Raw genomic sequence first — 54,870 nt, 5'->3', positions numbered from 1 at the left:
AATCGTCCGCTCCAGCGCGTCCGCGGCCCGTTCGGCCCGCTTGCGGTCACGCTCGATCATCTTGACGCGCACCCGGTTCTCACGGCGTTCCAGCTGCCGGGCCACGGCGAGGCCCACATTGCCGCCGCCGACAATGACCACGCGCTCAAGCTTGCCCACGGTTTTGCCAAACACCTCGAGCGTGCGGTCCACATCATCATCCTTGCAGAAGAGATAGACCTGATCGCCCTCAAAAAGCTGATCCCCGGGCTCAGGCACGAAGAGCGTGCCCTGCCGCCGGATCCCCACCACCATCACATGGAGCGTCGAGAAAAGATCCGTGAGCTGCCGCAGGGGCGTCGACAGAACCGGGCAATCCGGGTCGAGCAGGATACCCAAGAGCTGCGCCTTGCCCTCCAGGAACTCTTCGGTGTCAAAGGCCGCAGGCGCCGAGAGCCGTTGCAACGCGGCGTCGGCCACCTCCCGCTCCGGACTGATCACCACGTCGATCGGCAGGTGGTCCCGGCGGTAAAGATCCGAATAGATCGCCGTCAGATAGCTCTGGGCGCGCAGACGCGCGATCTTGCGCGGGATCTCGAAGATCGAATGGGCAATCTGACAGATCACCATATTCACCTCGTCCGAGAAGGTCGCGGCGATGATCATATCCGCATCCCGCGCTCCGGCGGAGGTCAGCACATCCGGGTAGGAGGCAAAGCCCGTGATCCCCTGCACGTCCAGTGTATCGGTGGCACGCCGCACAAGCTCGGGGTTGTTGTCCACGACGGTCACGTCGTTGCGCTCGCCCGACAGGAAGCGGGCGATTTGCCAGCCGACCTGCCCCGCTCCACAAATGATGACTTTCATAGACCCGCCTCATCTCGGTATGCTTCCCGGCATACTTGGTTGCGGGCGCGGTGAAAAGAGTTGCGCCACGCAAGCCCGCCCGGGGCCGTTGGGAGGACACAGGAAGATGCGACATGCAGCAGCGCTGATCGGGATGGCCGCCATCGGATTGTCAGCCTGCGCGCCGGTCATCGTCTATGACCAGCCGGGCGTGACCGTCTCGAAACTGGCCGGTGATCTGGAACGCTGCGCCCTGCGTGCCCAGTCCATCGCCCCGCGGGATGTGCAGCGCGAACGGCGCACGGTTGAAGTCGTGGAATACCGCTACGGCGTGCCGCGGATCGTCTATGACCGGCAATGGGTGGATGTGGACATCAATGCAGGCGCCCGCGAGGAAAGCCGCCTCAACTGCCTCGAGGCGGCGGGCTACAGCCTCGCACAACTGCCCGCCTGCACCTCGGGACAAGCGAGCGCGGTGACGCCCGCCACGCGGCAAGTGGCTGCGAGCGAGACCTCCTGTGCGGCCAAGATCTCCGGCGTGGGGCCGGTGATCCTGCCGGGCAGCTAGGCTCAGACCTCGCTGCCGCTTTCCTGCGGCTCCACATGGGCGACGCGCGCGCCGGATTTGGTGCTGGTCACCACATTCAGCGACTTGAGCTTCCGGTGGAGCGCTGAGCGCTCCATCCCCACAAAGGCAGCCGTGCGCGAGATATTCCCGCCGAAACGGTTGATCTGCGTCATCAAGTATTCCCGCTCGAAGAGCTCCCGCGCCTCGCGTAGAGGAAGCGTTGCCAGTGTGCCGGAGACCACGCCGGTACCCCCCGGCTCCTCCGAGCCACCGGAGCTGGGCAGCTCGTCAGGCTCAATCGCGCCATCCGCATTGCCCAGGATCAGCACCCGCTCAATCACGTTCTTCAGCTGCCGCACATTGCCGGGCCAGATCATGGTCTGCAGCATCGCTTCGGCTTCGGTCCCCAGATCACGGTTCGGCAGGCCCTGGCTCTCGTTGAAATGGGCGATGAAGTGGCGGGCAAGCACCGGGATATCCTCGCGCCGTTCCCCCAGGGACGGCACAGCAATCGGCACCACGTTCAGCCGGTGATAGAGCTCCTGGCGGAACTGGCCCGAGCTGACGGCATCCTCAAGATTGGCGGTGGAGGAAGAAATCACCCGCAGATCGACCTTGATTTTCTGGTTCCCGCCGACCCGTTCGAATTGCTGATCCACCAGTACACGGAGGATCTTGGATTGGGTGCCCGCGGGCATGTCCGCGACCTCATCGAGAAAGATCACTCCGCCATCGGCCAGCTCCAAGAGGCCCTTCTCGATGGACTTGTCCGCCCCCTCGCGCCCGAAAAGCACATCCTCCATCCGGTCCGCCTCGATCGCGGCGGAATTCACGGTGATGAACGGCCCCGAAGCGCGGTTCGAATTGGCGTGGATATAGCGGGCGGCGACCTCCTTGCCGCTGCCCGAGGGCCCGGTCAGCATCACGCGCCCGTTCGAACGGGTGACCTTATCGAGCTGGCTGCGCAGGGTCTTCATCGCCGCGGAGCTTCCCAGAAGATCCGCCGCCACGGGCCCCTGACGTTTCAGCTCCGCATTCTCGCGGCGTAGCTTCGAGGTTTCCATCGCGCGCTTCACAACCAGCAGCAACTGGTCGATATTAAACGGCTTTTCGATGAAATCGTAAGCGCCCTGCTTGATGGCGGCGACAGCGATCTCGATATTGCCATGGCCCGAGATGATCACGATGGGGATCTCCGGGCGCTCGCGTTTGACCTTCACGAGGATGTCGATGCCATCCATGCTCGAGTCCTTGAGCCAGATATCGAGGATCATCAGCCCCGGTGGCTGGGCCTCGATCTGGGCCATGCAATCCTCGGCATTGCCGACCGTGCGCGTGGCGTAGCCCTCATCCTGCAGGATATCCGAGACCAATTCGCGGATGTCTTTCTCGTCGTCGATGATCAGTATGTCAGTCATGCTGTTTCGATCTTTTTATGGGTCGTGTCGGGGTTGGGTGTGTCGTCATCCGTGCCAGAGGGCGGCGGGTGACAGGGCAGCCGGATCAGCGCCTCCGCCCCCGGCGGATCGCCGGGGGCAAAGGGCGGCGCATTGATCAACTCGAGCGTGCCCTGATGTTCTTCGATGATCTTGCGCACGATCGGCAGGCCGAGGCCCGTGCCCTTGTCGCGCGTGGTCACATAAGGCTCAAAGAGCTTGGCCGGATTGTCAGGCAAGCCGATACCATTGTCGGCAATACGCAGCTCGGCTTCCCGGCCATAGGCCTGAAGCGAGACTCGAATTTCACCCGGACGCGCATCGCTGGAGTTGCCGGACAAACGGCTCTCAATCGCCTCACCGGCATTCTTCAAGAGGTTGGTGAGCGCCTGGGTCAGAAGCGTCGGGTCAAGCTCGGCCCGCACCGGATCACTGGAGATCTCGGTGACAAAGCGCGTGTCGGGTTGGGCCACCTGCTGCAACAGGACCGCGTCGCGGAGAAGATGGGCGAGATCGGTTTCGGCGGTCTCGGGCTCGGGCATGCGGGCAAATTTCGAGAACTCGTCCACAATCCGGCGCAGGTCATTGGTCTGGCGGATCACCACATCGCTGAGCTCTACCAGCGCGGGGCCGTCCTCCCCCAGCTTTGGGCCGAATTTGCGCTTCATCCGCTCCGCCGAAAGCTGGATCGGGGTCAGCGGGTTCTTGATCTCATGGGCGATCCGGCGGGCCACATCGCCCCAGGCCGCCATCCGCTGGGCCGAGGCGAGATCGGTCACATCGTCAAAGGCAATCACATAGCCCTCAAGCATGTCGTCGGTATTGGCGCGCCGCGCCATGCGCACCAGCAGGCTTTCGGAGCGGCCCTGACGGCTCAACATGATCTCCTGCTGGGTCACGTCCCGCGTGCCCAGTTGCAGCCGGTCAAAGAGCTCGGCAAATTCCGGAACGACCTGGCGTAGCTTGCGCCCGCTTGCGCTGTCATCCTCGAGGCCGAGCATGGTCGTGGCCGAACGGTTCATGAACTCCACTTGCCCATCGGGATCGAGACCGATCACCCCTGCCGTCACCGAGCCCAGCACGGAGTCAAACAGGCGGCGGCGGCTTTCGATCTGGCTGGTGTTCTCCAAAAGCGCGTCGCGCTGGCCCTTCAGCTGCCGGGTCATCTGATTGAAAAGCCGCCCTAGCATGGCGATCTCGTCATCCCCCGGCTGCTCGGGCACCTTCACGCTCAGATCTCCTGCCCCGACCCGTTGCGCTGCGCCCGCCAGACGCCCGACCGGTCGCGCCAGCCTCTCGGCGAACCAGAGCCCCAGCCAGATCGAGGCAATGATCAGGATCACCGCAAAGCCGATATAGAGCAGGCCGAAATCAAACAGCAGCTGCCCCCGGTCGCTTTCCAACTGGTTGAAAAGCTGCACGGTTTCCTGCGTGTCATCGAGCAGGGTCAGGATCTGTCCATCTACCTCGCGACTGACATAAAGGTAGCGATCCACATGGCGGCGCAGCTTGATCAGGGCGCGGAATTCGTTGTTTGGCCAGTCTTCGATGACATAGGGAATGCTGCTATCGGCCTGCGCCATCTGCTCTGGCGTTGGCTGTTCGAAATCAAAGAGATAGCTGCGCTCGCCCCGCACGCGGATCTCGCCGATGCTGTTGACGATATAGGCCTCGCGCAGCCCCCGTTGGACGCGCCCCTGCCCCTGTGCCAAGAGCTGGCGCAGGTCGCCATCGCTGAGGAAAACCCGCTCGACCCGGGCGCGGTCAAGGAACGCTGCGAGGGCCGAGGTGTCGATCTGCAGCTGAACGCGCTTTTCCTGCTCATAGGCCTCAGCCGCCGAGAGCGACGCGCCCAGAACCCGCTGCACCCGGTCGGAGAACCAGCCCTCAAGCCCGAAATTCACCGTGATCGTGGCAAAGACCGCCACGAGCACCGTGGGCACAAGGGCCACGATGGCGAAAACGCCCGTCAGGCGCAGGTGGAGCCGCGAGCCCGCCGAGCGCGCCCGCCGCGCGGCGATCATCCGCGCCACCCGCTGCAGCACAAGCGCCGCAAGGACCAGCACATAGACGAAATCGGCGAGGATCACGATCCGCAGGGAGGTGGCGTCCGCCCCCTGATCGAGCGGTCCCAGCACGAGGAAGGTCGCAATCGCCAGCACCGGTGCCAGGGCCACCATGCCAAAGGTGGTCCAGGTCTGCACCGCGCGGAGGGACACGTATTGCGCCATCCAACGACTTACATATCGCCCAGGGGCTGCTCGCACGTTTCCTCGATCCATGGGGCTTCGCCCCAAAGCGACCGTGCCTTGATTGACACGCTATGTTGCGCTTTTACATCAACTTGCGGCGGCGTGTCACCTGAATATCCAGATCCGTGATCTTCTTGCGCAAAGTATTGCGATTAATTCCGAGCAAAGAGGCACATTTTGCCTGATTTCCACCGGTTGCGTCGAGCGCGATCTCGATGAGCGGAGTCTCCACCTCGCGCAGAATCCGCTGATACAGGCCCGGGGGCGGCAAAACTCCGCCATGGAGGTCAAAGTACCGGCGCAGGTGTTTCTCGACCGATGCGCTCAGCTTATCGGCCTCACCGCCGCCCATAAGGGGTTCGATCGCGGGCTGGCTGCCGAGCACCAGCTCCACATCGCCGCGTCCGATCTCGTCTTCCTGCGCGGTGATCACCAGCCGCTTCATGGCGTTTTCCAACTGGCGCACATTGCCGGGCCAAGAATAGGCGCGGACCATGTCGCTGGCGGCGTCCGAGAGCCGTTTGAGGGGCTGTCCGTCCCGCTCCGCCCGGGACAAGAAATGGCTGGCCAGCAGCGGGATATCGTCCACCCGCTCGCGCAAGGACGGCACGTTGATTGTCACACCGCCCAGCCGGTAGAAGAGGTCCTGGCGGAAAATCCCACCCTCCATCTTCTGCATCAGGTCCTTCTGGCTGGTGGACATGATCCGCGGTGCGTTGTCCCCGAAGGTATCCAGCATGCGCACGATCCGGCCCTGGGCGTCGTCGTCGAGATCGCCCACCTCGTCAAAGAGAATCGATCCACCCCGCGCCCGCGCCACGAGGGTCGAAGGGCCATCGGCCCCGGCCAGATCCGCAGCCCCCGCCACCACGAAGGGCAGCGACCGACGGTCGGAGAAATCATGGATCGCCCGCGCGATCAGGCTTTTGCCCGTCCCGCTCTCGCCCGTGATCATCACCGGCAGATCCGTGTTCATCACCCGCGCCACCAGACGGTAGAGCGCCTGCATCTGCGGCGTGCGCCCCACAAGCGGCAGGTCTTCACTCGCGGTCTCGGACGTCATCTTGGGCGGGGGCGCGCGGCGCTTCACCTCGAGTGCCCGCGCCGCCCGCTTCATCAAATCCGGCAAATCAAACGGCTTCGGCAGGTAGTCATAGGCCTCGGCTTCAGCGGCCTGAATGGCGGTCATGATCGTGTTCTGCGCCGAGATCACGATGACCGGCAGACCGGGTCGCGCTTCGGTGATCTTGGGCAGCGTGTCGAGCCCATTGCCATCGGGCATCACCACATCGGAGATCACCAGATCCCCCTTCCCCTCTTCGACCCAGCGCATCAGCGTCATCAGGCTCGAGGTGGCGTGCACCTTGCACCCCGCGCGGGTCAGGGCCTGGGTCAGCACGGTGCGGATCGTGCGATCATCATCGGCGACAAGGACAGTTCCATCCATCAGGAGGTCTCCTCACTTCGGGGGGCGACAGGTAGGGAAATGCGGAACACGGTGCGGCCCGGGACACTGTCCACGGCGATCCAGCCATCGTGATCCGATATGATTTTTGACACCAGCGCGAGGCCAAGCCCCGTGCCATTCTCGCGACCGGAGACGAAGGGCTCGAACACATCGGCCTCGATATCCGGTGGCAGGCCCGGACCATCATCGATGATCTCGATCTGCAGGGGGACGGTTCCGCCGGTCCCGTCCTTGCGGCGCAGGCGCAGGGAGAGCTCATAGAAGGTGCGGATCCGGATCTTCCCCCCGGGTTTGCTGGCCTCGGCGGCGTTTTTCAGCAGGTTGAGAAAGACCTGCAGGAGTTGGTCCGCATCCGCATAGGTCGAGGGCAGCGAGGGATCGTATTCCTCGGTGATCGACACATGGGCGCCAAAACCCACCACGGCGGATTTGCGCGCGCGTTCCAAGACGTCGTGGATATTGACCGGCTTGCAGGCGGGTGGGCGCAGATTGCCGAACTGTTCCACCTGTTCCAGCAGCTTCACGATCCGGTGGCTTTCGGCCACGATCAGATCCGTCAGCTCGCGATCCTCGGCGCTGAGATTCATGCTCAGAAGCTGCGCAGCGCCTGTGATCCCGGCCAGCGGGTTCTTGATCTCATGGGCCAGCATTTCCGCCATGCCGATGGCCGACTTCGCCGCCGTCTTGGACTGAATCGAACGGCCCAGCCGCCCGGCTATCTCACGCGGCTCCAAAAGCAGAAGCACGAGGTTCGGATTGTCCACGAGCGGGCTGACCTGAATGTTGCACAGGACGGGCGGACGCTCCCCCGTACCCACATCCACATCATTGATGAAGAGCGGCGAGAGGTTCGTGCGCACCCGGGCGAACGCCTCCTCCAGCGGTGCATCCACCATCAGCTTGTCCCAGATCGGCATATCCAACAGGCTGCGCAGGGAGCCGTTCATGAAGTTCTCAGCCGCCGGGTTGAGATCAAGGATCTTGTTGTCGCCCGACAGGATCAGCGCCGGGATCGGCAGCGAAATCCAGAGCGCCTGGGTCCGATTGGTCATGCGGCCACCTGTGCGGGCGCAGCCTCGGTCAAGGCCGCAGGGATCAGGCGCAGGGCCTCCGCGGGCCGGGTCTCCGTCAGGAGCGCACGGCGCAGGGCCTTGGGCGTCTCAAGCCCATCGGCGCGCGCCTCCATATACCAGCCGAGATGTTTGCGCGCGGTCTTGAGCCCCAGATCGGTGCCGTAGAAGGACAGCATCGCCTCCAGATGGCGGGAAACCAGATCAATCATCCCCTGCCCCTCGGGCCGCTCTGGCGCGGCGGTGCCATAAAGCGCGGCGGAGATCTCGGCGAGCTTCCACGGCTGGCCCTGCGCCCCGCGCCCGACCATCAGGCCATCGGCGCCAGAGAGGGACTGCGCCGCACACGCGCTCTCGATATCAACGATATCGCCATTGGCGATGACCGGGATCGACACGGCCTCTTTGACAGCAGCAATCGCCGCCCAATCTGCAGATCCCTTGTAAAACTGGCAACGGGTCCGACCATGGATCGTGATCATGGCAATCCCGGCAGCCTCGGCCCGGCGTGCCAGTTCCGGCGCGTTGAGGCTGTCATCATCCCAGCCAAGGCGGGTTTTGAGGGTCACCGGCACATCAACCGCGGCAACCACGGCCTCGATCAAGGTCAGCGCATGGTCAAGATCACGCATGAGCGCCGAGCCCGAGGCACCGTTCACGACCTTCTTGGCCGGGCAGCCCATATTGATATCGATGACCTTGGCCCCTTGATCGGCGACGAAACGCGCCGCCTCGCCCATCCAATAGGCCTCACGCCCGGCGAGCTGCACAGAGGTGGCCTGTGCGCCGCAGCCCAGTTCCGCCCGCGCTCGGGAGCTTTCGTTGCCCTGCACCATCTCCTGGCTGGCCACCATTTCAGAAACCACGAGCCCGGCACCAAACTCCGCCACAATGGCGCGAAAGGGCAGATCAGTGATTCCCGCCATCGGTGCGAGGAGGACCGGGTGAGTCAACCGGCTTTCTGCCAAGATAACAGTCAAACGATTAATCCTTGTGCATGCCCTATTCCGGTAACTCGTTTAACGATTTCCCGCAACGTCCCCGGATTGTTCTTCTGGGCAAAAAACAGCGCCTGCTTAATTTTTACGCGGAAAACCTCCGAACTCCGCTTCAGGATTGCACCTTGTGGCGCAGCCACTTACCAAGTGGGCGAATTCCTAGGCGAGAAGAGCACGAATTGACGCCCGATGTTACGGCCATTCTTGTCGCGGCGGGGCGCGGCACACGCGCGGGAGACGGGATTGCGAAACAATGGCGCCCGCTCGCGCAGAAACGTGTGATCGACTGGACGCTGGCGGCGTTTGACGCGGTGCCCGAGATCGGAGCGCTGGTGGTTGTGCTGCATCCCGAGGATCTGGAGCTTGCAGACACCCTGAAGGCCGAGACCCCGATCCAGGTGGTGACCGGGGGCGCGGAGCGGGATCAATCGGTGTCTAATGCGCTGAACGCAATCGATAATCGCGACGAGTCTCTGGTTCTGATCCATGATGCGGCCCGCCCGCTCGTTTCGGCGGATCTGATCGCCCGCGTCATCGCGGCCGTGCGCGAGACCGGGGCTGCGGCCCCCGCCCTACCCGTGGTCGATGCGCTCTGGACCGGCGCCGAAGATCAGGTCACAGGCCTGCAGGATCGCACGGGGCTTTTTCGCGCCCAGACGCCCCAGGGGTTCCGCCTTGGACTCATTCGCGACGCCCATGCGGCCTATGCCGCCACCGCCGCCGATGATGTGGAGATCGCCCGCGCCGCAGGCCATGGGGTCACGATCGTTCCCGGCGATGAGACGAATTTCAAGATCACCTACCCGGAAGATTTCGCGCGCGCCGCGCGCCTGCTGGGGGAAAGGCAAGCAATGGATATACGGACAGGCAATGGCTATGACGTGCACCGGTTCGGGCCGGGGGATGCGGTCATCCTCTGCGGGGTGGAGATCCCCCATGATCGCAGCCTCATGGGCCATTCCGATGCGGATGTGGGCATGCATGCGGTGACCGATGCGATCTATGGCGCGCTGGGGGATGGCGATATTGGCCAGCATTTCCCGCCCAGCGATCCGCAATGGAAGGGCGCGGCCTCCGAGATCTTTCTCAAACACGCGGTCGCGCTGGCCGCTGAGCGGGGCTACACCATCACCCATATGGATTGCACACTGGTCTGCGAGCGCCCGAAGATCGGCCCGCATCATGCTGCGATGAAAGCGAAAATGGCCGAACTGATGGGCCTCTCTCCGGATCAGGTGAGCGTCAAGGCAACGACCTCCGAACGGCTCGGCTTCACCGGGCGGGAGGAAGGTATCGCCTCCCTCGCCACCGTCACGTTGTTGCGCCCATGAGCCGGATGATCGCAACCGTCTTCGGTGTGGGCCTGATGAAGCCCGCCCCGGGCACCTGGGGCTCCCTCGCCGCCCTGCCCCTGGCCTGGGCCATCCATACGCTGGGCGGCTTTCCAGCCCTCGCCATCGCCACTCTGGCCGTCTGTGGAATCGGCTGGTGGGCCACGGCGGAGGCGACCAAGGGCGCCGCGGATCACGACCCGTCCGAGATCGTGATCGACGAGGTGGCAGGCCAATGGATCGCGCTTTGGCCCGTCTCAGCCGGAGCCTGGCATGTGGGCGCAGAGATCTCGGCGCTCTGGCCCGGCTGGATCGCGGCCTTCGCCCTCTTCCGATTGTTCGACATCTGGAAACCTGGCCCCGTGGGTTTGGCCGACAAACGCCATGACGCAGCGGGCGTGATGCTCGACGATATCGTGGCGGGCGTGTTGGCCGCGATCTGCGTGGCGGTGCTCGCCTTTCTCGCCCATGTGGTCCTCATATGAGCGCGGCGGAGCTGATCACGCTCTGCACCGCGCGTGGCCTGACCGTCACCTGTGCTGAGAGCTGCACGGGCGGGATGGTTGCCGCCGCGATCACGGATATCGCCGGGTCCTCAGCGATGTTTGAGCGGGGGTTCGTGACCTATTCGAACCCAGCCAAAACCGAGATGCTGGGCGTGTCGCCTGCCAGACTCGACGCCCATGGCGCGGTCTCCGAAGAAGTTGCCGCCGAGATGACCACCGGCGCGCTGGCCGCAGCGGGCGCAAGCCTCGCGGTCGCCATCACCGGCATTGCCGGACCGGGCGGATCGGAGTTCAAACCGGAAGGGCGCGTCTGCTTCGGGATCATCGGGCCAAACACAGCGCTCCGGACTGAAACGGTGGAATTTGGTGCCTTGGGTCGTGCGCAAGTCCGGCAGGCCGCCCGGGACCACGCGCTTGGGCTGCTGCTGGCGGCGGCTCAGGCGGCCTGAGGGCCGTAAAGCGCATCGGCGCGCTTCTCGAAGGCCTTGACGATCCGCTGCATCGCCTCGTTGAAGACGACCCCAATCACGCCCTGCAGGACCTTGTTCTTGAACTCGAAATCCGTATGGAAGTCGACCTTGCAGCCGCCCCCCTCAAGGTCCGTGAAGGTCCAGCGCGACTGCATGTAGCGGAACGGCCCGTCGAGATATTCGGTATCGATCTGGTGCGCCTCGGGCACGAGACTCACGCGACTGCCGAACTTCTCGCGAAAGACTTTGAACGAGATCACCAGATCCGCCAGCATCTCGGAGCCCGTCCCGGTCTCGCGTACGGACCGGATCCGCGCCGCCGCGCACCAGGGTAGGAATTTCGGATAGGCCGCCACATCCGCCACAAGCGCGTACATCTGCGCAGCACTGTAGGGAAGATTGCGGGTTTCGGAATGCTGCGGCATGGCGATTGGCGAGACGCTCTTTTTCGTGGTGGTTCGCGCTGATTTCGGTGAATATGCGCCGGAAATCAAGGGGGCGGGATGAAGCACGACCATTATGTCATCGACAAGATGATCTCGGCCAAGGCCATTGCGGCCCGGGTAGAGGCACTTGCGCGGGAAATCGAGACCGCCTTTGCCGGCACGGATAAGCTGATTGTGATCGGCCTGCTGCGCGGCTCCTTCGTGTTCATCGCCGATATCGTGCGGGAACTGGACCTGCCGGTGGAGGTCGATTTCCTCGAAGCCTCCTCCTATGGCGACGGGATGGAAAGCTCGCGCGAGGTGCGGATCCTCAAGGATCTGCGGGGCGAAATAGCAGGGCGCGATGTGCTGGTGGTCGAGGATCTGGTGGATACGGGCTTCACGCTCTCCCATGTCAAACACCTGCTCGCCGCGCGCGAACCGCGTCGGATGGAGACGATCTGCTTGCTCGACAAACCCACGCGCCGCGAGGTGGATGTGCATGCGACCTGGATCGGGTTCGAGATCCCCGATGAGTTCGTTGTCGGCTACGGCATTGATTACGCGCAGAGAAACCGGAACCTGCCCTATATCGGAAAGGTCCGGATGCTGTGAATATGGGCTGGTTCCTGCGGATGGCCCGCTGGGTCCGGCACCCGCCCTCCATGGGACAGGTGAAGTTCGTTCTGGCCATCCTGGCGATCTGTGCGGCGATTTTCACCTATGAGCAGATCTTCGGCTGGCCCGAAGCCCTGACGCCTGACCGCACCCCACGGGTGCCCAAGTTATAGATCTCAGGGTTGGCGCGCCGCATTGGCCTGTGCCTGATGCTGAGCGGTGGCCTCCATCATCGGGACCCGTTTGCGCGCACCTCGCTGCGCGGTCAGGCCCAGCCAGCCAATCGCCATGCACCCCGCCACTGCCAGCACCAGGACGATGTCCTTGGCGAGCGCGGCCTGCGCGGCAAATGGCGTCGCCTCCGGCACGTCCTGCGTTGCGCCAAAGCTCATGATCAGGACGACAGACATGGCGAGGATCGCGAGGATTGCGCCGATCCCGCCCATCCCCGAGCGAATACGTGCGATCCGGTAAGGTGTGGTCGACGGCAAAAGGAACAATGCGCCCCCGGCCAACGCAAGACAGAGCAGGTAATAAGGCACCTGCTCCTGCCGCGGCACAAACAATCGATCCAGCTGCAGGATCACCGCGGTGAGATGAACGGCCCCGGCCAGGCACGCGAGACCGAAGACGCGGTAGAGCAGCCACAAAAAGCGCTGCATTGCCAAGGAGATATCCGCCATAGCTCACCTCATTTAACAGACCAACTGTCTGAACGAGGCTGTTTTGCCCGCCGAACTCGGCGAAACTATGGCATTTTAGCTAAATTTCTCGAAAACCCGGACGTAATTCGCCCGGGTCAGGGAAAGGCCTCAGAGGCTACCGAGCTTTTTCAGGCGGTTATCCCGAAGCCGCGCGAAGTCATCGCCCGCGTGATAGCTCGACCGGGTCAGCGGCGTGGCCGACACCATGAGGAAGCCTTTGCCATAGGCGGCTTTCTCATAGGCCTTGAACTCGTCCGGCGTCACGAACCGGTCCACAGCGTGGTGCTTCGGCGTCGGTTGCAGGTACTGACCAATGGTCAGGAAGTCCACATCCGCCGCGCGCATATCGTCCATCACCTGGGTGACGCCCAAACGATCCTCGCCCAGCCCGACCATGATGCCCGATTTGGTGAACATGCTGGGGTCCAGCTCCTTCACCCGCTGCAGCAAGCGCAGAGAGTGGAAGTACCGCGCCCCGGGACGCACCTCGGGGTAGAGCCCCGGCACAGTCTCAAGGTTGTGGTTGAAGACGTCCGGCTTGGCCGCAACGACGGTTTCCAGCGCGTCGGGACCGCATTTGATGAAGTCCGGCGTCAGAATCTCGATCGTGGTATGGGGGGAATGACGGCGCACGGCGCGGATGGTCATGGCGAAATGCTCCGCCCCGCCATCCTTTACATCATCCCGGTCCACGGAGGTGATCACCACGTGGTTCAACCCCAGCTTCTTGACCGCATCGGCCACGCGCCCGGGCTCGAATGCATCGAGCGCATCGGGCTTGCCCGTGGCCACGTTGCAGAAGGTGCAGCCGCGAGTGCAGATCTCGCCCATGATCATCATGGTGGCGTGACCCTGGCTCCAGCATTCGCCCACATTCGGGCAACCTGCTTCCTCGCAGACCGTCACCAGATTGTGGTTGCGCATGATCTCGCGGGTTTCGGTGTAGCCTTTCCCGCCCGGCGCCTTGACGCGGATCCAGTCGGGCTTGCGTGGCTGAGCATTGTCAGGGCGGTGCGCCTTTTCAGGATGGCGTTGCTCGGGCAGTTTCAGGTCACGCATGGGTCAGATCTCCTCTGGTCAAGATAAATAACCAGTTCTGCGCAAAAAGTAAGCGCGCATATTGCATAGCTGCCATGTTTGCGCGGATCTGTCTCAGCTTTTCGACCTCGGGCGCGGCCCCCACTGCCCCTTGCACAAAAAAACGCGCAGTGCCCCTGACCCGAGGCACTGCGCGCAAAAAAGGCAGGCCACCACACCCGCCTCGTTCCGGTCAGCGTCAGCCGATCAGGCCGCCGCCGGATCCATGAATACGTTTATAGTGCTCGGAAAGCCGCTGAAGAGCGATTCGCAGGACAATCTTACCTGAACGCGCCGACCAGCCCATGCGGCGTTCCGCGGTCTCCAGCCCTTCGAGATAGCAGCAGCAGCGCAGGACCACGTCACCGAGGCCTGGGCCAAGCTCCGCCAGCGCCTGATGAACACGGTCCTTGGCGTTCATCGAGCCGCCCCCGTGGTCACTGCCGGGCTGGAAGCTGGTGCGGTCGGTGCTGGTCAGGAACTTCTCCCAGTTCTGGGTGGTTCGCGGGCCCATCTGGGCCAGTTCGAAATCCTCGCGCAGACGCTCGCCCGCGCTCACCATGTCATCGGTCAGGAAGGGGCTGCCATCCTTGTCGCGACGCCGCGCGAGACTGAGCATGGGCGACTCGGCGAGGTTATAGCGCATGCGCGCGGTCTCACCGGTCTCGCCGGTGACGACCTGCTTGGTGCCCCATTCCCGGTGCTGTTCGGCAAAGGCCGCCACCTCCGGACTGTCGAGCCCGGTCTTGCGGCGGGCATCTTCAGAGAGGAGCCGCTTGAGCGCCAAACGCCCCGCATGGGTGATCTCGTACTGCGCAACCTTGCCCGCGCTCTTGCACTTGACCCAGTCTTGCAGAGCAAACGCCTGGGCGATGCCCCGCTCCACCACGGCGATCCGGCGCGGCACGCCGTCGGTCATGCGCAGCACTACGGCCTTTTCCATCTCCGGCGAGACGGCAAGCACCGCATCGCTTTCACACAGGCGACGCAGAATGCGGCGCGCCTCCCGTTCGATCTTGGCAGTTTCGGTCTTCAGCAAGGTCCGGGGGTGAGCGCTCATGTGAATCACATCCTGTGCTTCTGGTGAGGGGGCAAAGTGCTGGCGCAATGTGTCCAGCGCTTCGTCGATCAGGGGATCGTCGCGCTCGGTTTCAAGTTTCCGGATCTGGCGAAGCACGGTCGAGGCCGCACAGCCTGCCTCTCGCGCCACGGACCGAATGGAGAGCCCCAGTTCGGTATGGGCGAGATAGTGACGGGCATGATGGGGGACCCATTCGGGCAGGTCCGTCATACGGGGCGTGGCGGAGAATGCGCTGGTCAAACTGAGCCTCATCTTGCTTGCTGGACACAACCTAGGGTTGCGTTAGTTACCGGAATCTTAAAAACGGCGTGTTTGACGATTATTGTTTTTAAAAGATAAACAGATATTTACCCACCGAACGCAACGCAACGCGCTCACGCAACACAATCTCTGGTTGTGTTTTTGTGAAGAGGAAGCCACGCAAGGACCCTTCCTCATGACCGCTCTTTTTTCTGCTCTGACCACTCTCCGCCGCCCCCAGACCCTGATGCGGGCCGCCCGGTTCGGCCTGCGGGACTACAACCGCGATCGCGACCTCAAGCGTCTGATTAAAAACACGAAATCGGTTTCTCCGGCGAAAGCGCTCGGCGAATTGATGGCGATGGAGACACTTCTCGAAGAAACGCGCCAAGCCGGGCTCGCCGCGTATTCTGTCGCGCGCCATATCGAAGTGCTCGCCGCAATCATGGCGGAAACCCGGCTGTTGCCGGAGTTCACGCAGCTCGCAAAAGCGAGTTAAGAAAGTGTTGCCGGCGCTCAGATAAACGCGTCCGGCATCCCGCTCTTTTTACGTTCTATATATGTTCTCAATTCCGACTCGATTCCCGGGTCGAGTTGAGGCCGTTCATATCGCTCCAGAAGGTCCGCGACTCGCTGCGCAGCAAGGGTTTGCGTGTCCCGCGCCCCCTCCTCGGCCCAGGTCTCAAAGGCCTTGCAGTCAAACACCTCGGAGCGCCAGAATGCATCCTTGTAATTCGCCTGGGTATGGGCGCAGCCCAGGAAGTGCCCGCCCGGGCCCACCTCGCGCAGCGCATCCATGGCCTGCCCGTTTTCATCCGCCGCGGCCCCTGCGGCCATCTTGTGCAGGGTCCCGAGCTGATCCGCGTCCATGACGAATTTCTCGAAACTGGCCACCAGCCCGCCTTCGAGCCAGCCGCAGGCATGGAGCATGAAGTTCACGCCCCCCATGAGGCCCGCATTCAGGGAATTCGCCGTTTCATACCCGGCCTGCGCATCCGGCAGTTTCGAGCCGCAGAACCCGCCACCGGACCGGTAAGGCAGCCCCATGCGACGCGCCAGTTGCCCCGCCCCATAGGTAATTTGCGCGGCCTCCGGCGTCCCGAAGGTCGGAGCGCCGGAATTCATGTCGATGGACGTGACAAACGCCCCGAAAATCACCGGCGCGCCCGGTTTGACCAGCTGCGAATAGGCCACTCCGGCCAAAACCTCCGCCAGCACTTGGGTCAGCGTCCCCACAACCGAAACCGGCGCCATCGCCCCGCCCACGATGAAGGGTGAGATGATGCAGGCCTGCCCCGCGCGCGCATAGACCTCCAGCGCGCCCATCATCGTGGCATCAAAGGTCAGGGGCGAGTTGATGTTGATGAGCGAGGTCATCACCGGCCCCTGCGCCATGCGCTCGGCCCCAAACAGGATCTCGCACATCTCGACACTGTCCTGCGCCCGGCTGGGCTCGGTCACCGATCCCATGAAGGGTTTGTCGCTCAGCGTCATATGCGCATAGAGCATGTCCAGATGGCGCTTGTTCACCGGGACATCCGTGGGCTCGCAGACCGTGCCGCCGGAATGGTGCAGCCAGGGCGACATGTAGGCGAGTTTCACGAAGGTGTTGAAATCCGCCATGGTCGCATAGCGCCGACCCCCTGCCGCGTCGCGCACGAAGGGCGGACCGTAGACCGGGGCGAGCACCAGATTGTTGCCGCCGATCTCGACCGAGCGCTCCGGATTGCGCGCCTGCTGGACGAAGCGGCCGGGCGCTGTGGCACAGAGCTTGCGCGCCAGCCCTTTGGGAATATGCACACGCTCGCCGCGGACATCCGCCCCGGCCTCGCGCCAGAGAGCCAGCGCCTCGGGGTTGTCGAGGAAATTGACCCCGATCTCTTCAAGCACCGTCTCCGCATTGGCCTCGATGATCGCGAGGGTTTCCTCGCTATGCAGGTCATAATTCGGGATCTTGCGCTGGATCGTCGGCGCCACGTCGAACCGCACCGCGGTTCGCTCCGCCCGTCGCGCGGCTCCGCCGCCGCCTCGTCCTCGCCGCCGTACCGGTGTTGCCTCGGCCATATCGCCCCCCGTTCGCTTGCGTTGGTGCCCCACTCCTAAGACGGGATCCGCGCTCTCTCCGCTCGATTTGCGCCCCATGGCGGCGGTAAGCGACATTGGGGGCGCCTGCGGACTTGCACGGGGTAGCGCGCAACCGTAAACGAAGCCCATGACCCAGACCTCCCATGACCGCCTCCTCATCATCGATTTCGGCAGCCAGGTTACGCAGCTCATCGCGCGGCGCCTGCGGGAGCTGAATGTCTATTGTGAGATCCATCCGTTCCAGAATGTCACCGACGCGTTTCTTGACGAGTTTGCCCCGAAAGCCGTGATTTTCTCCGGCGGCCCGGCCAGCGTGATCGATGATGGCTCTCCGCGCCCGCCCGCCAGCGTGTTCGACCGCGGCGTTCCGATCCTCGGGATCTGCTATGGCCAGCAGGTGATGATGCAGATGCTCGGCGGCAAGGTGGAGCGTGGGCATGGCACTGCCGAATTCGGGCGCGCCTATGTCACTCCGGCCGAGGATCGGCCCGATCTGCTGAATGGCTGGTTCCTCGACGGGCAGGAGCAGGTCTGGATGAGCCATGGCGACCATGTCTCGGCGATCGCGCCAGGATTTGAGGTCTATGGCACCTCGCCCAACGCGCCCTATGCAATCACCGCGGATCTGTCGCGCAACTTCTTCGCCGTGCAGTTCCACCCGGAGGTGCATCACACGCCCAATGGCAAGACGCTCTACGAAAACTTCGTCAAGCTGGCCGGGTTCAGCGGCGACTGGACCATGGGTGCCTATCGCGAACAGGCAATCCAGCAGATCCGCGATCAGGTTGGCGACGGCAAGGTGATCTGCGCGCTTTCGGGTGGCGTGGACAGCTCGGTCGCGGCGGTCCTGATTCACGAAGCAATCGGCGATCAGCTCACCTGCGTGTTCGTGGATCACGGGCTCATGCGCCTCAACGAGGCCGAAGAAGTCGTCACCATGTTCCGCGAGCACTATAATTTGCCGCTGATCCATGCGGATGAAAGCGAACTTTTCCTTGGGCAACTCGACGGTCAATCCGACCCGGAGACCAAGCGCAAGATCATCGGGCGTCTCTTCATCGAAGTGTTCGAGAAACACGCCAAGGAGATCGGCGGCGCGGATTTCCTGGCTCAAGGCACGCTCTACCCGGACGTGATCGAAAGCGTAAGCTTCTCGGGCGGCCCGTCGGTCACGATCAAATCCCACCATAATGTGGGCGGCCTTCCCGAAAAGATGGGCATGAAACTCGTCGAGCCCCTGCGGGAGCTCTTCAAGGATGAGGTCCGCGCGCTGGGCCATGAGCTCGGCCTGCCCGCTTCCTTCATCGGACGGCACCCCTTCCCGGGTCCGGGCCTCGCAATCCGTTGCCCCGGCGAGATCACCCGCCCCAAGCTTGAGATCCTGCGCAAGGCCGACGCGGTCTATATCGATCAGATCCGCAAACATGGCCTCTATGATGAGATCTGGCAAGCCTATGTGGCGATCCTGCCCGTGCGCACGGTTGGCGTGATGGGCGATGGCCGGACCTATGACTATGCCTGCGCGCTGCGCGCGGTCACTTCGGTCGATGGGATGACGGCGGATTACTATCCCTTCACCCATGAATTCCTCGGCGAGACCGCCACGCGGATCATCAACGAGGTGCAGGGCATCAACCGGGTCACCTATGACATCACCTCGAAACCTCCGGGCACCATCGAGTGGGAGTGATGCACAAACTCTGGCGGTTGATTGAGATCGGGCTGCTGCTTCTCGTGGGGTTCGGCTTGGCCACACTGGCGGGCATCCTGCTCTATGACGCGCCAGAGCGGGATGACTATGCGGCGATTGTGGTCCTGTCGCACGGGGCACTGCCCGATGGCAGCCTGACCGCGCAGAGCGAAGCTCGGACCCGGGCTGGCATCGCGCTTTATGAGACCGGCATCGCCCCGCGTTTGGTGATGAGCGGGGGCCAGGGCACCACGGATCCCGAATCGAAGGCCGCCCTGATGGCTGCGCTCGCCCGGTCCGAAGGGGTTCCGGACGAGGCCCTGCTGGCCGAGGGCGGCTCCCATTCGACCCTGCAAAACGCGCTTTATACCGCCCGGCTGGCCCCGGACCTTCTGGAGGCGCCGATCCTTCTGGTCACCCACCGCTATCACGGCGCGCGCTCCATCGCGTCCTTCTGGTGGGCGGGGTTCGAGGATATCCACTTCGCCGCCGCCGATCCGGAAGAGATCATTTGGCCCGGCGCCGAGTGGGAGCCGATCAAATGGGCCGGAAACGTGCTGCGCGCCGCGGGCTATTCCATCGCCTCTGGCATCGGCCTTGAGGGTCCACAACTGGATACGGTGTTGAACTGATGTGTGCCGCTATTCGTCTTGCCGGGCTTGTTGCCTGCCTCGCCGCTCCGGCCTCGGCAGAGCTGCTTTGTGTCGGCACGGATCCACATTTCCTGATGACCATCGAGGGCGGCAATGTGGCGTTCGATCATCTGGGCGAGGGGCGCTTCACCTTGATCCCCCCTGTGGACGAGAGCGAGGTCCTGCGCAGCACCCGCACCCATATCCTTGAAACCGACCAAGGCAACCTGCCTCTCTTGATCAAACCCGAGGCCTGCCCCGTCTTGACGACTGAGACCCCCCTCAGCCTTGAGATCCTCGTGATCACTTCAGAGGGCCCGCGCTCATTTTATGGCTGTTGCCTGATCCGCTGATGAGCCCGCCCCGCAACGAGCCGGTCAAAGCAGCGCTCTGGATGCTGGGTGCGATCTCGTCCTTCATGCTCATGGCCATTGCCGGGCGCGCGCTGGCCGCGACCCATGACACGTTCGAGATCATGTTCTTTCGCTCGGTGATCGGCTTTTGCTTCGTGCTGTCCATCGGTGCGGCCCTGGGGCGGTTGAGCGAGGTCACAACCCGGCATCTGGGGATCCATGCGATCCGCAATCTGTGCCACTTCACGGGGCAGAACCTGTGGTTTTTCGCCCTGCCCCTCATCCCGCTCGCACAGCTCTTTGCTCTGGAATTCACCACGCCGCTCTGGGTCACGCTTCTCGCGCCGCTCATCCTCGGCGAGCGGCTGACCAAATCGCGGGTGCTCGCCGCATCGCTCGGCTTCACCGGTGTTCTGATCGTCGCCCAACCGGATGTCGCCGGCTTGAATATCGGCGTGCTGACCGCGGCGCTGTCGGCGCTGGGCTTTGCGGGCTCGGCCCTCTTCACCAAGCGCCTGACGCGGAGCGAGACGATTCTTTGCATCCTCTTCTGGCTGACCCTGATACAGGCAGGCTTCGGGCTGATCGCCACGCTCCATGACGGGGCGATCACATGGCCCAGGGCGGAGACCCTCCCCTGGCTGACCGTGGTCGCGATCTGCGGGCTTGTGGCGCATTTCTGCCTGACCACCGCGCTCAGCATCGCGCCCGCCGTGATCGTCATGCCCTTCGACTTCCTCCGCCTCCCGTTGATCGGAATTGTGGGGTTTCTCCTTTACGGCGAGTCGGTCGGACTGGCCCTGATCCTCGGCGCAGGGCTCATTATTGGCGCAAATGCCATAAATATCTGGGTAGAACGGCCTAAAAAGCCCTCTGACGCGGCGTTATAGATTGACGCATTTTTGAACTGCGGCCAATAGTCCTGTCCACGCGAAGACAATAAGCGCGACACATGGGATGGAGAACATGCAGACATCACGTTTGGCCCTGTTGGGCGGAGCAGCAATGGCCCTGGCGAGCAGCGCCTATGCAGGGGGCGTGGAGCGCTCCAATCAGGGGGTCGACTTCTTGTTCGAAGACGGCACCTATGGTGAGCTGAGTTTTGGCCGCATCGATCCGGATGTGAGCGGTGAAGGCCGCACGCTCGCGACCGGTACCAAGACGGGCAACATGCTGGGCGGCGAAAATGTGGGATCCTTGTCCTACAAACAGGATCTGGGCGACAATATCGTCCTCGGGATCAAGCTTGATCAACCTGTTGGCGCAACGATCCGGTATCCCACAGGAACCGGTCATCCTTTTGCCGGCTCAACTGCGGATCTCGATTCCACTGCCTTGACCGCGTACCTGATGTACAAGTTCGACAATGGTTTCAGCGTTCTTGGGGGTGTCCGTGCGCAGCAGGTCGAGGGCGAAGTTTTCCTTGGCAGCAGCGGCTATGAGCTTTCGACCAATAACGACCGTGAGTTTGGGTACACGCTGGGTGTGGCCTACGAACGCCCAGATATCGCTCTTCGTGTCGCTCTGACCTACAACTCTGCGATCGATCATAGGTTTTCGGCTACCGAGTCCAGTCCTCTTCTAGGAGTGAACGAAGCAAGCAGCGAGTTTGACACCACAATCCCTCAATCGGTGCACTTGCAGTTTCAGACAGGGATCGCAGAAGACACGCTTCTTTTTGGTTCGGTCCGTTGGGTTGACTGGAGCGAGTTCGATATCAATCCGGACTTCTACAGTGCGACACTTGCCGCAATCAACATGGCGAATGGTTTCCCGGTCAATGACTACGCGCTTGCGAGCTATCAGAGCGACTCCATTACCTATCGCCTTGGCGTAGGCCGCCGCTTCACGGACGCTTGGTCAGGTGCGTTTACCTTGATCCATGAGCCTCAAAGCGGAGACATCTTCGGCAACCTGGGACCGATTGACGGCAGAACCGCAGTTGCTCTTGGTGTGACGTATACCCAAGACCGCTTCAAGATCAGTGGTGGAATTGAGTACAGCTGGCTCGGCAACGCGTCCTCCCAAAGCCCCTTCGATAATCCCGGCGTTGCAATCTCGAAGTTCGAAGACAACACCGCAATCAGCTACGGCATTCGGATCGGTTACTACTTCTGATCCCAAGGTTATCGCGACAGCCCCCGCTTTTCGGCGGGGGTTTTCTTTGCGCAGGTTTCGGATCGCGGCTTCTGGAACGATGGGCTAGACCGGCTCCATGACCGACCAAAAGACCCTCTCTCCGCGCGCCTGGGCCGAGCTTGGATTGCTCTCGCTCATCTGGGGTGGCAGTTTTCTATCGATCCGCATCGCGCTTGACGAAATCCCCTTCGTGACCTCCGTTGCCTACCGGGTCGGATTTGCCGCGCTCGCACTTTGGATCTTCGTCCTGTGGCGCGGCGGGTCGATTCCACGGGCTCCGAAGCTCTGGGGCGCATTTCTGGTCATGGGACTTCTGAACAACGTCCTGCCCTTCACGCTCATGGCCTGGGGGCAGCTCTATGTGGAGACCGGGCTCACCTCGATCCTGAACGCGGCCACTGCTGTGTTTGGTGTCCTCGTCGCCGCGCTGATCTTTGCTGATGAGCGTCTGACATGGGCCCGGGGTCTCGGCGTCGCGCTGGGCATGCTGGGGGTGGCCACGGCCATTGGCTTGCACAACTTCCGCCATTTCGACCTGCGCTCTCTCGCTCAGCTCGCGATTATCGCCGGCACGATCTGCTACGCCTTTGCCGGGGCCTGGGCGCGGTTACGGCTCAAGGATCTGCCGCCCGAGATCGCGGCGGCGGGCATGCTGACAGGCTCGAGCGTGATCATGATCCCGGCGGCCCTCGTGATCGACGGCGCGCCAACCAGCCTGCCCTCCGTCGCCGCGATGGCGGCGGTCGGCTACTACGCGCTGATCGCGACGGCCTTTGCCTATCTGCTCTACTACCGGGTGCTGGCGCTCGCAGGGGCTGGGAACCTGATGCTCTGCACTCTGCTTGTGGCGCCCGTGGCGATCCTGCTGGGGGCCTGGGTCCGGGACGAAACCCTCACCGCCAATGCCTTTCTCGGCTTCGGGATCCTCGCGCTCGGGCTCCTGGTGCTGGACGGACGCTTGACCCGCCGCCTGCTTTCCGGTTGAACCGCCGCACCACACCGCCGGAACGGAGCCCGCGCCCCATGATCTATTCGAGTGCCGCCGAGTGGCGCGCCGCCCCGGAAAAACGCGTCCTGCTGTTTGGGATGTCCGGCCTTGGAAAAACCCATATCTCCAACCGTTTGCGCGATGGGGGCGACTGGTTCCACTACTCGGTCGATTACCGGATCGGGACGCGCTATATGGGCGAGCACATCGTCGACAATTTCAAGCGTGAGGCGATGCAGGTCCCCTTCCTGCGCGATCTGCTGATGTCGGACTCGATCTATATCGGCTCGAACATCACGCTGGAGAACCTCTCGCCCGTCTCCACCTATCTCGGCAAGCCGGGCGATCCGGCCCGCGGCGGCGTCCCGATCACCGAGTATCGCCGCCGTCAGGCCCAGTTCCGCAGCGCCGAGATCGCGGCCCTGCACGACACGGCCCACTTCATCGAGCGCGCCAAGGCGATCTATGGCTATCCGCATTTCATCTGCGACAGCGGCGGGTCGATCTGCGAATGGGTGGATGGCGACAATCCCGAGGACCCGGTGCTGAGCGCGCTCGCTGCCGCGACCCTGCTGGTCTGGATCGAAGGGGATAAGGCCCATACGGCTGAGCTGATCCGCCGGTTCGACAAGGCGCCCAAGCCCATGGCCTATGATCCGGCCTTTCTCGATGCCAGCTGGGCGAGCTATCTCGCCGAGACCGGGCTCGGTCCCGATGCGGTCGACCCGGATGCCTTCATCCGCTGGACCTATGCCAAGGCGCTGGCCCACCGCCAACCGCGCTATGCTGCCATGGCGCGGAACTGGGGCGTGACGGTCGCCGCCGATGATGTGGCCCGGGTCCGCGACGCGTCGGATTTCGAAAGCTTGATCGCCGACGCCCTTGGCAACCAAGCCCAGACCGCCTAAATCCGCACTCCCAACCCCGCAGATCCGGACGCAGACCATGCCCATCAAGATCCCCGAGACCCTCCCCGCCTTCGACGTGCTTTCGTCTGAGGGCGTGATGGTGATGGGCGCGGATCGGGCCGGGCGGCAGGATATCCGACCGTTGGAGATCGGGCTTCTCAACCTGATGCCCAAGAAGATCCAGACCGAGACGCAATTCGCGCGGCTGGTAGGCGCGACGCCCCTGCAGATCGATCTGACGCTGATCCGGATGACCGAGCATCAGTCCAAGCATACATCGGCGGCGCATATGGAGACCTTCTATCGCCCCTTTGAAGAGGTTAGGGACCGCAAGTTCGACGGGCTCGTGATCACCGGCGCGCCGATCGAGCATCTCGACTTCGAGGATGTGACCTATTGGAACGAGCTGCGCGAGGTCTTTGCCTGGACCCAGAGCAATGTGCACTCGACCTTTGGCGTGTGCTGGGGCGGCATGGCGATGATCAACCATTTCCACCGGGTGCAGAAACACATCCTGCCCGCCAAGGCCTTTGGCTGTTTCCGGCACCGCAATCTCGCGCCGGCCTCGCCTTATCTGCGCGGGTTCTCGGATGATTGCGTGATCCCCGTGAGCCGCTGGACCGAGATGCGCCAGGCTGAGATCGAAGCGGCCTCTGGGTTGACCACTCTGCTGGGGTCGTCCGAGGTCGGGCCCTGTCTGGTCGAGGATCCTGCCCATCGCGCGCTCTATATCTTCAACCATTTCGAGTATGACACGGGCACGCTCAAGGAAGAGTATGACCGGGATGTCGAGAACGGCACGCCGATCAATGTTCCGGCGAACTACTATCCGGATGATGACCCGAGCAGACCCCCGCTCAACCGGTGGAGATCTCACGCCCATCTCCTATATGGGAATTGGATCAACGAGATTTACCAGACCACCCATTATGACATGCAGAAGATCGGTTCTTAAGGCAGGCGTCGGCGCGGTGGCCCTGACGGCCCTCGCCGGCTGCGTCGGGCGCGGGCCAGACGGAGCGCAAATGGACAAGTTCGACCGGACATTGCCCGTGGGCGAGGTGTTCCTCGTGGACGGCAAGACCGTGCACGTAGCCGATGAGGGCGATGGCCCGGCCGTCGTGCTGCTCCACGGGGCGAGCGGGCATCTGCGCGATATGACCTTCGATCTGACCAGGCGGCTGAACGCGGCGGGCTACCGCACGCTCGCCTTTGATCGGCCCGGCCTGGGGTATTCCGAACGGTTGCACCGTCGCGGCGAGAGCCCGCAGGAACAGGCCCGCCATCTCGCCAAGGCCCTCGGGGATCGCGGTGTCGAGCGCGCGATCATCGTCGGACACAGCTATGGCGGCGCCGTGGCCCTGGCCTGGGCGCTGGAGCGTCCGGATCAGGCCGCGGGCATCGTGACCCTGGGCGGCGCCAGCATGGTCTGGGAAGGCGGGCTCGGCGCCTGGTATGCCATCGCCTCGAGCCGGATTGGCGGGGCCACAGTGGTCCCCTTGGCCGTCGCACTCGTGCCTCAGTCAAAGGCGGAGGAGTTCACGACGACCCTCTTTGCCCCCGATGCCGTGCCCGAAGGCTATCTCGACTATGTCGGCACGGATCTGACCTTACGCGCTAGCCAGGCCCGCACCAATGCGCAGCAGGTCAACGGCCTCAAGCGCCATATCCGCAAGATGACCGAGGGCTATCCGGGCCTGACCCAACCCATTGAGCTGCTCCACGGCACCGCCGACACGATCGTGCCGATCGACGTGCATGCCCGGCCCCTGTCGCAGCTTTTGCAAAACGGCAACCTGGTGGAGATGCCGGGGGTCGGCCATATGCCCCACCATGCGGATCCGGACGCGGTCGTCGCAGCCGTGAACCGCGCCGCACGGGCCGCCGGATTGCGCTAGCCCGCGCAATCGTCATACTGCGGCGACCAGTTCTGAAAGGATCGGTCCCATGTCCCTGCCCTTTGACGGCGCCATTTCCAAGTTTGCGCGCGAAGACGCCCCGAGGGACGTGCGCGATGCGCTGGACGACGCCAAGAAGGACGAGATCCTGAACCCCAGCTATCCCTATGCCGAGCGCATGGATAAGGACGCGTATGAGGGCACGCTCGACGCGCTGCAGATCGAGCTGGTGAAGCTGCAATCCTGGGTAAAGGAGAGCGGCGCGCGGGTCTGTGTCCTGTTCGAGGGGCGCGACGCCGCGGGCAAGGGCGGCACGATCAAGCGTGTGCGCGAGAACCTCAACCCGCGCACCACCCGCATCGTCGCACTGTCGAAGCCCACGGACCGCGAGGCTTCCGAGTGGTATTTTCAGCGCTATATCCGACAATTGCCCGCCGGAGGCGAGATCGTCCTCTTCGATCGCAGCTGGTACAATCGCGGTGTGGTCGAGCAGGTCTTCGGCTTCTGCACGCCGCCCGAACGCGCGGCCTTCTTCCGCCAGCTTCCCGATTTCGAACGCATGCTCGTGGATGAGGGCATCCATCTGGTGAAGTTCTGGCTCAATGTCGGACAGGCCGAGCAATTGCGCCGGTTCCTTGACCGCGAGAGCGACCCGCTCAAGCAATGGAAGCTGAGCTGGATCGATGTGGAGGGGTTGAAGAAATGGGATGCCTATACCGACGCGATCTCCGAGACCTTCGCCCAAAGCCATTCCGATTTCGCGCCCTGGACGATCATCCGCAGTGACGACAAGCGCCGCGCCCGTCTGGCCGCGATCCGCGCGATCCTGCGCGGGCTCGACTATACGGGCAAGGACGCGGCGCTGGTGAACGTGCAGGACCCGCAGATCTGCGGCGGCCCGGACATCTGGGATGCCTAAGCGCGGCTATCATCACGGCAACCTGCGCGCAGCCCTCGTGGATGCGGCGCTGGTGCTGATCGAGCAGAAAGGGCCAACCGGCTTTACCCTCTCGGAGGCGGCCAAGAATGCGGGCGTGACCCCGGCAGCGGTCTATCGCCATTTCGCCGGGCGCGACGAGTTGATCATCGAGATCGCCCTGCAAGGCCATGGGATCTTTGCCGATCTGATGGAGTTTGCCTTCAATGACGGACAGCCCTCGGCGCTGGCGGCGTTCGAGGCGACGGGCCGCGCCTATCTCGCCTTTGCGCGCAAGCATCCGGGCCACTACATGGCCATGTTCGAAAGCGGCATCTCGAACCAAGCGACGCCTGAGCTCGCCGCCGCCTCCGCCAAGTCCCGCATGGTGCTGGAACGAGCCGCCGAGGCGCTCTCCCAGCACATACCCGAGGATAAGCGCCCGCCCGCCTCTATGTTTTCCGCCCATATCTGGGCCATGAGCCATGGCGTGGTGGAGCTTTTTGCCCGGGGCGCGCCGGGCTCCAAAGCGCCTTTCCCGCCCGAAGACCTGCTGGAGACCGGGATCGGGATCTATCTGCGCGGGCTTGGACTGATCCCCCAAGACAGCTAGGCGGGAAAGAAGACCAGCGCCTCTGGCGACCAGCGCAGGCTGGTCTGGGTGCCGGGCTCAAGAACGGCCACGCCTGGCCCGTTCTTCATCGAAATCTCGACCAGCGCCTCTGTCCCCGACAGCCGCGCGCGGTAACTGGTCATGTCCCCGAAATACGCGCTCTCGACAATCTCCGCCGCCGCCAAGGGTCCGTCCGCCCCGGTCTCTGCAATCGACATCCCCTCTGGCCGTACCCCGGCGACGCAGGATCCGCTGAGGCCGTTCGGCGCGGGCATTGCCCCCAGACCGGCGACCTCGGCCTGCCCGTCGCGAACCTCTGCCGGCAGAAAGGACATGGTCCCGATGAACTCCGCCACATCCCGGGTCGCCGGTCGGCTATAGAGCGTCTGCGGCGCGGCCAACTGCGCGATCCGACCCTCGAACATCACCGCGATCCGGTCGGACATGGTCAGCGCCTCCTCCTGATCGTGCGTAACGAGGATGAAGGTGATCCCGATATGACGCTGGAGGCGGCGAAGCTCGGACTGCATCTGCTCCCGCATCTTCTTGTCCAGCGCCGAGAGCGGTTCATCAAGCAGCAGAACCTTGGGCTCCAGCACCAGCGCCCGGGCCAACGCCACCCGTTGCCGCTGCCCCCCGGACAGGGCATGGGCCGCGCGGTCGCCATAGCCATCGAGCCCGACCATGGCGAGCGCCTCGGCCCCGCGACGCACCTTGGCCGCCCCATCCAGATCCGTTCGCCGACGCAGGCCAAAGCCCACATTTTCGGCCACGCTCAGATGGGGAAAGATCGCATAGCTCTGGAACACCATATTGGTCGGACGCTTGTTCGCAGGCACCCCGGCCATATCGCGCCCATCGATCCGCAGCGCGCCGCTCTCATAGCTCTCGAACCCGGCGATGGTGCGCAGAAGCGTGGTCTTGCCACAGCCGGACGGGCCGAGCAGGGAAAAGAACTCCCCTGAGCCGATCTCGACCGAGACATCCCTCAGGGCGTGGTAGGATCCGTAGTATTTCTGCAGATTTGAGATGGAAATCAGAGGTTTGGTCACAGGAACCCTCCGGCATCTTGTTGGCCGCTCTTGCGCAAGCCGCGCCGCCGCAGCATCTCGGCGCTCCCGATCAGGATCAGCGACAGCAGGATCAGGATCGTCCCCAGCGCCATGATCACCGGCAGCTTCTGCGGGAAGCGCAACTGGCTCCAGATATAGACCGGCAGGGTCGGCTCGGTGCCCGTCAGGAAGAAGGCGATGATGAATTCGTCGAGCGAAATCGTGAAAGAGATCAACAGAGATGCGATGATCCCCGGGGTTACGAGCGGCAAGATCACGAGGCGAAAGGCGCTCAGCCGTGTCTCGCCCAGATCAATCGCGGCCTCTTCGAGCGAGCGGTCGAGTCCGCTGAAACTGCTGGACAGGATCGCGATGCAGAACGGTGTGCAGATCAGCGTGTGGCCAAGGATTACCGACCAGATCGAGAGGCTCAGCCCCAGCTGCAACAGCACAACCAATAGCGAGACCGCCACGATGATCTCCGGCAGGACCAGCGGTACCATGATGAACCCCATGATCCCCGCCTTGCCCGGAAAGCGGAACCGGGTGGAGGCGCGCGCGGCGAAGACCCCAAGCGTGGTCGACAGGATCGCCGTGGCCAGCGCGATGACGAGCGAGTTCTTCAACGCATCATGGAGCGCGGGGATCGCCGTAAGCTCCACAAACCACGCGGTGGTGAACCCGTTCAACGGAAAGGCGATGATCGTGCCGTCATTGAAGGCAAAGACCGGCAGCAGGATCACCGGCAGGTAGAGGAACACAAGGTAGAGGATCACATAGATCCGCAGGACCCGGCCGCTCATTTCGGGGCCCGCCCGATATTGCGCGTGAGGTATACGAGCAGAAGCGCCATGGAGCCCACGATTGTCATCGCCGAGACCGCCAGCGCCGCCCCCATGGGCGCGTTGTTCAGGCGCAGAAACTGGGTCTGGATCATGTTCGAAATCATCAGCCCGTTTGGCCCGCCCACCAGCCGCGGCGTGACATAATCCCCGATCACCGGGATGAACACGATCAGCGTGGCCGCGATCACCCCAGGCATGGCCAGCGGCAAGGTCACGCGCCGGAACGTGCCCCAGGCCGTTTCGCCGAGATCCCGTGCCGCCTCCAGCAAGGATCGGTCGATTTTTTCCAGCGCCACATAGATCGGCAGGATCGTAAAGGGCGCATAGGCATGGGCCAGCGTGATGACCACAGCATTGGCGTTATAGAGGAGAAAGGTCAGCGGTTCCTCAATGATGCCAAGGCCTTGCAGGCTGGAGTTGAGAACTCCGTTGAAGCCAAGGATCACCTTCCACAAAAACACGCGCAGCAGGTACGAGGTCCAGAACGGGATGGTAATCAGAAAGATCCAGAGCGCCTTGCGCTCTTGCGGCACGTGGAAGGAGACGAAATAGGCAATGGGAAAGGCCAGCACCACGGTCACCACCGTCACCGCCGCCGCGATCCAGAGCGAGCGCCCCATCAGCGTGCTGTAGATGGGGTCCGTTACAGCCTCGCGGTAGTTCGCCAGCGTGAAGCTCCGGTCGAACTCCATGAAGTTCTGGGTCCAGAAGCTCAGCACGACAATCGCGATCAGCGGAACAGCGAGGAGCAAAACCGTGAAGATCAGCGTGGGGCTGACCATCACATAGCCCTGGGCCGCCTCTGACCTGAGACCAAACCGCGCCATCGCCACCCTTCATCTTTCGCGTTCCCTTGGCCGTGAGCATGCGAAGATGCGCCGCCGGGAACAAGCGGAAATCCCGTCGCTTGCACCTCTTGCAGGCATGCCCTTCGATTATGCGCGCTTCACGAGCATCGGATTGCGGCCATCGATCACGTGGTACTCAGGATGCTCGGAGACAAATTCATCCATTGCGGTCTTGGCGCCGCCATAATCATGGTAATCATCCAGAATGATCATTCCCCCTGGAACCAAAACAGCATCCACCGCCTTGAGACAGTAGCACACCGGATCATACCAATCGCAGTCAATATGAGCGAAGGCCAAAGGCGCAAGATCGACATTCGGAACTGTTTCCTCGAACAACCCCTTGTGCAGCATGATCTTGCCAGGCTCGGGAGGAACTCCGTAGCGCGTCAGGGTCGCGCTCACGCGCTCGTAGAGATCATCGAGATAGCCATAGTAGGTCTCCTCATTGATCCCCTTGGATTGGCCAGACACAATGACTTTATAACGCTCCTTCGAGGCCGCGTCGTCTTTGTCCGAGGTTGGCTCCGGGATCGTTGTGAAGACATCGAACCCGTGAAAAACCCGCCCCTGGGCTTTCGCGGTGCGTGCAAGCAATACAGCAGACCCGCCCAGAGCAACCCCAAACTCTGCAATTCCGCCCTCGAGTTTCTTGTCCTCAAGCGATTGCAGCGCCTCTTCGATGCGGATCAGTTTTGCATGACTCAAGTAAGTAAGCCCCTCGACCTTCAAGGACTGACTGAGGCGGCTGGGTGCCTTTCTGATGCCCAATACATTCAACGTGCTTCGCAGATAGATTTTCAGTTTCCGCAACGGTGACATCAATTCCCTCCCCCTGATGTGTTTGCACGGTGCGCTGCGCTCAGCTCAGCTCCTGAATGCTGTCAAACACCTCGAGCACGGGTGGGCCGTCATACATCTCGGCGCTGGATTTCGCGCCCTTATGGGCCATGCGGAAAGCCTCGGACTTGGTCCAGGCCTCGAACGCACCCCGATCCCGCCAGAGCGTGTGAGAGGCGTAGAGACGAATGCCCTCCTCCGCGCTGCCTTTCATCAGGTGGAAGGACACGAACCCATCCACCTGCTTCAGATGGCTGTCGCGTGATTGCCAGACGGTTTCAAACGCCTCTTCCTGCCCGGTTTTGACGCGAAAACGGTTCATGGTGAGAAACATCTATCAGGCTCCAATTGCTGTGAACCGCGCGGGCGATGGCTGGCGCTGGGATAGGGGCAGAGAAGCGGACGCCCCCGTGCGGGTCAAGGCAGCGCACCAAAAAAGGGCGCGCCGCATGGCACGCCCTTTTTGACTTGTCTCGAAAATCCGGCTGGATCAGCGCTTGGAGAACTGGAAGCTCTTCCGCGCTTTGGCCTTACCGTATTTCTTCCGCTCGACCACGCGGCTGTCGCGGGTGAGGAAGCCTGCTGCCTTGAGCGCGCTCCGCAGGGAGGGATCATAGAGCTGCAGCGCCTTGGAAATCCCGTGACGGACAGCGCCCGCCTGACCGGACAGACCGCCGCCCTTGACCGTCGCGGTCACGTCGAACTGGTCCTCGACACCGGCCACCTGGAAGGGCTGGCGCAGGATCATCTGCAGCACCGGACGTGCGAAATACACGTTCAACTCCTTGCCATTCACGGTGACCTTGCCGGAGCCCGGCTTGATCCAGACACGGGCAACCGCGTCCTTCCGCTTGCCGGTGGCGTAGGAGCGGCCCAGTTCATCACGAACCGGCTCGCGCGAGATGGTGGTTTCGGGCGCCACGTCGGCGACGGAGCCCTCAGCGACGGCACTCAGGTCGTCGAAGGATTTGATCTCTTCAGCCATTCACTCAGCTCCGGGTGTTCTTGGAATTCTTGGACGCCAGGTCCAGCACCTCGGGGCTCTGGGCCTCATGGGGGTGCTCGGCGCCGGCATAAACGCGCAGGTTGGTCATCTGCTGACGCGACAGCGGCCCACCGGGCAGCATGCGCTTGACGGCCTGGGTGACCACGCGCTCAGGGTACTTGCCCTCGAGGATCTGGCCGGTGGTGCGGGACTTGATGCCGCCCGGATAGCCCGTGTGCCAGTAGTTCGGCTTGTCGCGCTTCTTGCCGGTCAGCTGAACTTTGTCTGCATTGATGATGATGACATTGTCACCCATATCCATATGCGGCGTGAAGCTCGGCTTGTGCTTGCCACGAAGGCGGGTGGCGACGATCGATGCCAAACGGCCCAGAACGATGCCTTCGGCGTCGATCAGGATCCATTTCTTGTCGATATCCGCCGGTTTTGCGGTAAAGGTTTTCATTTCTTCGCCCTATCAGAACGTGAGCCGGGGCCATGCCCGGTTTGATGGGCGCGTTCTAAGGGATCTAGCGGCGGGGTCAAGTGCCTTGATGCAGCATTATTTGTTGAAAAACATAGGTTTGAAAATAAGGTATTAATATACCCCCACTTTCTAGACCGCAATCCGCTCCGGCGGATGGTCCAGAAGACCGCGCAAGCGTTCCAACGCGTTGTCAAAGCTCTTGCGGCTGACACCCCCGTTTACCGCCAAGCGGATCGCATGGGGTGCGCGGCCGTTGCGGTCGGCGTAATCCTCGGCGGTCCGGATCTGTACGCCCTCGGACTCGGCGGCCCGGGCAAAGGCACTGGCCCGCCAACCCGGCGGCAGGCTCAGCCAGACAAAGAGCGCATCCTCCCGCCAACGCAGATCGAACCGCCCCAGCTTGTTGACCATGGAGCGGACATAGCAGGCGACCTCCTTGCGCAGATCGTCTTGCATCTTGGGCAGTGAAGGATGGGTCAGCAATGTCGCGGCCAGATCGGTGATCGGCGTGGCCAGACCAAAGAATCCGGCCTCCGCCGCCCGGCGCGCCGCTTGCGCCTGCCCATCCGGGGCCACGACGAAGCCAAAGCGCAAAGCCGGGCTTAGGGATTTCGAAAGGGAGGAGACGAACCAGCCCCGCTCAGGTGCGAGCGCCCGGAGGCCAGGACCGGTCACCGCGCCAAGGCGATAGGTATCGTCCTCCAAGAGTTGCAGGTTCACCCGCCGAGCCGCCTCGACGATTTCGAGCCGACGGGCCGCAGTCATGGCGATCAGGAGTGGGTTCTGCACCTCGGTGGACAGACACAGCAATTGCGCATCCGTTTGGCGCGCGATCTCCACCAGCGCGTCCGGACGCACCCCGTGCTCGTCCATGGGCACCGGCACAACCTCCGCGCGCAGCAACTCCGCCGCGCGGCGGTAGCCGGGATAGGCCAACTCCTCCACGAGCACCACCGGGCGCCGCCCGGTGAGCACCGCTTGCATCACAAGAAGGATACCGCTCTGCGCCCCGTGTGAGAGCACGACGTCTTCGGCGCCAAGGCGGCCAAGCGTGACATTGGACAGATAAGAGACGACCGCCTCCCGGGCTGCCTGCCCGGTCCGATGGCCGGGATAATGCATCACGCCCGAGGGCGGCGCGGCGGCGATCTGCATCAGGCTCTCGCGGATCAACCGGGCTTGCCCGACATTGGGCAAATGGGGCGAGATCAGATTCACGTCATGGGGGTCAGCCTCGGAATTGTGCAGTACGGAATCCACTTCCGGCACACGAAGAGGCGGCGCCGAGATCGCCTTTTGCGCCACGAAGGTGCCCCGCCCCACTCCGGTCTCCAGCAGCCCCGCATCGGTGAGCCGCGTATAGGCCCGCGCCACGGTGCCCGGCGTCACAGAGACCCGATAAGCCAGATCCCGCACCGGAGGCAGTTTCTCCCCCGGTTTCAGGGCACCACTTGCGATCGCCTGACGCAGGGCTTCGGCCAGCCGCGTGTATTTTGGTCCAGTGCCAACGCTCAGGGCGTCCGAAAGATCACCAAACCAAATTGTATCCATCACAATGTTTCCTTAGACAGGCGCGCCACAAGATTGTATCAATATGATGCCTGATACCAGGATTTGTGTCAATACAATTTAGGAGACAGACCCATGACACGCTCTGCCAATGCTGCCTTGATCGCGCAGTTGTCGACCGCTCCCGCCCTGCCCGCCCTGGCGCAGTTTGCGCTGCGCGTCGCGGTGGCACTGACGAAATGGGACACTCAACGTCGAACACGCCGCGGCCTCCAGGGGCTCAGCGACCATCATCTCCGGGATATTGGACTGACGCGCGATGACGCCGAGCGCGAATTGCGCCGCATCTTCTAGCCCATCGGAGATATCTCCCCTGACTGCCGGCCCCCTTGGGCCGGCTTTTTTGTGACTAGGTGGCGCTTGGAGGGATGGAATAGGTGAGCGAGGCGCGGGCCACGACCTTCTCTAACCCCTCGGAGCGTATCAATACATCGCCCACGGCAAGGACGCGTCCGAGCTTCAAGAGCCGCGCTTCGGCGATCAGATCCTTGCCGGCTTCGGGTTTTCGCATGAAATCGATGGCACAATTCGTGGTCACGGCCAAAGCCACAGGCCCAAGACGGGCCAAGATCGCCAGATAAATCCCCACATCCGCCAGTGCGAACATGGAGGGTCCGGAGATTGTACCCCCCGGGCGCAGATGCTTGTCCTGAGTGATCAGCCGCACGACGAGCCGCTCGGCTGCAACCTCCTCCACCCGGAAATCCCCGGCCACCTGAGGAAAAGCCTCCGCCAGAAACGCCTCCAGCGCCTGCGCATCCATCTCAACGGTCATCTTGCCCCCCTGCCCTTTGGCCCCCTAAGGTTGCGGCAAACCGACGGGAGGGCAAGATGGCCGACGAAATACTCACACGCGCGGATCAGGATGGCATCGCCACACTGACCCTGAATGCGCCCAAGACCCTCAACGTGCTGTCCGACGCGATGCTCGCAGCCCTTCAGGCGCAGATTGACGCGCTGGCGGAGGATCGCGCGACCCGGGTTGTGGTGCTGCGCGGGTCTGGGCGGGCCTTTTGCGCAGGGCATGACTTGCGGGAGATGACGGCGTCGCGCCAGGCCCCGGATGGCGGGGCGGCGGCGTTCAAGGACCTCTTTGACCGTTGCGCACGGATGATGATGGGGTTGCAGGCCCTGCCCCAGCCGGTCATCGCCGAGGTGCACGGGATCGCCACCGCTGCGGGCTGCCAGCTTGTGGCCACTGCGGATATGGCTGTGGCGGCCGAGGGCACGCTGTTCGGGGTGAACGGGGTGAATATCGGGCTCTTCTGCTCCACCCCCATGGTGGCCTTGTCGCGCAACATCCCGCGCAAGCAAGCCTTTGAGATGTTGACCACCGGCGAGATGATCGACGCCACCCGCGCCCAGGAGGTCGGGTTGATCAACAAGGTCGTGCCGGCCGAGGCCCTGTCCTCCGAGGCCGCAGCGCTGGCCGCCCGCGTGGCCGAGAAACGGGGCGAGGTCGTCGCCATCGGCAAGCGCGCTTTCTACGAGCAGGCCCAGATGCCCCTGGCCGAGGCCTATGCCTATACGGGCGATGTCATGGTGCAGAACATGGCCTTCCGGAACACCGAAGAAGGAATTGCGGCGTTTCTCGACAAACGCCCGCCGAACTGGACAGAGGAGTAGCCCCTAGAGCGTGCCCATGATCCGACGCACATAGTTCCGCGTCTCTTTATAGGGCGGGATCCCGTTATGCCGGGCTACGGCCTCGGGGCCCGCATTATAGGCCGCCAGAGCGAGCTTCCAGTCGCGGAACCGCTGGTATTGCGTGCGCAGATAGCGCGCCCCGCCATCGAGGTTCTGGCGCGGGTCATGGGGGTTCACCCCGAGATCCCGCGCGGTGCCGGGCATGAGCTGCGCGAGACCGATCGCCCCTTTATGGGACACAGCCTTGGCGTTGAACGCACTCTCCTGTTGCACGAGCCGGAGGAACAGATCCTCCGGAATGCCATGGCGCCGCGCAGCCGCCTTGGCCATGGAGAGATACGGTCCCGCATAGCTGCCACTATAGGAGGGGATGTCCGCCGAACGTCCGGTGCGACGCGGCAGGAAACGGGCGGAATGCTCGTATTGCGAGGCCCCGCGCCTGTCGAGCACATTGGTCTGGGAGGAAAACAGCGAGGCCCGGGACGAACTCGACCGCGAGGTATCGGCAAAACCGGCCCCAACCGTGGTGCCGCCAACAGCCACCACCACCAGCGCCGCACAGAGCCGCGCCCAAGTCAGGCAGTTCTTGCCAAGGTTTCGCATGGGTTTCTCCCTCATCTCCTCCCGGTTTATAGGCGGAATGTTAAAAAACGCCAACCATCCACAACCTGTCGCTGCTTCCGACTTTTCATTACCCGCGTGCGATGGTGTAACGTCATCACAACTCAGTGCAGATCCGAACACAGATTCGAAGGGAGGCGGTCATGGCAGGCTCGGTCAACAAGGTCATCTTGATCGGAAATCTCGGGCGCGACCCGGAAGTGCGCACGTTCCAGAACGGCGGAAAGGTCTGCAACCTGCGGATCGCGACCTCGGAAAACTGGAAAGACCGGAACACCGGTGAGCGGCGTGAAAAGACCGAGTGGCACTCGGTCGCGATCTTTTCGGAGCCCCTCGCCCGCGTGGCAGAGCAGTATCTGCGCAAGGGCTCCAAGGTCTATATCGAAGGCCAGCTCGAGACCCGCAAATGGCAGGACCAGTCCGGTCAGGATCGCTATTCGACCGAGGTCGTTCTGCGCCCCTACCGGTCCGAGCTGACGATGCTCGACGGGCGCGAGGGCGGCGGTGGCGGCATGGGCGGTGGTGGCGGCGGCGGCTACATGCCCGATCAGTCCGGCGGCGGCTATGGCGGCGACGATCGCTATGGCGGTGGTAGCCCGGCGCCCAGCGGCGGTGGTCGCTCCAACAGCGATCTGGACGACGAGATCCCGTTCTAAGCCAAGCGGGCCACGCTCGGTCTGGCGCGCCCCGATCCGGGGCGCTGCTCAGAAATCGAAGCTATCGACAAGGGTTAAGAGCCCCGCGCCGGGCTCCCAATCGGACCAGCGTTCAGTGTCCATGCGGTTGCGCAGGCCGCCCTCTTCGTCACCATTGCGCTCGTTCCAGAGATCTGAAAACCATTGACGGCGCAGGCCGGGATCCTCGCGTGCAAAGCGCGCTACGTCATCGGCGCTGCCATCATCATCCACATCGACGGTCGTGACGCTGACACCGCGAAAGTTCGAATCCTCTCGCGGAAGAACCATCTGGAAGATCACCAGATCCTCGGTGAAGTATTCCGGGGCGACCATGCGCGTGAACCCGGCCTCGACGCCCGATTCCACGACGATATCCGTCTCGATATCCCATGTCAGACCGCCATCAACGCTCTCGAGGACGCGAACAAGGCCCGTGCCGATCTCGTCGAAGGTCATGTAGAGATGCCCTTCTTCGTTCGAGCTCAGCTGGACATAGGCCTCGGAGGCGAAGGTGTGATCGGGCGAGATCCGCTCGCTCCAGCTCCGCGTGTCGCCGTCATAGATGAAGAACTCGAGCTGCGGAGTTTCTTCCTCGGTAACATTCGCGAGATAGATGTCATTGCCCACGACGGTCACGCTGTAATGGCTGGCAAAGACCTGGTAGGAGCCGAGATCCGACACCTCCTCCAGCGCGCCCGTGGCCCCATCGAGCCAGCTGATATTGGTGTCCGTGGCCAGCAGCACGCCCGTCACCTCAGGCGTTGAAACCAGCCGCGCGGAAGCCGCCTCATGGTCCGGGAACCGCGTGGTTTCCGTGCTCCAGCTCGCGCCGCCATCCTCGGAGCTCGAGAGCGTGATACGCGGCGCAAAGATGTTGGACTGAATGGCCACGGCATAGATCGTGCCATCCTCGGCCACCAGGTGATTGGGCAGGCTCACCCGCCCCGAAGCGATCCCCTCGACCGCGAGGCTCGGATCGGCCAAGGCGCTCCAGCCATGGGTGTCCGCGTCATAGTCGAGGGCTTGATAGTAGATCTCGCCATCATCGCCCTGAAAGGAGACGGTCAGCGTCTCGCCATCGGGCAGCATCTGCAGATGCGCTGTCGAGAACCGGCCCGTATCCTCGAACCGGTAGGTTTCATCCCAGGTTGCGCCGTTGTCGTAGCTCGAGCGGAGGGTCAGCCCCGCGAACCGACCTTCATTCAAGACAATGTGGATGGCGCCATCCGGCGTTTCGATGATCTTGTCCTGCATGCGCGAGACGGTGATCGCGTTCGCCTTCCATCCCCAAAAACCAGTCCACTGCGAGAGCAGCATCGTGTCCACCTCGATAAGTCACTTTTCACAAATCGATCAACGGCACGCCCCGATTGCCCCGGGGTCGGGTTAGAATTCCCCGACACGCCCACGCCGTTAACCATTCTTAATCATAGATCCAATGAATGACAAAACCCGTGTTAGGGAACCGTTAGGAAACACGCGCAGTTTCGCCAGTTCCGCGAAAAAGCGCGGCTCATTTCTGCGAAAACGTCAGTTGCAGCGGGACTCCGGGACTGTTTTCTGGGCAAATGCCCGGATCTAGACCGCGCGTTGGTCGAGCGCGTCCTGCAGCACAGACAGCACCGCGTCGCGCGGCACCTCGGAGGTCACGAAGGCCTCGCCGATCCCAAGGGCCAGAATGAAACGCAGCTGACCATCGAGCACCTTCTTGTCCTGCCCCATCAGAGTGAGCAGATCCTCGGCGCTCGGGAGTTCCCCTTCGATGTCACGCAGATCGCGTTTTGTCCCCATCTCGGCCAGATGGGCGCGGACCCGGCTGGGATCCTCTTGCGCGCAAAGCCCAAGCCGCGCCGAGAGCTCAAAGGCCAGGGCACAGCCGATTGCCACCCCCTCCCCATGGAGGAGCCGGTCGGAATAGCCCGTCGCCGTTTCGAGCGCGTGGCAGAAGGTGTGGCCGAGATTGAGGAGCGCACGATCCCCCTGCTCGGTCTCGTCGCGCACCACAATCTCGGCCTTCATCTCGACCGAACGGCGCACGGCCGCCACCCGCGCGGTCATATCCCCGGCGGCGAGCTTGGGTCCTTCGGTCTCTAGCCACGTGAAAAAGTCGGCATCCCCGAGCAGGCCGTATTTCATCACCTCGCCATAGCCCGCGAGGAAATCGCGCGGGGTCAGCGTACCGAGGATCGCCGTATCCGCCAGCACGAGGCGCGGCTGGTGAAACGCGCCGATCAGGTTCTTGCCATGGACCGAGTTGATCCCCGTCTTGCCGCCGACGGAACTGTCGACCTGGGCCAAGAGGCTCGTGGGGATCTGGACGAAGCCGACCCCGCGCCGCAGAACAGCCGCCGCAAAGCCCACGAGATCGCCAATAACACCGCCACCAAAAGCGATGACCAGATCGCGGCGCTCGACCTTCTGCTCCAGCAACCAGTCGACGGTGCGGCTGAACTCAGGCCAGCCCTTGGTGGCCTCGCCCGCTGGCAGGGAGAGGGCCGTGCTCTCGATCCCGGCGCGCTTCAGACTGTCCTGCAGGGTGGCCAGATGCAGCGCGCCGACCGTCTCATCGGTGACAATGCTCACGGTCTTGCGGGTCAGGAGCGGCGCGATCCGAGCACCGGCCTCTTCGAGGAGCGCTGGCCCGATCACCACATCATAGGCCCGGCTGTCCAGGGGCACATGGACGGTTTCCAGAAGGGAGGCGGCAGCGTCGGACATGGGGGGCACCTTTCGCGCAAGAGGGCGGCCCCGGTGCTCTAGCAGTCTGGTCCCGCAGGCTCCACCCCCGAGCGCCTAGCCCGCGACAAAGATCCCCGGACGGCTGGCAAGGGCGGCGATCACCCGCTCCGCCATGGCCTCGATCGTCAGGTCCGGCGCGGCCTTCACATGAACAGCGGCCTTTTGATAGATCGGCACCCGCGCGGCAAAGATCTCGGCCAATGTCGCGCGCGGATTATCCGTCAGCAGCAGCGGCCGCGTCGTCTTGTGGCGCACCCGGTTCCAGAGCAGCTCGAGATCCGCATCAAGCCAGACCGACACACCCAGTTCAGCGATGATCGTGCGATTGCGCTCGGCCAGAAACGCCCCGCCCCCGGTCGACAGGATCGAAGGTGCGCCGGTCAAAAGCCGCGAGAGAACCTCGGTCTCGCGATCCCGGAAAAACGCCTCGCCGTCCCGCTCGAAAATCTCCGCGATCTTGGCATTGGCCGCGCGCTCGATCTCGTGATCGCTGTCGATAAAGGGCACCCCAAGCTTGGCCGCCACGGCTGTCCCCACGGCCGTCTTGCCCGCGCCCATCATCCCGACGAGCACGACCGGACAGGTCAGCTGCACTGTTGCGGCTTCGGCCACTTATCGCCACTCCTGCAAAAATTCGAACGCATGTGATAGCATAGCGCTTGAATGGCGGGAAGCGTCACGAAATACCATAGAGAAAAAGCATAAGACGCAGGCAGGCAAAGGTACGAGCAGTGTTGGGAAAACTCTTTTTGGTTGTATTGGTGCTGGTCGCGCTCGGCGCGCTGGGGCTGTTGGGCTACGGGTATGTGGGCGATTTGCCGTCCGAGAGCACGCCCGTGCGCATTCCGGTGACGCTGGATGGGCAGTAGGGCGCGACAGGCTCTGTTGAGCGGGATCGCCCTGATCTGCCTCGGGGGCACTCCCGGGCAGGCGCAGGATCCGATCTCGGCCATCGACTGGTTGTCGGACATCATTGCCCAGCCAAGCTCGCCGCTGCCGCGCCGGGATGATGACATCGCGCCTTCGGCCAGTGTCGAGGCAATCGAAGTTGCCCCGCTGGAAGATCAGGCAATTGACGGTGTCGGGCTGCTCCCGATCAGTGTCTCGGGCCTGCCCCGGGATTTCTGGGGAGTGACCCCGGCGGCGGATCTGGCCCGCGATTTGCGCGCGCAAAGCACTGGCCTGCCCCTGCCTGCGCGGCGTCTGCTCAAGCGGATCCTGCTGGCAGAGCTGGACCCGCCGGTGGATACCGGCCCGGACCATACCCTGTTTCTGGCGCGTCTTGATGCGCTGCTGGCCTTTGGCGCACTGCCCGATGCCCAGGCGCTGGTGGAGCGTGCCGGGGTCAGCGACGATCCGGAAGTGTTCCGCCGTTGGTTCGATATCAGCCTCCTGCGCGGCGATGAGGACCGGGCCTGCGCCACCCTGCGGGCTGTGCCCGATGTGGCGCCGACTTTTTCGGCGCGGATCTTCTGTCTCGCGCGGAACAATGACTGGCCCGCGGCCGCGCTCAGCCTCGAGACGGCGCGCGCGCTCGGCTATGTGAGCGAGGCCGAGGATCTGCTCATGGCGCGGTTCCTCGACCCGGAGCTCTTCGAGGGCATGCCGCTGGCCGCGCCCCCCGAACCGATCACACCGCTCAGCTACCGGATGCTGGCCGCACTGGGCGAGGCGCCCCCGGCCCGGACCCTGCCGCTTGCCTTCAATCACGCGCTGCTCTCGCCCAATCAGGGCTGGAAACCCCGGCTCGAAGCCGCCGAACGGCTGGCCCGCACGGGTGGGATCACCGGCGGCGAGCTCTTCGCGCTCTATACGGAGAGGAACCCGGCAGCCTCCGGTGGGCTCTGGGACCGGGTCGATGCGATCCAGGCTTTTGATCTGGCGCTCTTGTCAGGAGAGGCAGAGGCCGTTGCCCAAACCCTGCCCCGTGCCATTGCCGAGATGGAGGCGGTCGGGCTGACCGAGGTTTTCGCCGAGTACTATGGAAGCCGCCTCGCCCGCCTGCCGGTGACCCAGGATGCCCGCGATCTGGCCGAGCATATGGTGCTTCTGACGCGGGAGGCCGAAAGCTATGCTGCGCGGATCGAGGATCCGATCCTCGCCTCCATCGCCCGGGGCCTGAGCGCCGAGAGTGCGCCGCCCACGGCGCTCACCGCAGCAGTCACAGCGGCTTTTTCGTCAACGCCTCCACCGCTGCCGCAGACGTTCGAGCGCTTGCTCGCAGCTGAAGAATACGGCGCCGCGACCCTGCGCGCCTTGCGTCTTTTGGGCGATTCTGCCCTTCCGGATCCGGATGATGCGGGGACCGCGTTGGCGGTGCTGCGCATGCTCGGGTTCGAGCAAAGCGCCCGGGAGATCGCCCTCTCCCTCGTTCTGCGCGAGGCGCGGACATGACCCGGCGCTGGATCGACGCCTTTCTCGATGCGCAAGCCGCGGAACTCAACGCGGCGGAGAACACGCGCCTCGCCTATGCCCGTGACCTTCTGGATTTCGAGGCGCATCTGGCCGCAGAGGGCGGCGCCTTTGCCACCGCAAGCCGGGCCGATATCGAGGCCTATCTCGTCTCCTGCAGCGATGCGGGGCTGAGCCAGGCCACCCGCGCGCGGCGGCTTTCGGCCATCAGGCAGCTTTACCGTTTCGCCTATGAGGAAGGCCTGCGCACCGACAACCCGAGCCAGCAGATCAAGGGTCCGGGCCGGGCCAAGCGCTTGCCCAAGACCCTGTCGGAGGATGAGATCGACCGGCTCTTGCTGGCGGCGCGCGAGACCGGCCAGCGCGAGGAGGACCGGGTGCGCAATACCTGCATGCTCGAAGTGCTCTATGCCACGGGGTTGCGCGTCACCGAGCTTTGCGCCCTGCCCGTAGCCGCCGTACGCGGCGATCCTCACCTGATCCTTGTGCGGGGCAAAGGCGGGGTCGAGCGCATGGTGCCCCTGTCGAGCTCGGCGCGCGAGGCGTTGCAGGATTGGCTCGCGTTGCGCGACGCCACCGATGACGCGCGGGTCGCCAAGGGGGCGGCGCCGTCGAAATTCCTCTTTCCGTCACGCGGCAAGCTCGGCCACCTGACCCGCCACCGGTTTTACGTGCTGATCAAGGAGATCGCGGTCATGGGCGGTGTGGATCCGTCCAAGGTCACGCCCCACACCCTGCGCCACGCCTTTGCGACGCATCTGCTCGCACGGGGAGCGGATCTGATCTCGATCCAGGCGCTCCTGGGTCATGCGGATGTCTCGACCACCGAGATCTACACCCATGTTCTGGATGAGCGGCTGAAGGATCTGGTCCTGACCCATCACCCGCTGGCCACAGCGCGCTAGCCGCTGCGGCGGAGCGCGTCTGGGAGCACGTCTTCGCTGGGCCAGATGCCCGTGGCGAGTGTCTCTTGATAGCCTTGGGTCAGGCCCGCGCGGGTCATGGCCGAGATCGCCGGGCGCGCATTGTAAGAGAGCCGCTCAATCAGGATCTTCTCACCCTCCATCACCGCAAACCGCGTCTCGGGACGTCCGTCATGGGGCGGCAGACCGATCGCGCCTGCATTGACCCAGAGGGTCTCGCCAATCTGGCGTTGAAAGGCGATGCCGCAATGGCCGGCGAAAACGATATCGACCTTGCCGATCTCGGCCTCGATCAGGGCGATCTCCTCGGCGAAGACACTCTCGTCCGAGCTGGGCCAGATGAACCGGCTGATATCGGACACACCGCCATGGATCACCGCGCAGCGTTTGCCGCCATAGGTGAAGGTGATCATGTCCGGCAGGTCCGCCATCCAGGCTTTGGCCTCGGCGGGCAACTCGCGCTGCGCGAAGGAGTACCACGCCCGGGACAGCAGATCGCAGGTCGTGTCCGCGCCAAAGCCGCAACCGCAATCCTCAGCATCCTCGGCCAGATTGCGCTCGCAATTCCCGGCCACAATCGCCCCGCCCGTGGTGCGCATGAGCGACCAGGTCGCCTTGGGCTCCCCGCCATAGGCCACGATATCCCCGGTGCAGATCCGCTGCGACGCGGGGATGTGGTTATCGGCGCAATAGGAGAGCAGCGCCAGCGAAGCCTGCAGGTTCGAATACGGCCCACCATAGAGCACAACCTTGCCCTCTAACGTGCCCAGATCGCGTACGTCCATGTCTGTCCCTTGAACCGGCCTCTGCCCGCGCCCATAAGAACATAAAGCCCACAAGGATGCAGTCGCAAAATGGACCCTGCCCTCGACACGACCCTTTATGACACATCGTTCTGGATCTCCTGCGGGGTGATCCTGCTGCTGCTCTGTTGCTCGGGGTTCTTCTCGGGCAGTGAGACGGCGCTGACGGCGGCCTCGCGCGGCAAGCTCCATGCCATGGCCGACAAGGGCGACAAGGGCGCGGCCCGGGCGCTTGGCCTGAAGGAAGACAATGAACGGCTGATCGGGGGGATCCTGCTGGGCAACAACCTGGCCAATATCCTGGCGACCTCGCTCGCCACGGCGGTCTTCACCAAGGCTTTTGGCGACAGTGGCGTGGCGCTGGCAACCTTGGTCATGACAGCGCTGGTGCTGATCTTTGCCGAGGTGCTGCCCAAGACCTATGCGATCACCAATCCCGAGAGCGCTTCGACCCGTGCTGCGGGCCCTGTGAAGATCGTCATCACCGTGCTCGCCCCCATGGTCGCGGCGGTCCGCCTGATCGTACGGGCGGTGCTGCGTGTCCTCGGCATGCGGATCGAGGCCGGGGCGAACATGCTCTCGGTGCGCGAAGAGATCGAAGGCGCCTTGCGCATGGGCCATTCCGAAGGCGCGGTGGAGAAAGAACATCGCGACCGGTTGCTGGGGGCGCTCGATCTCAACGAGCGCGCGGTCGAGGAGATCATGCTCCACCGCTCCAAGATCGAGATGATCGATGCGGATAACACGCCCGAGCAGATCCTGAGCCAGTGCCTGCAATCGCCCTATACCCGCCTGCCCGTCTATCGCGAGGACCGCGAGAACATCATCGGGATGATCCATGCCAAGGACCTTCTGCGTGCCATGGACCGGCTGATCCGGGGACCCGAGGCCTCGGAGAAAGGGTTGGAGGCCTTCGAGGTGATGGATGTGGCGATGAAGCCCTATTTCGTGCCCGAAACCACCACGCTCGACGAGCAGATGAAGGAGTTCCTGCGCCGCCGGTCCCATTTCGCGCTGGTCGTGGATGAATACGGGGCGTTACAGGGGCTGATTACGCTGGAGGACATACTAGAAGAGATCGTCGGCGAGATCACCGATGAGTTCGACCCGGATGCTGACCATCCGGTGCGGAAATCCGAGGATGGCAACTTCCTCGTGGACGGGGCCATGACGATCCGTGATCTGAACCGCGCAACCGAGTGGAACCTGCCCGATGAGGAGGCCAATACCGTCGCCGGTCTCGTCATCCACGAGGCGCAGATGATCCCGAATATCGGCCAATGCTTCAGCTTCCACGGCTTCCGCTTCGAGGTGGCGGCCCGCAAGGATAACCGCCTTTCGAAGCTGAAGATCCGGCCGCTCTAAGGGGCGTCAGCGCCCCTTGAAGAGCCCACCGATGATGCCGCGCACGAGCCGGCGTCCGGTGGTGCCCTTGAGCTCCTTGATCACCACATTCGCCATGGCCTGGCTGAGGCTTTCGCTCTGCTTGGCTTTCCTGGTGCGGGAGGACGACCGGCCGACCTTTGGTGCGGAATAGCGCCGTGCCGTGCGGTACTCGCGCTCGGCCACGCTGGCCTCCTCTTCCTTGGCCTCGGCTGCTTCGGCTTCGGCCGCGGCGTCGGCAGCGCGTTTCGAGAGGATCTCGAACGCCGAGTTCCGGTCGAGCGGCGTCTCGTATTTGCCCGCCACCGGCGATGCCGCCATCACATCCATGCGCTCGCCCTTGGTGATCGGACCAAGCTGGCTGCATGGGGGGCGGATCAGCGTCCGTTCGGCCATGCCCGGGATCCCCTTGCGATCCAGCATGGAGGTTACGGCCTCGCCCGTGCCCACTTCCTGGATCGCGGTCTCGATATCGAGCGCGGGGTTGTCGCGATAGGTTTCGGCGGCGGCACGCAAGGCCCGTCGGTCCCGGGCGGTGAAGGCGCGCAGAGCGTGCTGCACCCGGTTGCCAAGCTGCCCCAGCACATCCTCGGGCACGTCATCCGGGTTCTGGGTGACGAAATAGACCCCCACCCCTTTGGAGCGGATCAGCCGGGCCACCTGCTCCACCTTGTCGACCAGCGCCTTGGGCGCGTCCTCAAAGAGCAAATGTGCCTCATCAAAGAAGAAGACGAGCTTGGGCTTGTCCGGGTTGCCGACTTCCGGGAGCGTCTCGAACAGTTCGGAGAGCAGCCAGAGCAGGAAGGTCGCATAGAGCCGCGGTGCCGCCATCAGCTTGTCGGAGGCCAGAATATTGATCTGCCCGCGCCCATCCGGGGCCGTGCGCAGGAGATCGTCGAGCTCCAGCGCGGGCTCGCCAAAGAGCTTCGACCCGCCCTGATTTTCGAGCACCATCAACCGGCGCTGGATCGCCCCGATGGATTGCACCGAGACATTGCCATAGCGGAGGGAGAGGCCTGCACGGTTCTCGCCGACCCAGACCAAAAGCGCTTGCAGGTCCTTCAGGTCATAGAGGCCCAGCCCCTGCTCGTCGGCAACGCGGAAGGCGATGTTGAGCACCCCTTCCTGCGCCTCGCTGAGCTCGAGCAACCGGCTCAGCAGGAGCGGCCCCATCTCGGTGACCGTGGTGCGGATCGGATGGCCCTGATCCCCGTAAAGGTCCCAAAACACAGTCGGAAATGCGTCATAGTCATAGGTATCCGAGATCCCGATCGTCTCTGCGCGTTCCGTGAACGGCCCATGGAGCTTGGCCTCCGGGCTGCCTGACTTCGCAAGGCCCGAGAGATCGCCCTTCACATCCGACAGAAGCACAGGCACCCCCATGGCCGAGAAGCCCTCGGCAAGGATCTGCAGCGTGACAGTCTTGCCCGTCCCTGTCGCACCGGCGATCAGGCCATGGCGGTTGGCCGCCTTCAGCAACAGGTGCTGCGGGGTGCCATAGTCCTCCCCTCCGCCGCCGACGAAAATCCGGTCCTCCAGATGCATGTGCTGCCCCTCCTCGTGGTTTTCCCGTGATAATACAGGGTTAACCAATTCGTGCCAGTATGAGCCTGCGCCGGGTATGTTCCTCTTTTCCCGGTTGCACTCCTCCCTGTTGGACTGGCCGCGCTGATCTTCGGTGCGGCCTTTTTTTAATCTCTGCAAGCGCTTTGGGTTTTTGGCCGAGGGCAACATGAAAAAGCTGACCCAGCGTCACCCAAAACTGGCAAAAATGTGAGTCACCCCCTGTTGACCCCTGCGACGGAAGGTCGTAGCGTCACGCCATAAGTCGGCCAGTCCGACAGGGAGATAAGAATAAAAAAGGGTCTGCTTGCAGGCCCTTTTTCAATGGACGGGCCCGGCACAGCAGGGCATTCAGCGCGCAAGCGCGTCTGGCCAATCCGAGCAATGGCGCCCCATGACCTTCAGAGGACCTCCTTCATGATCCGTTCCCCCTTGTCCCGCCTTTTCGCTGTTGCGCTGGCTCTGACGCTGGCTGGCCCAGGGGCCGCGCAGACCGCCGAGGGCACCGCGGAGGCCGCACCTGCCGAGTTGCAGCCGGGCCAGACCTATATCCGCGAGACCCTCACTGATTGGAGCATTCGCTGCATTCGTGGCCAGGGTCCGCAATCGGAGGATAGCTGCCAACTCTATCAGCTGCTGCGCGATCAGTCGGACAATCCGGTGTCGGAATTCACCCTGTTGCCCGCGCCCGAGGGCAGCAATGTCGGCGCTCTGATCACCGTCATCACGCCGCTTGAAACCGTTTTGACCGAGGGCCTCATCCTGGCCGTGGATGGCGAAGCGCTGCCGCCGAAACCCTTCGTCTGGTGCAACCGGACGGGCTGTTTCTCGCGCTTTGGCGTGTCGGCACTGGAAGTGGATGCGATGAAGGGCGGCGCCGTGGCGACCGTCTCTATCGTGGCGCTCGCCCGGCCGGACGCCCGGGTTGAAGTATCGGCCTCCCTCCGTGGGTTCACGGCCGCCTTCAACAAGCTCTCGGACGAGATCAAAGCCGCAGCGCCCGCAGCCGAGTAAAGCCCAAGCGCGGCGCCCGACGCCTGCGCGTCAGGGCGCCTTGCGAAGGGTCAGCACCGCGTTCAGCCCGCCAAAGGCGAAGGCGTTGCTCAGCACCACATCGACCTTGGCGTCCCGCGCAGTGTTGGGCACCACGTCGAGCGCGCATTCCGGATCCGGCTCCTCATAGCCGATCGTCGGCGCGATCACCCCGTCGCGGAGTGCCATAACACAAGCCAGAAGCTCCACCGCTCCGGTCCCGCCGATCAGATGGCCATGCATGGATTTGGTCGATGAGATCATCACATTATCCGCATGGTGGCCAAAGGCATCGGCCACCGCCGCGCATTCCGTCTTGTCATTGGCAGCCGTGCCCGTGCCATGGGCGTTGATATAGCCGACCTGATCCGGGTTCACGCGCGCATCCTTCATGGCCCCCGCGATCGCGCGCGCGGCCCCTTGTTTCGAGGGCATGACGATATCCGCCGCGTCCGAGGTCATGGCAAACCCGATCACCTCGGCGAGGATCTCCGCGCCCCGGGCCTTGGCATGTTCGTACTCTTCAAAGACGAAGACCGCCGCCCCCTCGCCCTGCACCATGCCGTTGCGATTGGCGCTGAACGGGCGGCAGGCGTCGCGGGACATCACTCGCAGCCCTTCCCAGGCCTTCACTCCGCCAAAGCAAAGCATGGATTCCGAGCCGCCCGAGATCATCACCTTGCTCAACCCCGAGCGGATGAATTGGAACGCCTGCCCCATGGCATGGTTCGAGCTCGCGCAGGCCGTCGCCACCGTGAAACTCGGGCCCTTGAGGTTGTGGGCCATGGAGACATGGCTCGCCGCAGCGTTGTTCATCAACTTCGGGACCACGAAGGGATGCACCCGGTTCTTTCCGTCCTCATAGACGGTCCGGTAATTCTCATCCCAGGTGTTCACACCGCCTCCCGCCGTGCCGAGAACGACCCCGGCCTGGGCGGCAAGCTCACCCGAAAAACTCAGGCCTGACTGCCGGATCGCCTCATCCGCCGCCAGAAGCGTGAATTGGGTGAACCGGTCATAGAGAGAGATCTGTTGGCGGTTGAAGGCCGCTTCCGGGTCATACTCCTTGACCTGCCCCCCGATCTGGATCGAGAGCCGATCCACATCGCGGATATCGAGCTGGGAAATCCCGCAACGTCCGTCGCGAAACGCCTGAAGCGTTTCGGCCACATTCACCCCCAGGGCATTGATCGTGCCCTGCCCGGTGATCACCACGCGGTGCATGGGTCAGCCAGCCTTCTGCGCGGCGACGAGACCGTCCACCGCCGAGACAATCGCCTCGACATTGGAGATGTCGAACCCGCTTTCAGAGGGGTCATTCGCATTGAAAGGGACAGAGATATCAAAGGCTTCCTCGATCGCGAAGATCGCTTCGACGAGGCCGAGGCTGTCGATGCCCAGATCCTCCATCGTGGCGTCCGGTTTGATATCGGAGGGTTGCAGAACAGCCTGTTCCGCAATGATCGAGATGACTTGGTCGCGGACGGTTTGTGACAAATTACTCACTCTCAGCGGCCCTGAGACGGCCGCAGCCTCTGGTCAATCTGAGGCTGATTTAGTCCTTCTCCGCGCGCTTTGAAACTGCTTTCTGCAGGGCTGCGACCTGTTGGATCAAACGCGGCAGGCGACGGATGGCTTTGTAGCTCTCCACATGGGATTGCATCTTCATCGCCGGGTAGCCGAGGAGCACGCGGCCCGCCGGGGCATTGGTGAAGATCTTGGTCGCACCGCCTGCGATCACGTCATCGCCGATGAAGATGTTGTCATTCACACCGACCTGCCCGGCCAGCACAACCCGGTTGCCAACCTTGCTGGAGCCAGCAATCCCGACCTGCCCGCAGAGCAGGCAGTCTTCGCCAACTTGAACGTTGTGGCCAATATGCACGAGGTTATCGAGTTTGGTGCCCCGCCCGATCCGCGTGTCCCGGATGGTGCCGCGGTCGAGGCACGCATTGGCTCCGATCTCCACGTCATCGCCGATCTCCACTGCGCCAAGCGAGTGGATGCGGGTCCAGCTCTGGCCTGCAGCCTCCCCACGATCGCCGACAGATTTGCGGACTTCTTCAACCGCCGAGGTCTCGGGCGTGACGAAAGAAAACCCATCTGCCCCGATGCAGGCGCCGGGTTGCAGGATCACCCTATCGCCAATGCGGACGCGCGCGCCGATTTTGACCCCGGCGTGGATGAGGACATCCGCGCCAATCTCCGCCCCTTCCGCGATCATCGTCTGCGGGGCGATCCGGGCATTCGCACCGATCCGCACCCCGCGCGCGATGACGACAAAGGGCCCGATAGCCGCGTTGGGACCGATCTCGGCGCTTGGATCGACCAACGCCATCGGGTGGATCCCCGCCGCAATCTCCGGCCCTGGATCCAGGAGTGTCGTGAGGCCCGACATGGCATAGCGCGCGCGCTTTACGAGGATCGCACCTTCGAGGCCAAACTCGTCCCACGGGGCATCGCCCCAAAGCATCGCCGCCCGCGCCTCGCCCTGAGCGAGACCATCGGCATATTTGGGATCCATGGCGAGCGCGAGTTCATCTGCCTGAGCACTGCCCGGCTCGGACGCGCCGGCCACCCTCAGGTCCGCATTGCCCACCACATCGGCGCCGAGCGCCTCCGCAATCTGCCTGAGACTGTACATGTCGCGCTCTCCGTCATCATGGGGGCGCTCAACCGGAGCGCGCCTTTGACGTAAGACCTAGCTCTGAACGGCGCGCGGCACCACCCCAGCCTTGGACAGCGCAGACCAGAGTTTGGCGTCGCGGCCATAGACATCCCGGCGGAACTGCACATTGCCCTTCGCCGGCGCGAAAGCCGTCTGGTAGACCAGATGCACGGGCACGACCTTATCGAGATAGACCCAGGTTTCCTTGCCCTTGGCGAGTTGCGTCTTGAAGAAGCCCTCTGGATTGCTCTCCTGCTTGGAGAGCAGCTCATAGGCAAAGTCAAACGGATCGGCGACCCGCACGCAGCCATGGGAATAGGCCCGGCTCTCCCGCCCGAACAGGGACTTCGCGGGTGTGTCGTGCAGGTAGATGTTGTGCTTGTTCGGGAACATAAACTTCACCAGCCCGAGCGCGTTGCGGTTCGAGGGTGGTTGTTTGATATCAAACGGGAAATTTCGCGCTGTCATCTGCGTGAAATCCACCGAGGCCCGGTCCACGACCCGCCCCGAAGCATCAATCAGACGCAGGTAACTATGGGCGTTCGGATCCTGCTGAAACTTTGGCAGGTATTCCTTGGTCGCGATCGAGCGCGGCACATTCCAGGTTGGGTTGATCACCATGTGATCCATCTCGTCGGAGAATTCCGGCGTGCGGCGGTCCGATGTGTTCTTGCCAACAACGACCCGTGTGGCGAAGACCTCTTTCCCGTTCTCGTTCACGCGCGCGTGGAAATCAGGGATGTTCACCATGATGTGGCGCTTGCCGAGATTGAAATTCATCCAACGCTCCCGCTCCAGCCCGACAAGGATGGATTGCAGACGCTGCTGCGGCTCGACATTCAGTTCGCCCAAGGTGATTTTGGCTGCCACACCATCTGTCGCAAGCCCATGATCACGCTGGAATTTTTGCACGGCCACTTGCAGCGCCGCGTCATAGCTCGCCGAAACGGTACGCTTCAGATAGCCCATGCGGATCAAACGATCCCGCAGCGCGATCACCGCCGGACCTGTCTGCCCGGGCTTCAACTTGGAAGCCTTCACCTGAGGTCCCCAACCGCCCGCGCCGATGGTTTTTTCCATCTCAAGCTTGGCCTTCAGAAGCCGCGTATAGGCGCCGGAACTGGGCGGAAGCGCCTTGATGAATCGCGACGGGTTGCTCTTGGAGAACGCGGCGATCTGCTCCCCCCGATCTCGCCGGGGCAAAGCCCGTACAATGGCGGAATCAACGCGTGAAGGTGTCAGCGCACCGCTTTGAATATCCTGCGCATATTGCAGAAACACCTTGCTCGCCCGGACATCGAGCAACCCGCGAGCGCGCGGATCCTTCGCCGCGCCAAATGCCTGTCGCAGACCGACCGCATCATAGCGAGCCTCGGGCAATCCATGGACCCAAGCCTTGTCGAGCGCCTTGAGCAGCGCCGACCGCCGATTCCGATCGCGATTTGTCGTCCAAAGACCCTTGTAATCCCGCGCCTTGTAGAAGGCCGCCAGCGCAGGATCATCCGCCGCGGCCTCGGCCACAGCGAGCTTGAACGCGGTCGATTGCGCATGGGCCGGGCCGGTCAGACCAGAGAGAAGCACCACCACGGCAAACAGCAGCGCATGAAGCGGTAAAAGAGCGGAGGAAACACGATGGGACACTGGCAAAATCTCCTTGAAGTCCTGCATAGACTAACCATGCAAAATCTTATGAATACCTTCACATTTTGAAGATATTCACCAAAACACGCGTTTCTTTTCCCAGACGCGACCAATCTGCAACGCGGATTTGGCGGGAATTGGGCAAGAATCTGCCGAAGATAGGTGATTTTGCCGCAACTCACCGCCGCAAACTTGGCGAAACCGGCGGGGTGTGGCACATGGTTAACACATCTGGGGATGTACTTTGACAGAGGTCACAGCCAAGTGACCCAAGGCTATGGGGCGATACGAGCTATGAGCAAGGTTACGGGCGACCGCCTTTCGCGGCGTGCATTGCTTGGTGCATTTGCGGCCACGGCGGTCACGGCAGCGCCAGTTTACGCGAACACTTTCGGCTTTTTGCGCGGGGGCGGCGATATTCGACGCCTCAAGATGCATTCTGGCCGGACCGGCGAGAAGATCGACACGATCTATTGGGTTGAAGGCAAATACGTCAAAGACGCCATGAAGGAGATCAACTACTTTATGCGCGATTGGCGACGCGACGCCGTCAGCACGATTGACCGGCGGACCATCGACATCATGGCCGCGGCCCATAACATGCTCGATGTGGATGAGCCCTACCTGCTGCTCTCCGGCTATCGCTCACCCGAGACAAACGCGATGCTGCGCAGCCGCTCTCGCGGTGTGGCCAAGAACTCGTTGCACATGCAGGGTCAGGCGGCGGATCTCCGCCTCGGATCCCGCAGTGTACCGCAGATCGCTGCGGCCGCTGCAGCTTGCAAAGCGGGTGGCGTCGGCAAGTATTCCGGGTCGTCTTTCGTGCATATGGACTGCGGTCCTGTCCGCGTCTGGGGCCGCTAGGCCCTCGGCGCTTCAAAGTTTGGTTACGACCGACTGCTCCGCGTAGCGGTCCGCATCCGCTTTGTTGCAAAGATCCGTATCCGCGCTCGTCACCGTGGAACACGCCGCCCCGACCCCAAGGATGCAAGCCTCCAGTGGCGACGCACCGCGCGACGCTGCCAGCGTATAGCCCGCGACGAAACTGTCCCCAGCTCCGGTTTTGCTAACCACTTCCACGACCGGCGGACGCACATGCCACGTCTCGCCACTGTCGAGGCTCAGCACGCTGCCCTCTGCCCCCTTGGCGACGACAACAGCGCGCGCGCAACCGAACTTGGCCAAGTGCTCCGTGACCCGCGCCACATCCCGCACCTTTGACAGACGCGCACCGGACAGGCTCTCGGCTTCTTCGAGATCCATCCGCAAGAGATCCAGTGGATGTTGACGCGCCCCGGCCATCGCCCGAAGCGCCGGCCCGGATGTATCGAGGATTGTCCGAACGCCGAGAGGACCGAGGCGCGCTTGCAGATCCACCAGAGCGCTGCTTTCCACACCGGGCGGCAGGCTTCCCGAAGGCACCACGATGTCCCCTGGACGCAAACCATCGCAAAATGCGTTGATCGCCGTGGCGAGATCGGCTTGCGACCAGACAGCGCCGGGCATGATGAAACGGAATTGTCGGTGGGTCGCCTGACAGATTACCGACAGGTTTTCGCGGGTTTGCGCGCTCACGCCGAGTTCCCAAAGCGGAATCCCTTCTGATCGCAAGAGCGCGCGAACCTGCGCCCCAGTCGCACCGCCCAGAGCCAGAGCCGCGACAGTCTCACCACCAAGAAATGCGATCGCGCGAGAGACATTGACCCCACCGCCCCCTGCATCGGCACGCGGTTGCGCGCATCTAAGCTTGAGATCCGGGACGACCTCTGGTGCCTCGGTCGAGATATCTAGTGCGGGGTTCAAGGTCAGGGTGAAAATTCGGCTCATGCCTCACCCGGCCCTCTCGCATGTTCCTTTGTCAAGAAATCTGCACGGCGGATGCATGTTCAACCATAGGACGTGCCAAATGGGCCGCAATACGCGCTTTACGTGCTTAACCCAAATCGACCGGCCCCCTGGACTTTGGGGGGCCGGTCCTTCGCGACGCACCTGGGGATTTTGTCCGTGTCAGGGGTCCGTTGGGGGGCTGTCGGGGACGGGTGCTTTTGTCGCGTGGGCGGCCCGGACGGGAGGGACCGGGCGTTGTGTCTGGGGGGCTCCCCGCCCGTTGGGAGGTATCCGGGCGGGGGTTTGGGGGATGTTAAGGATTACTCGTTAGGAGAACCCTTGGCGCCTTTGATCGCGGCCAGCTCGGCGAAGCTGTACTCGGTCGCGTCGAGGCCCAGGCTTGCGGCCAGCTGTGCGGCTGCGCCGGAGACGCCCACGGACTGGGTCGAGACGACGCCACCGCGCTCGGTGATGTTGTAGCCGTTGTCCGTGTCGAAGCTGCCCTTGATGTTGGCCAGCTCGGCGAAGCTGTAGTCATTCGCGTCCACGCCCAGGGTCGCGGCCAGCTGTGCATGGGCCGGGGAGATGCCGACCGACTGGGTCGAGACCACGTCGCCGCGGGGGGCGATGTTGTAGCCGTTATCGGTGTCGTAGCTGCCCTTGATGGCGGCCAGTTCGGAGAAGCTGTAGACGCCGGGCTCGACGCCGAGCTGACGCTCGAGCTGGGAGGATGCGAAGGCCGGAGCGGTCAGGGCGATCACGAGGGCGGAGGTCAGAGCGAGTTTCATTTCAGTAGTCCTTTCAGTGTGTTGCGCGGCCTGTTTGTGCGTTGCGAGCCGCGGTGTTGTGTGTGTCGGCGGTGTGTGTCGCTGCCGATGAGATGGATTTGGGTCGGGGGGGCTCGGAATGAAATGGCGATGATGCGAGAGGTTGTTGCGCGCTGACGCACATCACGCTCCCGCGATCAGGCCTTCTGCGCGGGGTGTTCGAGGGTTTCCGGAAAGCTGCGTGGTTTCAGAG

At 63.2% G+C, this 54,870-nt stretch carries 59 protein-coding genes (1 of these 59 only partly in view); 27 read left to right on the top strand and 32 right to left on the bottom strand.

Annotated elements, in window-relative coordinates:
- Nucleotides 1-846, bottom strand: partial view of a Trk system potassium transporter TrkA gene (gene trkA, locus ACP153_RS06040; protein WP_424970084.1) — the 5' portion only. Its footprint begins 531 nt before the window's first position; 846 of the gene's 1,377 nt are visible here — the first part of the coding sequence; its start codon is at nt 844-846; its stop codon lies beyond the left edge, outside the window.
- A gap of 106 nt (nt 847-952) precedes the next feature.
- On the opposite strand from trkA, the gene ACP153_RS06035 reads away from it, so the two are divergent.
- The gene (locus tag ACP153_RS06035) at nt 953-1,393 is read left to right on the top strand and encodes a hypothetical protein (RefSeq protein WP_424970083.1); all 441 of its coding nucleotides are present in this window, start codon (nt 953-955) and stop codon (nt 1,391-1,393) included.
- 2 nt (nt 1,394-1,395) lie between these two features.
- Here the strand turns inward: ACP153_RS06035 and ACP153_RS06030 are convergent, their stop codons facing one another.
- The 5 genes from ACP153_RS06030 to dusB form a co-directional block, all read right to left on the bottom strand.
- A complete protein-coding gene (locus ACP153_RS06030; RefSeq protein ID WP_424970082.1) occupies nt 1,396-2,811 on the bottom strand; it encodes a sigma-54-dependent transcriptional regulator in 1,416 nt (471 codons plus the stop codon).
- Nucleotides 2,808-5,060 (bottom strand): ATP-binding protein, encoded by a 2,253-nt coding sequence (locus ACP153_RS06025; protein ID WP_424970081.1) that lies wholly within the window; start codon nt 5,058-5,060, stop codon nt 2,808-2,810. Before ACP153_RS06025 ends, ACP153_RS06030 begins: the two co-directional genes overlap by 4 nt.
- Nucleotides 5,061-5,163: 103 nt before the next feature.
- Complete coding sequence (locus ACP153_RS06020) at nt 5,164-6,528, bottom strand: response regulator (RefSeq protein ID WP_424970080.1); 1,365 nt, start codon at nt 6,526-6,528, stop codon at nt 5,164-5,166.
- Nucleotides 6,528-7,601, bottom strand: a complete 1,074-nt coding sequence (locus ACP153_RS06015; protein ID WP_424970079.1) for a two-component system sensor histidine kinase NtrB — start codon at nt 7,599-7,601, stop codon at nt 6,528-6,530. Before ACP153_RS06015 ends, ACP153_RS06020 begins: the two co-directional genes overlap by 1 nt.
- Nucleotides 7,598-8,599, bottom strand: coding sequence for a tRNA dihydrouridine synthase DusB (gene dusB / locus ACP153_RS06010; protein ID WP_424970078.1), 1,002 nt, complete (start codon nt 8,597-8,599; stop codon nt 7,598-7,600). Before dusB ends, ACP153_RS06015 begins: the two co-directional genes overlap by 4 nt.
- A gap of 197 nt (nt 8,600-8,796) precedes the next feature.
- On the opposite strand from dusB, the gene ACP153_RS06005 reads away from it, so the two are divergent.
- The 3 genes from ACP153_RS06005 to ACP153_RS05995 are packed head-to-tail and all read left to right on the top strand — an operon-like array spanning nt 8,797 to nt 10,903.
- Nucleotides 8,797-9,948, top strand: coding sequence for a bifunctional 2-C-methyl-D-erythritol 4-phosphate cytidylyltransferase/2-C-methyl-D-erythritol 2,4-cyclodiphosphate synthase (locus tag ACP153_RS06005; RefSeq protein WP_424970077.1), 1,152 nt, complete (start codon nt 8,797-8,799; stop codon nt 9,946-9,948).
- Nucleotides 9,945-10,433 (top strand): phosphatidylglycerophosphatase A family protein, encoded by a 489-nt coding sequence (locus tag ACP153_RS06000; protein WP_424970076.1) that lies wholly within the window; start codon nt 9,945-9,947, stop codon nt 10,431-10,433. Before ACP153_RS06005 ends, ACP153_RS06000 begins: the two co-directional genes overlap by 4 nt.
- Nucleotides 10,430-10,903, top strand: coding sequence for a CinA family protein (locus tag ACP153_RS05995; protein ID WP_424970075.1), 474 nt, complete (start codon nt 10,430-10,432; stop codon nt 10,901-10,903). Before ACP153_RS06000 ends, ACP153_RS05995 begins: the two co-directional genes overlap by 4 nt.
- Here ACP153_RS05995 and ACP153_RS05990 read toward each other — a convergent pair.
- Complete coding sequence (locus ACP153_RS05990) at nt 10,891-11,349, bottom strand: type II toxin-antitoxin system RatA family toxin (protein WP_424970074.1); 459 nt, start codon at nt 11,347-11,349, stop codon at nt 10,891-10,893. The two genes, ACP153_RS05995 and ACP153_RS05990, sit on opposite strands and share 13 nt — an antisense overlap.
- 78 nt (nt 11,350-11,427) lie before the next feature.
- On the opposite strand from ACP153_RS05990, the gene hpt reads away from it, so the two are divergent.
- Both hpt and ACP153_RS05980 read left to right on the top strand, forming a co-directional pair.
- Nucleotides 11,428-11,964, top strand: coding sequence for a hypoxanthine phosphoribosyltransferase (hpt, locus tag ACP153_RS05985; RefSeq protein WP_424970073.1), 537 nt, complete (start codon nt 11,428-11,430; stop codon nt 11,962-11,964).
- 2 nt (nt 11,965-11,966) lie between these two features.
- Nucleotides 11,967-12,140: a hypothetical protein gene (locus tag ACP153_RS05980; RefSeq protein WP_424970072.1), complete on the top strand. Its 174-nt coding sequence runs from the start codon at nt 11,967-11,969 to the stop codon at nt 12,138-12,140.
- Between the two features lie 3 nt (nt 12,141-12,143).
- Here the strand turns inward: ACP153_RS05980 and ACP153_RS05975 are convergent, their stop codons facing one another.
- From ACP153_RS05975 to ACP153_RS05965, 3 genes are all read right to left on the bottom strand, one after another.
- Entirely contained in the window at nt 12,144-12,650 is a 507-nt protein-coding gene (locus tag ACP153_RS05975; protein WP_424970071.1) for a hypothetical protein, read from the bottom strand.
- A 129-nt stretch (nt 12,651-12,779) separates the two neighbouring features.
- The gene (gene lipA, locus ACP153_RS05970) at nt 12,780-13,730 is read right to left on the bottom strand and encodes a lipoyl synthase (RefSeq protein ID WP_424970070.1); all 951 of its coding nucleotides are present in this window, start codon (nt 13,728-13,730) and stop codon (nt 12,780-12,782) included.
- Between the two features lie 217 nt (nt 13,731-13,947).
- Nucleotides 13,948-15,039, bottom strand: coding sequence for a DUF6456 domain-containing protein (locus tag ACP153_RS05965; protein ID WP_424970069.1), 1,092 nt, complete (start codon nt 15,037-15,039; stop codon nt 13,948-13,950).
- Nucleotides 15,040-15,151: 112 nt separating this feature from the next.
- Between ACP153_RS05965 and ACP153_RS05960 the strand changes: the two genes are divergently transcribed.
- Complete coding sequence (locus ACP153_RS05960) at nt 15,152-15,568, top strand: DUF6477 family protein (protein WP_424970068.1); 417 nt, start codon at nt 15,152-15,154, stop codon at nt 15,566-15,568.
- A 17-nt stretch (nt 15,569-15,585) separates the two neighbouring features.
- Here ACP153_RS05960 and ACP153_RS05955 read toward each other — a convergent pair whose 3' ends face one another.
- Entirely contained in the window at nt 15,586-17,133 is a 1,548-nt protein-coding gene (locus ACP153_RS05955; protein ID WP_424970067.1) for a trimethylamine methyltransferase family protein, read from the bottom strand.
- 148 nt (nt 17,134-17,281) lie between these two features.
- Between ACP153_RS05955 and guaA the strand changes: the two genes are divergently transcribed.
- The 11 genes from guaA to ACP153_RS05900 all read left to right on the top strand — a co-directional run bounded on the left by guaA (nt 17,282) and on the right by ACP153_RS05900 (nt 27,291).
- The gene (guaA, locus tag ACP153_RS05950) at nt 17,282-18,844 is read left to right on the top strand and encodes a glutamine-hydrolyzing GMP synthase (protein ID WP_424970066.1); all 1,563 of its coding nucleotides are present in this window, start codon (nt 17,282-17,284) and stop codon (nt 18,842-18,844) included.
- A complete protein-coding gene (locus ACP153_RS05945) occupies nt 18,844-19,476 on the top strand; it encodes a YdcF family protein (protein ID WP_424970065.1) in 633 nt (210 codons plus the stop codon). Before guaA ends, ACP153_RS05945 begins: the two co-directional genes overlap by 1 nt.
- Complete coding sequence (locus tag ACP153_RS05940; RefSeq protein WP_424970064.1) at nt 19,476-19,829, top strand: hypothetical protein; 354 nt, start codon at nt 19,476-19,478, stop codon at nt 19,827-19,829. Before ACP153_RS05945 ends, ACP153_RS05940 begins: the two co-directional genes overlap by 1 nt.
- On the top strand, nt 19,829-20,719 hold the full coding sequence (locus ACP153_RS05935; RefSeq protein WP_424970063.1) for a DMT family transporter: 891 nt from the start codon (nt 19,829-19,831) through the stop codon (nt 20,717-20,719). The genes ACP153_RS05940 and ACP153_RS05935 overlap by 1 nt, the downstream gene beginning before the upstream one ends.
- A 76-nt stretch (nt 20,720-20,795) precedes the next feature.
- Nucleotides 20,796-21,947, top strand: coding sequence for an OmpP1/FadL family transporter (locus ACP153_RS05930; RefSeq protein WP_424970062.1), 1,152 nt, complete (start codon nt 20,796-20,798; stop codon nt 21,945-21,947).
- Between the two features lie 97 nt (nt 21,948-22,044).
- Nucleotides 22,045-22,953 carry a DMT family transporter gene (locus tag ACP153_RS05925; protein WP_424970061.1) on the top strand — a complete coding sequence of 303 codons (909 nt, stop codon included), beginning with the start codon at nt 22,045-22,047 and terminating at the stop codon, nt 22,951-22,953.
- Between the two features lie 38 nt (nt 22,954-22,991).
- Nucleotides 22,992-23,864 carry an ATPase gene (locus tag ACP153_RS05920; protein ID WP_424970060.1) on the top strand — a complete coding sequence of 291 codons (873 nt, stop codon included), beginning with the start codon at nt 22,992-22,994 and terminating at the stop codon, nt 23,862-23,864.
- Nucleotides 23,865-23,901: 37 nt separating this feature from the next.
- On the top strand, nt 23,902-24,819 hold the full coding sequence (gene metA / locus ACP153_RS05915) for a homoserine O-acetyltransferase MetA (RefSeq protein ID WP_424970059.1): 918 nt from the start codon (nt 23,902-23,904) through the stop codon (nt 24,817-24,819).
- 70 nt (nt 24,820-24,889) lie between these two features.
- On the top strand, nt 24,890-25,762 hold the full coding sequence (locus tag ACP153_RS05910; protein WP_424970058.1) for an alpha/beta fold hydrolase: 873 nt from the start codon (nt 24,890-24,892) through the stop codon (nt 25,760-25,762).
- 49 nt (nt 25,763-25,811) lie between these two features.
- Complete coding sequence (gene ppk2, locus ACP153_RS05905) at nt 25,812-26,681, top strand: polyphosphate kinase 2 (protein ID WP_424970057.1); 870 nt, start codon at nt 25,812-25,814, stop codon at nt 26,679-26,681.
- Nucleotides 26,674-27,291: a TetR/AcrR family transcriptional regulator gene (locus ACP153_RS05900; RefSeq protein ID WP_424970056.1), complete on the top strand. Its 618-nt coding sequence runs from the start codon at nt 26,674-26,676 to the stop codon at nt 27,289-27,291. Before ppk2 ends, ACP153_RS05900 begins: the two co-directional genes overlap by 8 nt.
- Here the strand turns inward: ACP153_RS05900 and ACP153_RS05895 are convergent.
- From ACP153_RS05895 to ACP153_RS05860, 8 genes are all read right to left on the bottom strand, one after another.
- Nucleotides 27,288-28,343, bottom strand: a complete 1,056-nt coding sequence (locus ACP153_RS05895; protein ID WP_424970055.1) for an ABC transporter ATP-binding protein — start codon at nt 28,341-28,343, stop codon at nt 27,288-27,290. The two genes, ACP153_RS05900 and ACP153_RS05895, sit on opposite strands and share 4 nt — an antisense overlap.
- On the bottom strand, nt 28,340-29,146 hold the full coding sequence (locus ACP153_RS05890; RefSeq protein ID WP_424970054.1) for an ABC transporter permease: 807 nt from the start codon (nt 29,144-29,146) through the stop codon (nt 28,340-28,342). Before ACP153_RS05890 ends, ACP153_RS05895 begins: the two co-directional genes overlap by 4 nt.
- Nucleotides 29,143-30,015, bottom strand: coding sequence for an ABC transporter permease (locus tag ACP153_RS05885; protein ID WP_424970053.1), 873 nt, complete (start codon nt 30,013-30,015; stop codon nt 29,143-29,145). The genes ACP153_RS05890 and ACP153_RS05885 overlap by 4 nt, the downstream gene beginning before the upstream one ends.
- 108 nt (nt 30,016-30,123) lie before the next feature.
- A complete protein-coding gene (locus ACP153_RS05880) occupies nt 30,124-30,858 on the bottom strand; it encodes a TylF/MycF/NovP-related O-methyltransferase (RefSeq protein ID WP_424970052.1) in 735 nt (244 codons plus the stop codon).
- Between the two features lie 40 nt (nt 30,859-30,898).
- On the bottom strand, nt 30,899-31,210 hold the full coding sequence (locus ACP153_RS05875) for an antibiotic biosynthesis monooxygenase family protein (protein ID WP_424970051.1): 312 nt from the start codon (nt 31,208-31,210) through the stop codon (nt 30,899-30,901).
- A gap of 156 nt (nt 31,211-31,366) precedes the next feature.
- Nucleotides 31,367-31,861, bottom strand: a complete 495-nt coding sequence (gene rpsI / locus ACP153_RS05870; RefSeq protein WP_424970050.1) for a 30S ribosomal protein S9 — start codon at nt 31,859-31,861, stop codon at nt 31,367-31,369.
- A 4-nt stretch (nt 31,862-31,865) separates the two neighbouring features.
- Nucleotides 31,866-32,324, bottom strand: a complete 459-nt coding sequence (gene rplM / locus ACP153_RS05865; protein WP_424967475.1) for a 50S ribosomal protein L13 — start codon at nt 32,322-32,324, stop codon at nt 31,866-31,868.
- Nucleotides 32,325-32,474: 150 nt separating this feature from the next.
- Nucleotides 32,475-33,896 (bottom strand): PLP-dependent aminotransferase family protein, encoded by a 1,422-nt coding sequence (locus tag ACP153_RS05860; RefSeq protein WP_424970049.1) that lies wholly within the window; start codon nt 33,894-33,896, stop codon nt 32,475-32,477.
- Nucleotides 33,897-33,989: 93 nt separating this feature from the next.
- Between ACP153_RS05860 and ACP153_RS05855 the strand changes: the two genes are divergently transcribed.
- Nucleotides 33,990-34,208: a DUF1127 domain-containing protein gene (locus tag ACP153_RS05855; protein ID WP_424970048.1), complete on the top strand. Its 219-nt coding sequence runs from the start codon at nt 33,990-33,992 to the stop codon at nt 34,206-34,208.
- Nucleotides 34,209-34,263: 55 nt separating this feature from the next.
- On the opposite strand, the gene ACP153_RS05850 is transcribed toward ACP153_RS05855, so the two are convergent.
- A complete protein-coding gene (locus ACP153_RS05850; protein ID WP_424970047.1) occupies nt 34,264-34,689 on the bottom strand; it encodes a PaaI family thioesterase in 426 nt (141 codons plus the stop codon).
- Nucleotides 34,690-34,745: 56 nt separating this feature from the next.
- On the opposite strand from ACP153_RS05850, the gene ACP153_RS05845 reads away from it, so the two are divergent.
- Nucleotides 34,746-35,540: an enoyl-CoA hydratase gene (locus ACP153_RS05845; RefSeq protein ID WP_424970046.1), complete on the top strand. Its 795-nt coding sequence runs from the start codon at nt 34,746-34,748 to the stop codon at nt 35,538-35,540.
- Between the two features lie 3 nt (nt 35,541-35,543).
- Here ACP153_RS05845 and ACP153_RS05840 read toward each other — a convergent pair whose 3' ends face one another.
- Nucleotides 35,544-36,164, bottom strand: a complete 621-nt coding sequence (locus tag ACP153_RS05840) for a lytic transglycosylase domain-containing protein (protein ID WP_424970045.1) — start codon at nt 36,162-36,164, stop codon at nt 35,544-35,546.
- Between the two features lie 161 nt (nt 36,165-36,325).
- On the opposite strand from ACP153_RS05840, the gene ssb reads away from it, so the two are divergent.
- Nucleotides 36,326-36,838, top strand: coding sequence for a single-stranded DNA-binding protein (gene ssb, locus ACP153_RS05835; RefSeq protein ID WP_424970044.1), 513 nt, complete (start codon nt 36,326-36,328; stop codon nt 36,836-36,838).
- Nucleotides 36,839-36,886: 48 nt separating this feature from the next.
- Here ssb and ACP153_RS05830 read toward each other — a convergent pair whose 3' ends face one another.
- The 3 genes from ACP153_RS05830 to ACP153_RS05820 all read right to left on the bottom strand — a co-directional run bounded on the left by ACP153_RS05830 (nt 36,887) and on the right by ACP153_RS05820 (nt 40,210).
- Nucleotides 36,887-38,113, bottom strand: a complete 1,227-nt coding sequence (locus ACP153_RS05830) for a hypothetical protein (RefSeq protein ID WP_424970043.1) — start codon at nt 38,111-38,113, stop codon at nt 36,887-36,889.
- A 324-nt stretch (nt 38,114-38,437) separates the two neighbouring features.
- The gene (gene aroB, locus ACP153_RS05825; RefSeq protein WP_424970042.1) at nt 38,438-39,577 is read right to left on the bottom strand and encodes a 3-dehydroquinate synthase; all 1,140 of its coding nucleotides are present in this window, start codon (nt 39,575-39,577) and stop codon (nt 38,438-38,440) included.
- Nucleotides 39,578-39,652: 75 nt separating this feature from the next.
- Nucleotides 39,653-40,210, bottom strand: coding sequence for a shikimate kinase (locus ACP153_RS05820; RefSeq protein ID WP_424970041.1), 558 nt, complete (start codon nt 40,208-40,210; stop codon nt 39,653-39,655).
- Between the two features lie 122 nt (nt 40,211-40,332).
- On the opposite strand from ACP153_RS05820, the gene ACP153_RS05815 reads away from it, so the two are divergent.
- From ACP153_RS05815 to ACP153_RS05805, 3 genes are read left to right on the top strand one after another with little or no spacing between them, the layout of a single operon-like run.
- A complete protein-coding gene (locus ACP153_RS05815) occupies nt 40,333-40,467 on the top strand; it encodes a hypothetical protein (protein WP_424970040.1) in 135 nt (44 codons plus the stop codon).
- Between the two features lie 16 nt (nt 40,468-40,483).
- Nucleotides 40,484-41,992 carry a hypothetical protein gene (locus ACP153_RS05810; protein ID WP_424970039.1) on the top strand — a complete coding sequence of 503 codons (1,509 nt, stop codon included), beginning with the start codon at nt 40,484-40,486 and terminating at the stop codon, nt 41,990-41,992.
- Nucleotides 41,989-42,915: a site-specific tyrosine recombinase XerD gene (locus ACP153_RS05805; protein WP_424970038.1), complete on the top strand. Its 927-nt coding sequence runs from the start codon at nt 41,989-41,991 to the stop codon at nt 42,913-42,915. The genes ACP153_RS05810 and ACP153_RS05805 overlap by 4 nt, the downstream gene beginning before the upstream one ends.
- Here ACP153_RS05805 and ACP153_RS05800 read toward each other — a convergent pair.
- A complete protein-coding gene (locus ACP153_RS05800; protein WP_424970037.1) occupies nt 42,912-43,718 on the bottom strand; it encodes a metallophosphoesterase family protein in 807 nt (268 codons plus the stop codon). The genes ACP153_RS05805 and ACP153_RS05800 overlap by 4 nt on opposite strands.
- A gap of 69 nt (nt 43,719-43,787) precedes the next feature.
- Here ACP153_RS05800 and ACP153_RS05795 point away from each other — a divergent pair, with 69 nt between their 5' ends.
- Nucleotides 43,788-45,101: an HlyC/CorC family transporter gene (locus ACP153_RS05795; RefSeq protein ID WP_424970036.1), complete on the top strand. Its 1,314-nt coding sequence runs from the start codon at nt 43,788-43,790 to the stop codon at nt 45,099-45,101.
- A 6-nt stretch (nt 45,102-45,107) separates the two neighbouring features.
- Here the strand turns inward: ACP153_RS05795 and ACP153_RS05790 are convergent, their stop codons facing one another.
- Entirely contained in the window at nt 45,108-46,664 is a 1,557-nt protein-coding gene (locus ACP153_RS05790; RefSeq protein ID WP_424970035.1) for a helicase HerA-like domain-containing protein, read from the bottom strand.
- Between the two features lie 435 nt (nt 46,665-47,099).
- Between ACP153_RS05790 and ACP153_RS05785 the strand changes: the two genes are divergently transcribed.
- The gene (locus ACP153_RS05785) at nt 47,100-47,696 is read left to right on the top strand and encodes an invasion associated locus B family protein (protein WP_424970034.1); all 597 of its coding nucleotides are present in this window, start codon (nt 47,100-47,102) and stop codon (nt 47,694-47,696) included.
- A 30-nt stretch (nt 47,697-47,726) separates the two neighbouring features.
- Here the strand turns inward: ACP153_RS05785 and ACP153_RS05780 are convergent, their stop codons facing one another.
- Genes ACP153_RS05780 through ACP153_RS05765 form a run of 4 tightly spaced genes read right to left on the bottom strand, consistent with a single transcriptional unit; the run spans nt 47,727 to nt 52,023 of the window.
- On the bottom strand, nt 47,727-48,938 hold the full coding sequence (locus ACP153_RS05780; RefSeq protein ID WP_424970033.1) for a beta-ketoacyl-[acyl-carrier-protein] synthase family protein: 1,212 nt from the start codon (nt 48,936-48,938) through the stop codon (nt 47,727-47,729).
- A 3-nt stretch (nt 48,939-48,941) separates the two neighbouring features.
- A complete protein-coding gene (locus tag ACP153_RS05775) occupies nt 48,942-49,211 on the bottom strand; it encodes an acyl carrier protein (RefSeq protein ID WP_424970032.1) in 270 nt (89 codons plus the stop codon).
- A 58-nt stretch (nt 49,212-49,269) separates the two neighbouring features.
- On the bottom strand, nt 49,270-50,358 hold the full coding sequence (lpxD, locus tag ACP153_RS05770; RefSeq protein ID WP_424970031.1) for a UDP-3-O-(3-hydroxymyristoyl)glucosamine N-acyltransferase: 1,089 nt from the start codon (nt 50,356-50,358) through the stop codon (nt 49,270-49,272).
- A gap of 57 nt (nt 50,359-50,415) precedes the next feature.
- On the bottom strand, nt 50,416-52,023 hold the full coding sequence (locus ACP153_RS05765; RefSeq protein ID WP_424970030.1) for a L,D-transpeptidase family protein: 1,608 nt from the start codon (nt 52,021-52,023) through the stop codon (nt 50,416-50,418).
- A gap of 294 nt (nt 52,024-52,317) precedes the next feature.
- Between ACP153_RS05765 and ACP153_RS05760 the strand changes: the two genes are divergently transcribed.
- Nucleotides 52,318-52,887 (top strand): YcbK family protein, encoded by a 570-nt coding sequence (locus tag ACP153_RS05760; RefSeq protein ID WP_424970029.1) that lies wholly within the window; start codon nt 52,318-52,320, stop codon nt 52,885-52,887.
- A gap of 12 nt (nt 52,888-52,899) precedes the next feature.
- Here ACP153_RS05760 and ACP153_RS05755 read toward each other — a convergent pair whose 3' ends face one another.
- Both ACP153_RS05755 and ACP153_RS05750 read right to left on the bottom strand, forming a co-directional pair.
- Nucleotides 52,900-53,850 (bottom strand): 1-phosphofructokinase family hexose kinase, encoded by a 951-nt coding sequence (locus ACP153_RS05755; RefSeq protein ID WP_424970028.1) that lies wholly within the window; start codon nt 53,848-53,850, stop codon nt 52,900-52,902.
- Between the two features lie 320 nt (nt 53,851-54,170).
- On the bottom strand, nt 54,171-54,638 hold the full coding sequence (locus ACP153_RS05750; protein WP_424970027.1) for a hypothetical protein: 468 nt from the start codon (nt 54,636-54,638) through the stop codon (nt 54,171-54,173).
- Nucleotides 54,639-54,870 lie beyond the last annotated feature (232 nt).

It is taken from the genome of Dinoroseobacter sp. S76 (assembly GCF_049801095.1).
Lineage (GTDB): Bacteria > Pseudomonadota > Alphaproteobacteria > Rhodobacterales > Rhodobacteraceae > Dinoroseobacter.
This window is presented reverse-complemented; position numbering and strand designations above follow the sequence as displayed.

Coding starts and splice junctions, on each gene's coding strand:
- ACP153_RS06035 (WP_424970083.1), top strand. CDS start 953: ATGCGACATGCAGCAGCGCTGATCGGGATGGCCGCCATCGGATTGTCA.
- ACP153_RS06030 (WP_424970082.1), bottom strand. CDS start 2,811: ATGACTGACATACTGATCATCGACGACGAGAAAGACATCCGCGAATTG.
- ACP153_RS06025 (WP_424970081.1), bottom strand. CDS start 5,060: ATGGCGCAATACGTGTCCCTCCGCGCGGTGCAGACCTGGACCACCTTT.
- ACP153_RS06020 (WP_424970080.1), bottom strand. CDS start 6,528: ATGGATGGAACTGTCCTTGTCGCCGATGATGATCGCACGATCCGCACC.
- ACP153_RS06015 (WP_424970079.1), bottom strand. CDS start 7,601: ATGACCAATCGGACCCAGGCGCTCTGGATTTCGCTGCCGATCCCGGCG.
- ACP153_RS06000 (WP_424970076.1), top strand. CDS start 9,945: ATGAGCCGGATGATCGCAACCGTCTTCGGTGTGGGCCTGATGAAGCCC.
- ACP153_RS05995 (WP_424970075.1), top strand. CDS start 10,430: ATGAGCGCGGCGGAGCTGATCACGCTCTGCACCGCGCGTGGCCTGACC.
- ACP153_RS05990 (WP_424970074.1), bottom strand. CDS start 11,349: ATGCCGCAGCATTCCGAAACCCGCAATCTTCCCTACAGTGCTGCGCAG.
- hpt (WP_424970073.1), top strand. CDS start 11,428: ATGAAGCACGACCATTATGTCATCGACAAGATGATCTCGGCCAAGGCC.
- ACP153_RS05980 (WP_424970072.1), top strand. CDS start 11,967: ATGGGCTGGTTCCTGCGGATGGCCCGCTGGGTCCGGCACCCGCCCTCC.
- ACP153_RS05975 (WP_424970071.1), bottom strand. CDS start 12,650: ATGGCGGATATCTCCTTGGCAATGCAGCGCTTTTTGTGGCTGCTCTAC.
- lipA (WP_424970070.1), bottom strand. CDS start 13,730: ATGCGTGACCTGAAACTGCCCGAGCAACGCCATCCTGAAAAGGCGCAC.
- ACP153_RS05965 (WP_424970069.1), bottom strand. CDS start 15,039: ATGACGGACCTGCCCGAATGGGTCCCCCATCATGCCCGTCACTATCTC.
- ACP153_RS05955 (WP_424970067.1), bottom strand. CDS start 17,133: ATGGCCGAGGCAACACCGGTACGGCGGCGAGGACGAGGCGGCGGCGGA.
- guaA (WP_424970066.1), top strand. CDS start 17,282: ATGACCCAGACCTCCCATGACCGCCTCCTCATCATCGATTTCGGCAGC.
- ACP153_RS05945 (WP_424970065.1), top strand. CDS start 18,844: ATGCACAAACTCTGGCGGTTGATTGAGATCGGGCTGCTGCTTCTCGTG.
- ACP153_RS05940 (WP_424970064.1), top strand. CDS start 19,476: ATGTGTGCCGCTATTCGTCTTGCCGGGCTTGTTGCCTGCCTCGCCGCT.
- ACP153_RS05935 (WP_424970063.1), top strand. CDS start 19,829: ATGAGCCCGCCCCGCAACGAGCCGGTCAAAGCAGCGCTCTGGATGCTG.
- ACP153_RS05930 (WP_424970062.1), top strand. CDS start 20,796: ATGCAGACATCACGTTTGGCCCTGTTGGGCGGAGCAGCAATGGCCCTG.
- ACP153_RS05925 (WP_424970061.1), top strand. CDS start 22,045: ATGACCGACCAAAAGACCCTCTCTCCGCGCGCCTGGGCCGAGCTTGGA.
- ACP153_RS05920 (WP_424970060.1), top strand. CDS start 22,992: ATGATCTATTCGAGTGCCGCCGAGTGGCGCGCCGCCCCGGAAAAACGC.
- metA (WP_424970059.1), top strand. CDS start 23,902: ATGCCCATCAAGATCCCCGAGACCCTCCCCGCCTTCGACGTGCTTTCG.
- ACP153_RS05910 (WP_424970058.1), top strand. CDS start 24,890: ATGGACAAGTTCGACCGGACATTGCCCGTGGGCGAGGTGTTCCTCGTG.
- ppk2 (WP_424970057.1), top strand. CDS start 25,812: ATGTCCCTGCCCTTTGACGGCGCCATTTCCAAGTTTGCGCGCGAAGAC.
- ACP153_RS05900 (WP_424970056.1), top strand. CDS start 26,674: ATGCCTAAGCGCGGCTATCATCACGGCAACCTGCGCGCAGCCCTCGTG.
- ACP153_RS05890 (WP_424970054.1), bottom strand. CDS start 29,146: ATGAGCGGCCGGGTCCTGCGGATCTATGTGATCCTCTACCTTGTGTTC.
- ACP153_RS05885 (WP_424970053.1), bottom strand. CDS start 30,015: ATGGCGCGGTTTGGTCTCAGGTCAGAGGCGGCCCAGGGCTATGTGATG.
- ACP153_RS05880 (WP_424970052.1), bottom strand. CDS start 30,858: ATGTCACCGTTGCGGAAACTGAAAATCTATCTGCGAAGCACGTTGAAT.
- ACP153_RS05875 (WP_424970051.1), bottom strand. CDS start 31,210: ATGTTTCTCACCATGAACCGTTTTCGCGTCAAAACCGGGCAGGAAGAG.
- rpsI (WP_424970050.1), bottom strand. CDS start 31,861: ATGGCTGAAGAGATCAAATCCTTCGACGACCTGAGTGCCGTCGCTGAG.
- rplM (WP_424967475.1), bottom strand. CDS start 32,324: ATGAAAACCTTTACCGCAAAACCGGCGGATATCGACAAGAAATGGATC.
- ACP153_RS05860 (WP_424970049.1), bottom strand. CDS start 33,896: ATGGATACAATTTGGTTTGGTGATCTTTCGGACGCCCTGAGCGTTGGC.
- ACP153_RS05855 (WP_424970048.1), top strand. CDS start 33,990: ATGACACGCTCTGCCAATGCTGCCTTGATCGCGCAGTTGTCGACCGCT.
- ACP153_RS05850 (WP_424970047.1), bottom strand. CDS start 34,689: ATGACCGTTGAGATGGATGCGCAGGCGCTGGAGGCGTTTCTGGCGGAG.
- ACP153_RS05845 (WP_424970046.1), top strand. CDS start 34,746: ATGGCCGACGAAATACTCACACGCGCGGATCAGGATGGCATCGCCACA.
- ACP153_RS05840 (WP_424970045.1), bottom strand. CDS start 36,164: ATGCGAAACCTTGGCAAGAACTGCCTGACTTGGGCGCGGCTCTGTGCG.
- ssb (WP_424970044.1), top strand. CDS start 36,326: ATGGCAGGCTCGGTCAACAAGGTCATCTTGATCGGAAATCTCGGGCGC.
- ACP153_RS05830 (WP_424970043.1), bottom strand. CDS start 38,113: ATGCAGGACAAGATCATCGAAACGCCGGATGGCGCCATCCACATTGTC.
- aroB (WP_424970042.1), bottom strand. CDS start 39,577: ATGTCCGACGCTGCCGCCTCCCTTCTGGAAACCGTCCATGTGCCCCTG.
- ACP153_RS05805 (WP_424970038.1), top strand. CDS start 41,989: ATGACCCGGCGCTGGATCGACGCCTTTCTCGATGCGCAAGCCGCGGAA.
- ACP153_RS05800 (WP_424970037.1), bottom strand. CDS start 43,718: ATGGACGTACGCGATCTGGGCACGTTAGAGGGCAAGGTTGTGCTCTAT.
- ACP153_RS05795 (WP_424970036.1), top strand. CDS start 43,788: ATGGACCCTGCCCTCGACACGACCCTTTATGACACATCGTTCTGGATC.
- ACP153_RS05790 (WP_424970035.1), bottom strand. CDS start 46,664: ATGCATCTGGAGGACCGGATTTTCGTCGGCGGCGGAGGGGAGGACTAT.
- ACP153_RS05785 (WP_424970034.1), top strand. CDS start 47,100: ATGATCCGTTCCCCCTTGTCCCGCCTTTTCGCTGTTGCGCTGGCTCTG.
- ACP153_RS05780 (WP_424970033.1), bottom strand. CDS start 48,938: ATGCACCGCGTGGTGATCACCGGGCAGGGCACGATCAATGCCCTGGGG.
- lpxD (WP_424970031.1), bottom strand. CDS start 50,358: ATGTACAGTCTCAGGCAGATTGCGGAGGCGCTCGGCGCCGATGTGGTG.
- ACP153_RS05760 (WP_424970029.1), top strand. CDS start 52,318: ATGAGCAAGGTTACGGGCGACCGCCTTTCGCGGCGTGCATTGCTTGGT.
- ACP153_RS05755 (WP_424970028.1), bottom strand. CDS start 53,850: ATGAGCCGAATTTTCACCCTGACCTTGAACCCCGCACTAGATATCTCG.
- ACP153_RS05750 (WP_424970027.1), bottom strand. CDS start 54,638: ATGAAACTCGCTCTGACCTCCGCCCTCGTGATCGCCCTGACCGCTCCG.